The sequence below is a fragment of the Solidesulfovibrio sp. genome (genome assembly GCF_029978005.1).
Classification (GTDB): Bacteria; Desulfobacterota; Desulfovibrionia; order Desulfovibrionales; family Desulfovibrionaceae; genus Solidesulfovibrio.
On the sequence record NZ_JARKOZ010000085.1, the window covers coordinates 1 to 43,448 of the forward strand.

At 66.8% G+C, this 43,448-nt stretch carries 46 protein-coding genes; 21 read left to right on the forward strand and 25 right to left on the reverse strand.

Annotated features, from left to right (window positions below):
- Positions 1–330: 330 nt before the first annotated feature.
- From Q1K70_RS10125 to Q1K70_RS10135, 3 genes are all read right to left on the reverse strand, one after another.
- Positions 331–1,365 (reverse strand): DUF1786 domain-containing protein, encoded by a 1,035-nt coding sequence (locus Q1K70_RS10125; protein WP_300158640.1) that lies wholly within the window; start codon positions 1,363–1,365, stop codon positions 331–333.
- 211 nt (positions 1,366–1,576) lie between these two features.
- Positions 1,577–1,726 carry a hypothetical protein gene (locus Q1K70_RS10130; protein ID WP_300158643.1) on the reverse strand — a complete coding sequence of 50 codons (150 nt, stop codon included), beginning with the start codon at positions 1,724–1,726 and terminating at the stop codon, positions 1,577–1,579.
- A 272-nt stretch (positions 1,727–1,998) separates the two neighbouring features.
- Entirely contained in the window at positions 1,999–2,181 is a 183-nt protein-coding gene (locus tag Q1K70_RS10135; RefSeq protein ID WP_300158646.1) for a ferredoxin, read from the reverse strand.
- Between the two features lie 482 nt (positions 2,182–2,663).
- On the opposite strand from Q1K70_RS10135, the gene Q1K70_RS10140 reads away from it, so the two are divergent.
- The gene (locus Q1K70_RS10140; RefSeq protein ID WP_300158649.1) at positions 2,664–4,544 is read left to right on the forward strand and encodes an EAL domain-containing protein; all 1,881 of its coding nucleotides are present in this window, start codon (positions 2,664–2,666) and stop codon (positions 4,542–4,544) included.
- 158 nt (positions 4,545–4,702) lie between these two features.
- Here Q1K70_RS10140 and Q1K70_RS10145 read toward each other — a convergent pair whose 3' ends face one another.
- The 12 genes from Q1K70_RS10145 to Q1K70_RS10200 all read right to left on the reverse strand — a co-directional run bounded on the left by Q1K70_RS10145 (position 4,703) and on the right by Q1K70_RS10200 (position 16,895).
- Positions 4,703–7,165 (reverse strand): CBS domain-containing protein, encoded by a 2,463-nt coding sequence (locus Q1K70_RS10145; protein ID WP_300158652.1) that lies wholly within the window; start codon positions 7,163–7,165, stop codon positions 4,703–4,705.
- Positions 7,166–7,259: 94 nt separating this feature from the next.
- A complete protein-coding gene (locus Q1K70_RS10150) occupies positions 7,260–8,666 on the reverse strand; it encodes a sigma-54 dependent transcriptional regulator (protein WP_300158655.1) in 1,407 nt (468 codons plus the stop codon).
- 31 nt (positions 8,667–8,697) lie between these two features.
- Positions 8,698–9,975, reverse strand: coding sequence for an HDOD domain-containing protein (locus Q1K70_RS10155; protein ID WP_300158657.1), 1,278 nt, complete (start codon positions 9,973–9,975; stop codon positions 8,698–8,700).
- A 71-nt stretch (positions 9,976–10,046) separates the two neighbouring features.
- Positions 10,047–11,219, reverse strand: a complete 1,173-nt coding sequence (locus Q1K70_RS10160; RefSeq protein ID WP_300158660.1) for a hypothetical protein — start codon at positions 11,217–11,219, stop codon at positions 10,047–10,049.
- A gap of 185 nt (positions 11,220–11,404) precedes the next feature.
- Entirely contained in the window at positions 11,405–12,121 is a 717-nt protein-coding gene (locus tag Q1K70_RS10165; protein WP_300158663.1) for a hypothetical protein, read from the reverse strand.
- Between the two features lie 32 nt (positions 12,122–12,153).
- A complete protein-coding gene (locus Q1K70_RS10170; protein WP_300158665.1) occupies positions 12,154–12,807 on the reverse strand; it encodes a lactate utilization protein in 654 nt (217 codons plus the stop codon).
- Between the two features lie 77 nt (positions 12,808–12,884).
- A complete protein-coding gene (locus Q1K70_RS10175) occupies positions 12,885–13,295 on the reverse strand; it encodes a hypothetical protein (protein WP_300158667.1) in 411 nt (136 codons plus the stop codon).
- A 146-nt stretch (positions 13,296–13,441) separates the two neighbouring features.
- Positions 13,442–14,086, reverse strand: a complete 645-nt coding sequence (locus tag Q1K70_RS10180) for a histidine phosphatase family protein (RefSeq protein WP_300158670.1) — start codon at positions 14,084–14,086, stop codon at positions 13,442–13,444.
- A 6-nt stretch (positions 14,087–14,092) separates the two neighbouring features.
- Entirely contained in the window at positions 14,093–14,488 is a 396-nt protein-coding gene (locus Q1K70_RS10185) for a flagellar basal body-associated FliL family protein (protein ID WP_300158672.1), read from the reverse strand.
- 89 nt (positions 14,489–14,577) lie between these two features.
- Positions 14,578–15,741: an MFS transporter gene (locus tag Q1K70_RS10190; protein ID WP_300158675.1), complete on the reverse strand. Its 1,164-nt coding sequence runs from the start codon at positions 15,739–15,741 to the stop codon at positions 14,578–14,580.
- Positions 15,742–15,989: 248 nt separating this feature from the next.
- The gene (locus tag Q1K70_RS10195; protein WP_300158678.1) at positions 15,990–16,154 is read right to left on the reverse strand and encodes a hypothetical protein; all 165 of its coding nucleotides are present in this window, start codon (positions 16,152–16,154) and stop codon (positions 15,990–15,992) included.
- Between the two features lie 69 nt (positions 16,155–16,223).
- Positions 16,224–16,895 (reverse strand): helix-turn-helix transcriptional regulator, encoded by a 672-nt coding sequence (locus Q1K70_RS10200; RefSeq protein WP_300158681.1) that lies wholly within the window; start codon positions 16,893–16,895, stop codon positions 16,224–16,226.
- A gap of 163 nt (positions 16,896–17,058) precedes the next feature.
- Here Q1K70_RS10200 and Q1K70_RS10205 point away from each other — a divergent pair, with 163 nt between their 5' ends.
- Positions 17,059–17,241 (forward strand): flagellar biosynthesis anti-sigma factor FlgM, encoded by a 183-nt coding sequence (locus Q1K70_RS10205; protein ID WP_300158684.1) that lies wholly within the window; start codon positions 17,059–17,061, stop codon positions 17,239–17,241.
- A gap of 15 nt (positions 17,242–17,256) precedes the next feature.
- Here the strand turns inward: Q1K70_RS10205 and Q1K70_RS10210 are convergent, their stop codons facing one another.
- A complete protein-coding gene (locus tag Q1K70_RS10210; protein ID WP_300158687.1) occupies positions 17,257–18,132 on the reverse strand; it encodes a pseudouridine synthase in 876 nt (291 codons plus the stop codon).
- Between the two features lie 147 nt (positions 18,133–18,279).
- The gene (locus Q1K70_RS10215; RefSeq protein WP_300158690.1) at positions 18,280–21,447 is read right to left on the reverse strand and encodes a tetratricopeptide repeat protein; all 3,168 of its coding nucleotides are present in this window, start codon (positions 21,445–21,447) and stop codon (positions 18,280–18,282) included.
- A 114-nt stretch (positions 21,448–21,561) separates the two neighbouring features.
- Between Q1K70_RS10215 and Q1K70_RS10220 the strand changes: the two genes are divergently transcribed.
- On the forward strand, positions 21,562–21,873 hold the full coding sequence (locus Q1K70_RS10220; protein ID WP_300158693.1) for a hypothetical protein: 312 nt from the start codon (positions 21,562–21,564) through the stop codon (positions 21,871–21,873).
- 300 nt (positions 21,874–22,173) lie between these two features.
- Here the strand turns inward: Q1K70_RS10220 and Q1K70_RS10225 are convergent, their stop codons facing one another.
- On the reverse strand, positions 22,174–23,241 hold the full coding sequence (locus Q1K70_RS10225) for a phosphotransacetylase family protein (RefSeq protein ID WP_300158696.1): 1,068 nt from the start codon (positions 23,239–23,241) through the stop codon (positions 22,174–22,176).
- 225 nt (positions 23,242–23,466) lie between these two features.
- Here Q1K70_RS10225 and rnc point away from each other — a divergent pair, with 225 nt between their 5' ends.
- Positions 23,467–24,189, forward strand: coding sequence for a ribonuclease III (rnc, locus tag Q1K70_RS10230; RefSeq protein WP_300158699.1), 723 nt, complete (start codon positions 23,467–23,469; stop codon positions 24,187–24,189).
- Between the two features lie 153 nt (positions 24,190–24,342).
- Here the strand turns inward: rnc and Q1K70_RS10235 are convergent, their stop codons facing one another.
- Positions 24,343–25,236 (reverse strand): flagellin, encoded by an 894-nt coding sequence (locus Q1K70_RS10235; RefSeq protein ID WP_300158702.1) that lies wholly within the window; start codon positions 25,234–25,236, stop codon positions 24,343–24,345.
- A gap of 256 nt (positions 25,237–25,492) precedes the next feature.
- Positions 25,493–25,819 carry a hypothetical protein gene (locus tag Q1K70_RS10240; RefSeq protein WP_300158705.1) on the reverse strand — a complete coding sequence of 109 codons (327 nt, stop codon included), beginning with the start codon at positions 25,817–25,819 and terminating at the stop codon, positions 25,493–25,495.
- 42 nt (positions 25,820–25,861) lie between these two features.
- Here Q1K70_RS10240 and Q1K70_RS10245 point away from each other — a divergent pair, with 42 nt between their 5' ends.
- The 5 genes from Q1K70_RS10245 (at position 25,862) to Q1K70_RS10265 (ending at position 30,393) form a co-directional block, all read left to right on the forward strand.
- Positions 25,862–26,704: a substrate-binding domain-containing protein gene (locus Q1K70_RS10245; protein ID WP_300158708.1), complete on the forward strand. Its 843-nt coding sequence runs from the start codon at positions 25,862–25,864 to the stop codon at positions 26,702–26,704.
- A gap of 69 nt (positions 26,705–26,773) precedes the next feature.
- Positions 26,774–27,469 (forward strand): ABC transporter permease, encoded by a 696-nt coding sequence (locus tag Q1K70_RS10250; RefSeq protein ID WP_300158711.1) that lies wholly within the window; start codon positions 26,774–26,776, stop codon positions 27,467–27,469.
- Complete coding sequence (locus Q1K70_RS10255) at positions 27,466–28,185, forward strand: energy-coupling factor ABC transporter ATP-binding protein (RefSeq protein ID WP_300158714.1); 720 nt, start codon at positions 27,466–27,468, stop codon at positions 28,183–28,185. The genes Q1K70_RS10250 and Q1K70_RS10255 overlap by 4 nt, the downstream gene beginning before the upstream one ends.
- Positions 28,182–28,886, forward strand: coding sequence for a molybdopterin-guanine dinucleotide biosynthesis protein MobB (locus tag Q1K70_RS10260; RefSeq protein ID WP_300158717.1), 705 nt, complete (start codon positions 28,182–28,184; stop codon positions 28,884–28,886). Before Q1K70_RS10255 ends, Q1K70_RS10260 begins: the two co-directional genes overlap by 4 nt.
- A gap of 70 nt (positions 28,887–28,956) precedes the next feature.
- Positions 28,957–30,393, forward strand: coding sequence for a HAMP domain-containing sensor histidine kinase (locus tag Q1K70_RS10265; RefSeq protein ID WP_300158720.1), 1,437 nt, complete (start codon positions 28,957–28,959; stop codon positions 30,391–30,393).
- A 118-nt stretch (positions 30,394–30,511) separates the two neighbouring features.
- On the opposite strand, the gene Q1K70_RS10270 is transcribed toward Q1K70_RS10265, so the two are convergent.
- Positions 30,512–31,012, reverse strand: a complete 501-nt coding sequence (locus tag Q1K70_RS10270; protein WP_300158723.1) for a YgjV family protein — start codon at positions 31,010–31,012, stop codon at positions 30,512–30,514.
- Positions 31,013–31,213: 201 nt separating this feature from the next.
- Between Q1K70_RS10270 and Q1K70_RS10275 the strand changes: the two genes are divergently transcribed.
- Positions 31,214–31,534, forward strand: a complete 321-nt coding sequence (locus Q1K70_RS10275) for a helix-turn-helix domain-containing protein (RefSeq protein ID WP_300158726.1) — start codon at positions 31,214–31,216, stop codon at positions 31,532–31,534.
- Between the two features lie 3 nt (positions 31,535–31,537).
- On the opposite strand, the gene Q1K70_RS10280 is transcribed toward Q1K70_RS10275, so the two are convergent.
- Positions 31,538–32,050, reverse strand: a complete 513-nt coding sequence (locus Q1K70_RS10280; protein WP_300158729.1) for a GGDEF domain-containing protein — start codon at positions 32,048–32,050, stop codon at positions 31,538–31,540.
- Positions 32,051–32,631: 581 nt separating this feature from the next.
- Here Q1K70_RS10280 and Q1K70_RS10285 point away from each other — a divergent pair.
- Positions 32,632–32,967, forward strand: coding sequence for a helix-turn-helix transcriptional regulator (locus tag Q1K70_RS10285; protein WP_300158732.1), 336 nt, complete (start codon positions 32,632–32,634; stop codon positions 32,965–32,967).
- 563 nt (positions 32,968–33,530) lie between these two features.
- Here Q1K70_RS10285 and Q1K70_RS10290 read toward each other — a convergent pair.
- Positions 33,531–33,869: a P-II family nitrogen regulator gene (locus tag Q1K70_RS10290; RefSeq protein ID WP_300158735.1), complete on the reverse strand. Its 339-nt coding sequence runs from the start codon at positions 33,867–33,869 to the stop codon at positions 33,531–33,533.
- A gap of 15 nt (positions 33,870–33,884) precedes the next feature.
- Complete coding sequence (locus tag Q1K70_RS10295; protein WP_300158738.1) at positions 33,885–35,468, reverse strand: ammonium transporter; 1,584 nt, start codon at positions 35,466–35,468, stop codon at positions 33,885–33,887.
- A gap of 548 nt (positions 35,469–36,016) precedes the next feature.
- Between Q1K70_RS10295 and Q1K70_RS10300 the strand changes: the two genes are divergently transcribed.
- From Q1K70_RS10300 to Q1K70_RS10325, 6 genes are all read left to right on the forward strand, one after another.
- Complete coding sequence (locus tag Q1K70_RS10300; protein ID WP_300158741.1) at positions 36,017–36,343, forward strand: YnfA family protein; 327 nt, start codon at positions 36,017–36,019, stop codon at positions 36,341–36,343.
- A gap of 42 nt (positions 36,344–36,385) precedes the next feature.
- On the forward strand, positions 36,386–37,270 hold the full coding sequence (locus Q1K70_RS10305; protein ID WP_300158743.1) for a hypothetical protein: 885 nt from the start codon (positions 36,386–36,388) through the stop codon (positions 37,268–37,270).
- Entirely contained in the window at positions 37,257–37,694 is a 438-nt protein-coding gene (locus tag Q1K70_RS10310; protein ID WP_300158746.1) for a PqqD family protein, read from the forward strand. The genes Q1K70_RS10305 and Q1K70_RS10310 overlap by 14 nt, the downstream gene beginning before the upstream one ends.
- 83 nt (positions 37,695–37,777) lie before the next feature.
- Positions 37,778–38,503, forward strand: a complete 726-nt coding sequence (locus Q1K70_RS10315; RefSeq protein ID WP_300158749.1) for a molybdopterin-dependent oxidoreductase — start codon at positions 37,778–37,780, stop codon at positions 38,501–38,503.
- Positions 38,504–38,631: 128 nt separating this feature from the next.
- On the forward strand, positions 38,632–38,964 hold the full coding sequence (locus Q1K70_RS10320; protein ID WP_300158752.1) for a DsrE family protein: 333 nt from the start codon (positions 38,632–38,634) through the stop codon (positions 38,962–38,964).
- 34 nt (positions 38,965–38,998) lie between these two features.
- Positions 38,999–39,685, forward strand: coding sequence for an MgtC/SapB family protein (locus tag Q1K70_RS10325; protein WP_300158756.1), 687 nt, complete (start codon positions 38,999–39,001; stop codon positions 39,683–39,685).
- Between the two features lie 9 nt (positions 39,686–39,694).
- On the opposite strand, the gene Q1K70_RS10330 is transcribed toward Q1K70_RS10325, so the two are convergent.
- The gene (locus Q1K70_RS10330) at positions 39,695–40,519 is read right to left on the reverse strand and encodes a purine-nucleoside phosphorylase (protein ID WP_300158759.1); all 825 of its coding nucleotides are present in this window, start codon (positions 40,517–40,519) and stop codon (positions 39,695–39,697) included.
- 110 nt (positions 40,520–40,629) lie between these two features.
- Here Q1K70_RS10330 and Q1K70_RS10335 point away from each other — a divergent pair, with 110 nt between their 5' ends.
- From Q1K70_RS10335 to Q1K70_RS10350, 4 genes are all read left to right on the forward strand, one after another.
- Positions 40,630–41,388, forward strand: a complete 759-nt coding sequence (locus Q1K70_RS10335) for a MotA/TolQ/ExbB proton channel family protein (protein WP_300158762.1) — start codon at positions 40,630–40,632, stop codon at positions 41,386–41,388.
- Positions 41,375–42,118, forward strand: coding sequence for a flagellar motor protein MotB (locus Q1K70_RS10340; protein WP_300158765.1), 744 nt, complete (start codon positions 41,375–41,377; stop codon positions 42,116–42,118). Before Q1K70_RS10335 ends, Q1K70_RS10340 begins: the two co-directional genes overlap by 14 nt.
- A gap of 10 nt (positions 42,119–42,128) precedes the next feature.
- A complete protein-coding gene (locus tag Q1K70_RS10345) occupies positions 42,129–42,551 on the forward strand; it encodes a PilZ domain-containing protein (protein ID WP_300158768.1) in 423 nt (140 codons plus the stop codon).
- The coding region (locus tag Q1K70_RS10350) for a biotin carboxylase N-terminal domain-containing protein (protein WP_300158771.1) at positions 42,532–43,448 on the forward strand (917 nt) is incomplete at its 3' end. The genes Q1K70_RS10345 and Q1K70_RS10350, both read left to right, overlap by 20 nt.

Below are 43,448 nucleotides of genomic sequence, written 5' to 3' on the forward strand. Positions count from 1 at the left end.
CTAGAAGAGGCTTTCAAAGCAAAAATTCCAAGAACTCGCCTCGAAGAGGCGACGGCCTGGGGGCGGAATTTTTCCTGCCGAGCCTGCCGCGAAGCGGCGGCAGCGGCAGGGAAAATTCCGCCCCCATCTTCGGTCCGCCAATGGCAACCGCACCGGTGACCGCAGCCACCCTCGCCAAACCACGCCGGACGGGGGGACCGGGGGGAGTGACTCCCCCCGGCGGGTGCAGGGCAGAGCCCTGCTGGGGTTCGGGGCAACGCCCCGATGGGTCCAGGGCAACGCCCCGGCCACCGGAGGCATCACCCACCCACCTATCCGCCCCCCACTCGCCTACTTGTGCGTTTGCAGCCAGTGAACGAGGCCGAAGCAGGCGGTGAGCATCATGTCGCCGCCGGGGCTGGGGAATTCGACGTCGAAGCCGGCGAGCATGGCGCGTTTGGGTCCGATGACGGAGGTATAGGGGAAGATGCCGGCCTGTTCGGGCAGTTGCAGGGTAAGGCAGCCGTGCCCGCCCTTATCGAAGACTTCGGCGTTGGTGAGGTCGCCGCGCCGGAAGCGTTCGAGGTCGTTCCAGACTTCGTCGGCGGGCAGCATGCCTGTGTGGTGTTCGTAGATGCCGTGGATGCGTCCTTTGTGGACGAGGGCGGCGACGGTGTGGCTGTTGCCGACGTTGACGAGCATGACGCCGGTTTCGTTGGATTTGGCTTTGACGTCCGGGTCGGTGAGCAGTCCGAGGATGGCGGCGGCGGCGGAGTCGGCCACGGGGCCGCCGCCCATGGATTGCTGGAGGGTGGCGAGCCTTGTGAGTTCGGCGGGCGGCGTTTCGTAGACCAGGGCGTCGGGCCGGCCGTCGGCTTCGCGCAGGAAGCGTTCCCAGAGTCTGAAGCGGCCTTCGCGGCTGCTTTTGCCGGGGTGCAGGCCGTGGTCCTGGGCGCAGGCCACGACGAGTTCGGGTTCGGGCAGACCGGCCGCGGCCAGGAAGGCGTTCCAGAAGCCGGGCTCGTAGTCGGCCAGGTGCAGGGGGACGTAGCCGGCGGGCCGGTGCTCGGTGACGACGACGCCCATGGTGTCGCGCAGGCGCTTGGGATCGTCGGTGAGCGCCCAGACGGCGTCGGGGTGGGCGGCCAGGGGCAGTCCGGCCTTGAGGTGGGCGCGGAAGGTCTTAAAGAAGCCGCCGCCCATATTTCGGCCGCAGAGGTAGACGGGCTTGGCGGCGGCGGTCAGTGCGGCCAGTCGGGCGGCCACTTGCCGGGCCGGGGCCGGCAGGACGAATTTCGGGCAGTTTTCGGGTTCCAGTCCGGGCTGGTGGTAGTAGACGTCCTGAGTGCCGGACCCGATGTCCAGGCACAGCGCGCGTAGGGCCATCGCCGCCTCCTTGCTCTGGGTGGCTGGGATGAGTACGCCCAAACGCGGCGTGGCTCAAGGTGCGGGGCGGTTGTTACGAAAACGACTCAAAGCGTGTGGGGCGTGGGAAAAAATTGCACACAGGCGGGGGAGCGGTGCAGGCGGCCGTGGCCCGGCGACGCCGCGGGGCGCGACGCGGCGGGCGGTCGGGTCCGGCCTTGAGGGGCGTTTCCTAATGAAACAGGAGGCCCTTGTAGATGAAGCGTTCGTAGACGGAGCACACGCGCCGGGCGCTGCCGCTGGCCAGTCCGAAATCGAGCAGCCGGCAGTACATATGCACGGGGTTGAGCCGGTGTTGCAGGTAGTTGCGCAGTCGGTTCATGATGCCACCTCGGACGGGGGGGAGCCCCCTGACGCTTTTTCATAAGCAAGAAGCGTTCCTTTTTTCATTTCTCCTCCCTCCATCCGGGGAGGCCTTCACGCTTCTTATCGGCCGATCGCGCCGGGGGCTTAGAGGCAATCTGAATTGTGGCGTCAGCCATGATTCGAAAATCCAATTATCCCAGCCCGTATCCCCTTGTCCCGCTCCCTTTGAAACAAAAAAACCCGCGCCGGTTTCCCGGCGCGGGGTGTCCCTTTGGGGGACCGTCACATTCAGGATTTGCTGATGGCTTCGGCGGGGCAGGCGTCAATGGCCTCGTCCACGCAATCGGCCTCGGCATCGGCATCCTTCACAATGGCTTTGTCGCCGTCGCCGTTCATCTCGAAAGCGTCGGGGCAGGTTTCCACGCACGCTTCGCAACCCATGCAAGCATCGTCGTCGATAACAATGGCCATGTCCGGTCCTCCTAAAAGGTTTTGGCCCGACGTCGCCTTGCCCGGCTTTCCCTGAAAGCTCCCGAGCGGCGTCCGGCTCACTTTGAACCCTATGTTACCAGGATGTTCCCACAAACCCTCAGCCGCTCCAGGGAGAGCGCTCACCCTGGAAGATGCCCGTCCGCATTTCCGTGTACGGCGGCCCCGCCCTCGCGGCAAGCGCGCGCCGGCGCAACGCCCGGGCAAGGCACGTTGCCCGGGAAGTTCGTCTATGACGGGGCGCAATCGAAAAGTCAAGAACGGGCAAAATGTCCGCGCTAGGCCAATATCCTAGATAATATCACCATTTTGTACGCCCTTCGTCTTGCTTGCGGCCGTGCGGTCCGCGGCGGCGTACCAGGCCAGTTGATTTGGCCTTTGACGATCATGCTCAAAAACCATACACTTGTTGAAATAATTGCTGTTGAGCACGCCATCGCGGCAGAAACGAGCGACCAGGGGCCATGCTGCCAGAATCCGCGAACCTGCTTGAATCCCTAGCCAACCACGCCGCCGTGCTGGACGCGGGCGGCGTCATTCTGGCCGCCAACGCCTCCTGTCGGGTCCTTTTGGCCGACATCGAGGAAGGCGAGGCGCGGGGACGCCTTTTTTCCGGGTATTGCGACAAGATCCTCCAGCCCGCCGCCGCGGCCAGCGTGCGCGAGGGCCTGTCCTCCGTGCTCAGCGGCCAGGCGCCGCGCTACGAGATGGACCTGCCCTGCGGCAAGCCGCAAAATCCCACCTGGCGCGCCTTGTGCGCCACGCCGCTGGCCGGCCCGATTTCCGGGGCGCTGGTGACGCTCTCCGACATCAGCCGGCAAAAGCAGCTCGAGGAGCACATCCTCCACGACGCCTTTCACGACACCCTGACCGGCCTTTTCAACCGGGCGCTGTTCCTCAACCGCCTGGATCAGTCCATCAAGCGGCTCAAGCGCAACCCCGAGGCGCTCTACGCCGTGCTCTATCTGGACATGGACCGGTTCAAGCTGGTCAACAAGACCTTCGGCCACGTCACCGGCGACCGGCTGCTCATGGTCATCGCCAACCGGCTGCAAAAGCTCCTGCGCGACGTGGACACCCTGGCCCGGTTCGGCGGCGACGAATTCGCCATTTTGGTGGAGGACGTGGGTGGGCTGCACGAGGCCAGCGCCATGGCCGACAACGTGCTGCGCCAGTTGGCCGCGCCGTTTCGCCTGAAAAAACAGGAAATCTTCGTCACCTGCAGCATCGGCGTGGTGCTCGGCTCGGCGGCCTACGAGCACCCGGACCAGGTGCTGCGCGACGCGGACAACGCCATGTACAGCTCCAAGGAGCACGGCGGCGACCACTATACGATTTTCGACGCCGGTATGCGCGTGGTCACCGAGCGGCGCATGGAGATGGAGCTGGCCTTGCGCCACGCCCTGGAAAACGGCGAGATCACGGTGCATTACCAGCCCATCGTATCGCTTTCCTCGGGCGAGATCACCGGCGTCGAAGCCCTGGCCCGCTGGCGCCACCCCAGGCAGGGCAACATCGCGCCGAGCGAATTCATCCCCATCGCCGAGGAGACGGGGCTCATCAACGAGCTCGGGGCGCTGGTGCTGCGCCAGTCCTGCCGGCGCATGGTGGAGCTGGCCCGGGACAACGCCGACGCCGCGAAACTGACGCTCTCCGTCAACATTTCCGGCCGCCAGTTCAAACGCCCGGATTTCGTGGAGGAAGTGGCGACCATCCTGGCCGAGGCCGGTATCGATCCGTCGCTGGTGCGCCTGGAGCTCACGGAATCCGTGCTCATGGACAACGCCGACGAGGCCGTGGCCACCATCAAGCGGCTCAAGGGCCTGGGCGTCAAGGTGGTCATCGACGACTTCGGCACGGGCTATTCGTCGCTGTCCTACATCCAGCGCTTCCCCTTCGACAGCCTCAAGGTGGACCGGTCGTTCGTGGGCAACATGAACGAGGCAGAGCAGAACATGGAGATCGTGCGGGCCATCATCGCCATGGCCCACAAGCTCGGCCTGGAAGTGGTGGCCGAGGGCGTGGAGCTGGCCGAGCACCGCACCCGCTCACCGACCTGCACTGCGAAAGCGCCCAGGGCTTCTACTTCTCGCGCCCGGTCCCGGGCGATGAGCTCGACGCCCTGCTACGGCGCGGCCCCGCGGGCATGCCGCCTCGCATCGCCTGATCCCACGCCGCAAAAAAGGGATTCGCCGTCGGCGCGGGAGCTGCTTACACAGCCGGTTGCGAAGCGCGGCTTCGCGAACTCTTCCTCATACGCCTGGCGAACCCCGGAAAAGGGGGCGCCTCGATGCGCTCGGTATGGTGGCTGCCGTTTATTTCGCTCGTCCCCCTGTTGTCGTTGATCCCATATGTAAAGGGGAGCCTTTCCCCTTGCATGTAAAAGATAAGCACGCATCCCCCGCAGTAAAGGGGCGTCGCGCCATGTCCGCGCGGGCGGGGACGCCGCCTGGCGCGGACGGTTCTTTTCCCGAGGAAACGCGCGGCGTTTCCAGGGGCGTGCCTAGGTCTTGGCGGCCAGCAGCTTCTCGATGGCGGCGAGCAGGCGGTCGGGGTCCAGGGGCTTGAGGAGCACGGCGTCGGCGGCCTGGCTGGGCGAATCGCCGTGGCCGGTGATGACGAGGATGGGGATGCCGGCCAGTTCGGGATCGCGGCGCAGGGCCTCCATGGCCGCGCGGCCGTCCATGCCCGGCATGGCCATGTCCATGGTGATCACCCCCGGACGCAGCCGCTCGGCCGCGGCCAGGGCCGACTCGCCGTCGTGGGCGGCGGCCACCCGGTAGCCCTCCCCTTCCAGAAACTGGATGAGGAACGAGGACACGGCCGGGTCGTCGTCCACCACCAGGATGAGCGGCCGGTCCTTGCGCGGGGCCGGTGCCCGGGCCGGAGCCGCGGCGGCCTCTTCGCCCGAGGCCGTGGGCAGTTCGAACAGGAAGGCCGCGCCGCGCCCGGGCGCGGGCTCGACCCAGATCCGCCCGCCGTAGTGGCTCACGATCTCGCGGCAGATGGCCAGCCCCAGGCCCGTGCCCTTGGCCGGCCCCGACCCCTCGGGGTCGCGGCCCACCTGCCGGAACTTGTCGAAGATGAGCTCCCGGTCCTCGGGGGCGATGCCGGGCCCGGTGTCGCTCACGCACACCCGGACAAGGCCCGGCCCGGGTTGCGCCAGGCTCACGGTCACCGCGCCCACGGCCGTGAATTTGGCTGCGTTGCCGATGAGGTTCAAAAGCACCTGCTCCCGGCGGTCCGGGTCGGCCACGACCACGGGCGAGACCTCGGGCAGGCGCGTCTCCAGGTCCACCTCGGGCCGGGAGGCGAAAAGCCCGGACACGGCGGCCACGGCCCGGCGCACCACCTCGTCCAGGCGCACCGGCCGGTCCCGCCATTCCATGCGGCCGGACTCGATGCGCGAGAGATCCAGGAAATCGTTCAAAAGCCTGGCCAGCCGTTCGCCCTCGGCGGACAGCACGCGCAGGTTCTCCTCGATGCGCGCCCCGCGACGGACCAATCCCGCGTCCTCGCCGGCCAGGGGCTGAAAAAAGCGCGCGAAATCCCGGGCGATGAGCTTGGAAAAGCCCAGCAGCGAGGTCAGGGGCGTGCGCAGTTCGTGGGACACGGACGAAAGAAAGGCGCTTTTGATCTCGTCCATGCCGCGAAGCCTCGCGTTGGCCTCCTCGAGCTCCATGGCCTGGGCCGTGAGGTCGCTCGTGCGCGCGACCACCAGTTGTTCGAGGTTTCGGGTGAGGCGTTCGAGGTTCTCCTCGGCCTGGCGGCGCTCGGTGTCGTCGCGGGCCATGAGCACGAACCCGGCCGGCGAGCCCTCCTTGTCGTAGATGCCGGAGACGCGCACGGCGTAGGTGCGCTCCCCGCCCGGATGTTCCTTGCGGATGGTGAAATCGTGGCTGCGGGTGGGGGAAAGGGACTCGAGCCCCCGCTGGAAGGCGACCCGGTCGATGCCCGGACGCTGGTGGATCTCCCGCAGGTCGCGCCCGACCAGGGACGGGGCCGCCAGGTCGAACATCTCCTCGGCCGCCGGGTTGACGTAGGTCACGCGCCAGGTCTCGTCCGCGGCCATGATGGCCATCTCGGCGCTGCGCAGGAGGTTGTCCAGAAAGACGGTCTTGGCCACCAGCGACCGGCCCGCCTCGCGCAGGGCCTCGTCCTTCTCGGCCAGGGCGGACTTGAGGGTGCGCACGTAACGGCTCTCGAGCGCCCGCACGATGTCGGACTGGGTGACGAGCCCGAGCACCCGCCGGTCGTCGTCCACCACCACCAGGCGGCGCACCCGGCGCTTCTTCATGGCCAGGGCGGCCTCGTACACCGGGCGGTCGGCCTCGACGCAGACCACCGGACAGCTCATGATGTCGTAGAGCCGAAGGCTCCCCATGTGCGGGCTTTCGGCGAGCAGGCGCACCACGTCGCGCTCGGTGACGATGCCGGCCGGCCGGCCGTCGCGGGCGACGATGAGGCAGGAGATGGAGCGCTCCGCCAGACGCGCCACGGCCTCGCGCACGGTGCAGTTGCCCGGGGCCGAGACCACTTCCCGGGTCATGATGTCGCCCACCCGCTGGGTCTCGGACAGGGCGTCGTGGCCCAGGCTCTCGATGAGGTCGGACTGGGTGAGCACGCCCCGGGCCTTGCCGGCCGCGTCGACCAGCACGAGGTGGTGCAGGCGCTTGCGGGCCAGCAGGTGGTAGGCCTCCACCAGCATGGTGTTCTCGGCCACGGCCACCACCGGCGAGGTCATGAGCTCGCCCATGGTCCGGTCGGCGAAGGTCTCGCCCCGATGGGCCGCGCCCCAGACGATGTCGCGCTCGGTGACGATGCCCACGGGTACGCCGTCCTCCACCACCACCAGGCAGGAGATGCCCCGGTCGCGCATGACGGCCAGCCCCCGGCGCACGGGCGTGTCGGGGGTTACGGCAATGACGTCGGGGGAGATGATTTCGGCCAGTCGCCTGTCGCCCATGAAGCCTCCTCGGGCAGGGAACCTGCTGTCGCGTGGGAGGCCGATGCCCGAAACGCGCCCGCTTGGCAAGACGCGCCGGCGCATCGGCGGCGGATCAGGGCGGCGGCGTCGGGGCGTATTCCCCGGCCTCGATGCGGTGCTTCTGGATCTTGTTCCAGAGATTCTTCGGGCTTACCCCGAGCAGGCGGGCCGCGTCCTTCTGGACGCCGGCGGATTTGCGAAGCGCCGTGAGAATCATGTTGCGCTCCATGTCCTGGAGGGTGTCGCGCAGGTTGCCGGCGGCCTCGGCGGTCGCGGCCGGCGCGGCCGCCTCGGCCGGGGCGGGCCTGGCGGACACGTCCAGGGCCCGGGCCACCTCGGCGGCGGTGAGCACCTCGCCCGAGCTGAGGATGGCCGCCCGCTCCAGCGTGTTGGCCAGCTGGCGGACGTTGCCCGGCCAGTCGCAGTCGAAAAGAAGCTGCATGCCCTCCCGGGACACCCCGCGCAGGTTGACGCCCACACGCGGATTGATGCGCTCCAGGAAATGGGCGACCAGAAGGGGCAGGTCCTCCTTGCGCTCGCGCAGGGGCGGCAGGGGGATGGCCGCCACGCTCAGCCGGTAGTAGAGGTCGGCCCGGAATTTCTTTTCCGCCGCCATGTACTGGAGATCCTGGTTGGTGGCGGCGATGATGCGGATGTCGATGTCGATGGGCCGCGAACCGCCCACGCGCTCGATCTGCTTCTGCTCCACGGCCCGCAGGAGCTTTGGCTGCAGGAAAAGCGGCATGTCGCCGATCTCGTCGAGCATGATGGTGCCGCCCGAGGCCAGCTCGAACTTGCCCTTCTTGAGCGCCACCGCGCCGGTGAAGGCCCCCTTCTCGTGGCCGAAGAGCTCGGATTCCAGCAGGTTCTCGGGGATGGCGGCGCAGTTGACCTTGACGAAGGGCGCGTGGGACCGGCGGCTCAATGCCTGTATGGCGTCGGCCACCACCTCCTTGCCCGCGCCGGATTCGCCGGTGATGAGCACCGTGGAATCGAGGGGGGCCACCCGGCGCACCATGTCCACCACGGCCCGCATGGCCGGGGACTGGCCCACGACGACCGGGCCGCGCCCGCAGGTCAGGGCGGACTTGAGCCGGGCCAGCTCCTCCACCAGGGCGCGACGCTCCAGGGCCCGGCGCACCACCACCTCCATCTCGGCCAGGGAGAAGGGCTTGGCGAAAAAGTCGTAGGCCCCCAGCCGCACGGCCTCCAGAGCCTTTTCCCTGGCGGCGTAGCCGGTCATGACGATGACCTCGGCCTGGGGGCAGGCGTCCTTGAGACGGGACAGGCCCTCGATGCCGTCCATGCCGGGCAGCATGACGTCGGTGATGACCAAGTCGAACGGCTCGATCCTGACCCTGGCCAGACCCTCCTCGGCCGAGCCCACGTGGACGGGCTCGTAGCCCCGCGCGGCCAGGGCCTCGGTCAGCATGGCCCCGAAGGCCGCGTCGTCCTCGATGACCAGGATTCGGGCGGGCATCAGCGCTCCTGGGACAGGCGGCCGGGGTCCGTCACGGCTGCCTGTCCGGGAAAAAACTGTGCATGGTTTCGGCCAGGCGCGCCTCCATGCCGGGAAGGAGCCGGGCCACGTCCTCGGCCCCGAGACCCAGGCTGTCCCAGGCGGCCGGGGACAGGCGGGCGACGTGGCGGTTGCCGCTTGCGCCCCAGCCCATGGCCGTGGCCAGACAGTCGGCCAAGTGGACGATGGCCGGTTCCTCGACGAAAAGCGGCTCGTCCAGGTCGTGGTGGTAGCGCACCATCTTTTCGAGGTTGGCCGGGAACTGCCATTTCTGGAGCAGCAAGCCCCCGAGGGCGGCGTGGTCGAAGCCGAGCAGTTCGCGCTCGGCGAGATACAGCGGCTCGCGGCCGGCGGCGGCCCGGCGCATGGCCGCGGCCATGTGAGCCGAGGCCTGCTTGAAAAGCACGATGCGGCCGATGTCGTGGAGCAGCCCGGCCACGAAGGCGGCCTCGGCCCCTTCCCGGCCCAGGGCCGAGGCGATGGCCTGGGCGGCCACGGCGCAGCCCACGCTGTGCTCCCAAAAGACCCGCATGTTGACCCAGTGCGGCGGGATGTCCTGGAAAAGCGGCAGGACCGAGACGCCGAGGGCCAGCGTGGCCAGCTGGCGGCCGCCGACCACCACCACGGCCCGGGACAGGCTGTCCACCTTGGACGGAAAGCGGCCGCGCACGGCCCGCATGGTGCGGGCGTAAAAGGGACTGTTGACCAGGCGCAGCAGCTTGGCCGCCAGGCTCGGGTCGTGGCGGATGCTCGCGGCGGCGTCCTCCACGGTGCTGGCCGGGTCGCGCAGCACCTCGCTGATGCGCAGGTACACCTCGGGCGGGGAGACGAGCTTGGGTTCGTCGCGAAGGAGCATGTCGGGCGAAGCCATGGGCGGAGGCGCATCCTCCACGGGTCGCGGGGCATGGTCGTGGGGCGGCGCGGCCGGAGCGTCGCCGGACGCGGCCTTGCGGCGTCTGATCTCGCCGGCCAATGCCAGACGGTGCAAAAGCGGCGTCAGGGGATGTTCGGGATCGAGCAGGCACAGGCGTTCGGCGACCGCCGCCTCGGCCGCGGCGGCCACGGCCGCCTCGTCGGAAACCGGCGGCGGCGCGTCGGCGAGGACCTCGCCCATCACGCCGACGTCGGGCAGATTCCAGGCCAGCAGGGACTTCAAATGCCCGTGGTCCAGGGTCGTTCCCTTGGGCATGAGAAAACGGCCGCCGGGCGTCAGTACGTCCTCGGCCAGCACCATTCCTGCCCGCAGTTCGGAAACGTTGCGCCTGACCATTGCCTCCCGCCGCGCGATGGAAAATCCCTGCCATTTCGGGTCGCGCGATCATAAGGCATTGGACCTGCCTGTCAAGGAAACCGGGACTTGGGCGACGCGTCCCCCGGATCGTCGGCGACCTCCACCACCAGCCTTGGCGCATGCCCCGACGCGGCAGATTCGAAGCGCATGACTCCGCCGTTTTCGTTGAGGAAATTGATGAAGGCCGCGACCGGGGCCTCCCTTGCCTCAGCCTCGGGCACGCCTTCGAGCACGATGACCGCGCCGCCGGCCGGCCGGGCTTCCAGGCTCACCGCCACCGCGGCGGCGGCCGCTTCCAGGCTCTGGCGCGTGAGCGCCGCCAGGCCCGTCAGAAAGGGTTCCTTGCGCAGCCTGACCGTGACGCCGGGCCTGATGCGCCGCACCACGGGGTCGTACCCGGCGGCGCGCGGCATGCGGTCGAGGATGGCGGCCAGCTCTTCGTCCAGGCGCACGACGGCAAGACACGGTCGCGCCCGGCCCTTACGCTCGAATTCGCCGCGATAGCGTTCGAGGTCGCCGCGCATGCCCTCCTTGATCTCGCCAAGGGCCGCGGCCCGCTCGACCAGGCGCGGCACGGCCCGGTCGAGCACGGCCTGGCGCAGGGCGCCGCCGTGGCGCACCGCCCCTTCGCCGTCGCCGGCCGCCAACGCCGCGTCCAGGCCGTCGAAGGCGACGCCCAGCTTGCCGACGCCGTCCAGCACGCGGCCCAGGCGCAGGAGTTCGGCTTCGAAGGAGGACAAGGCGTTGCCCACGCCGTGGAGGTAGACGCCGGCCGCCGCGACCTGTCCGGCGGCATAGGCCGCCTCGGCCTGCCGTTCGGCCAGCTCGCGGCGCAGCACGGATTCGCGCAGGGCTTTGGTGCGCCGCGCCAGCATTCGGGTGCGCCGCGCCACGCGTTCGGCCAGGGCCTCGTTGGCCAGGCGCAGCCGATCCTCGGCCAGCCGGCGTCGGCGGGACTCCCGGGCGGCCAGAAAGGCGAGCCCGAGCCCACCCACGCTCAAAAGCCCGAGCATGATCCGCAACGCGCCCACCCGGGCGGCCACTTCCGGCAGCACGGCGGCAAATTCGGCCGCCGCCCGCTCGTAGTCCAGGACCACGTACCAGGCCAGGGCGACGCAGATGGCCGCGGCCAGCGGCAGCAGCACGTCGGCCTCGCGCAGCCCCGCGCCGGCGGCGGGCTGGTCGTGCTTGTCCTGATCCTTTTCGCTGGCGGTTGGGGACATGGGGACCTCGACGGCGAGCAGGCCGCTATGGGGAAAAGCAAAACCCGGGCCAGGAAGAAGAGACCTGGCCCGGGCGGGAAAGGGGTCCACCGCGCGGAGACCGGCTCCTGCCAGGCGCTCCACCTTGCGTGGATCGCCTGGCGGAAACCGGCCCCGGCGGGAAAGCCTCCGGATACGGAAAAGCCCTACTCCGGCAGGTTGATGCCGAAATCCATGCGGCCGAAGGAATCCAGGCCGTCGTCCATGCCGCCGCTCTCCACGTTCTCCTCCACCACGCGGGGCGCGGCGGACTTGGTCTTGCGACGCCGACGGGCGATGATCTCCTTGAGCAACTCGTCGCGCCCCATGTAGCAATCCAGGCACATGTCCTCGCGGGGGCTGAATTCGGAGGAGCGCTTGCGCAGGTTGCAGACCTTGCAGATGCGGGCGTCGGACACGGGCGAGGCGGCGTCCTCGTCGTCCTCCTCTTCCAGGACGGGCTCGTCCTCGACCTCGGCCAGGACCTCCTCGACCTCCTCCCGCTCGCGGCGCACGGGCTTTTCCTTGCGCGGCTTGGCTGCAGCGGCCGGTCGTGGCGCGGGTTCCTCGTCGCGGGCGTCGGCGTCCACACGCAGGGCGAAGGGCCCTTTGCGGGTGCGCACCTGGATCTCGCCGGAGAGCAGCTCAGGGAAGAGCTCGGCGAAGATCCGCACCAGTTGGAACTTCTTGTCCACGCCCTTGCGCCGCACCCGGATGTAGGCCCGGTTGCCCTGGACGGTGGGCCAGATGGCCTTGTCCAGGTTGGCGTTGTCGTCCTGCAGGAAACGCCCCTCGACGACGAAGCCTTCCTCGCAGATGAAATAGTCAGTCCCGGGTTCGCAGTGGAAATAATCCGCTTCGGGAGGTATCTTCTTCCAAGCCAAGGCCGGCCCCTCGCTTTGCCCCAAAAGGCCTCTTAGAGTCCCAAATCCTGGTTGATCAAGATCACCGTGATCCGCCCCCTGGGAAAGGACTTTTCGGTGATGGTCCACACGTTGCAAATGCGCTCCGGGCTGCCGCAGTCCTCGCAATGGGAGGTGGCCACGCAGGGCGTCTTTTTCGACAGGCGCATGGCGTTGGCCGGCGCGGCGAATTCCTTGATGCGGCTGATGGCGGAAGTCAAGTCCGAAACGAGTTTGTTGCGCCCGACGAGGACCACCGCCTGCCTGGGGCCGAAAGCGATGGCGCAGGCCCGGTTGCCGATCATGTCCAGGTTGACGAGGACGCCGTCCTCGGTGACGGCGTTGGTGCCGGTGACGAAGAGGTCGACCAGCAGCGCCTGCCGCCGGCGCTCGTAAGCCTGTTCCGGAGTGATGCTCCGGTCCAGGGTGTCGAGGACCTCGACGCCGGGCGTTCCTGCCAGGGCTTGGGGCAGACCGGTGGCGGCGAGGGTCATGGAGCCGCCGTAGGAAACGGTCTTCGCGCCGGAGGCAGGCAGGATCTCGTCCAGGAAAAGCGCCTTGGCCGCGGCGGCGTCGGGCACGACATGGGCCTTGAAATGGTTCTTGCGCAGGGCTTCGGCCGCTTCCTCGAGCCGCTTGGCGTAATAGAGGTCCGTCGGCGACGTCATGTTCCCTCCTTGCGGCCGTCCGGACGGCCGGCGGATGCCCTTTTAATCAGGCTGCCCAAAAAAGCAAGGCGTCCGGATCAGGGATAGACCGTGCGCAGTTCGCCAAGAAACTCCCCCACCGTGGGATCTTTGCGGTTTTCCCGCACCACGACCCACACGCCCCAGGAAACCGGAATGTTCTTGTTCTTCTTGTTGGCGTAGAAGGCATCCAGGGCCGTGACGATCTTTCCGGCCGGCATGCCGGCGAAGAAGGCGTCGGACTGGCGCATGATGCTTTCCATGATGTCGGAACAAATGGTGTATTCGTTTTTCAGGGTGATGCCGAGAATGTTCTCGTTGAGATTGAAGCCGTCGAAAATGCCGAGCACAAGGTCCGTCTTCTGGTCCCGCGTGAGGCCCGACCAGTAGGCCCCCGCCCGCTTGGCCGCCTGCGCCTGGGCCGTGGCCATGAGCAGGACGCAAAAAGCCACGGCAAAAAGCAATGCCATGGCCGCGCCCCTTGACGGGCGGTCGCCGCGCCTGTGCGCCATTGTCGTGCTCCTCGGACCGTCGTCTGGGGTCATACGACGATACGGTTTCCTTGTAGGGCAAGCTGCGTATCGTTTCAACAAGTTGGCAAGAAAAACATCCGCTTTCACGTGGAAAGCATCTCCGGAGGCAGATGCCCGGCGCTGATGCGCCCCACATACGTTCCCCGCCGGGAGACGGCCAGTTCGGTCATGGCCGTGTTGGGATAAGCCACGGCCATGCGGAAGGAACGAAAGCGCGTCATGGCCTCCTCCACGCCGAGAGGACCGGAAAGCAGCCGCAGCAGCACGCCGCGCAAAAACTGCCCGTGGGAAAAGACCGCCGACGTGCCGGCCAGGGGAGCAAGCCGCTCCAGGAAGGCCTCGACCCGGTCCCAGAACTCCACGAACGTCTCGGCCCCTTCCCCGTCGCGGCTGCGCGGGTCGAGACGCTGCCAGTATTCGACCACGGCCTGGCAGCGGTCGAGGCGCGTGGTGCCCACGTACCGACGCGGGGCGAGATAAGTGAATTCCTGGATGGGCCACACGGAAACCGGCGTGTCCGGGTAGCGGTCGCAAAGCGGCTGGGCCGTCTGCGCCGCCCGGTCGAAGGGGGAAAAGATCACCCGGGCGGGGGCCCGCCGAAAGCAGGAAGCCACCAGGGCGGCCTGGGCATGGCCCAGGGCCGTGAGGGGAATGATGTCCGGGTGCTCGGTCGCCTCGCCGGCGTTGGAGGCGCTTTGCCCATGGCGGATGAGGCGAACGACGGGCATGGGCAGCTACCGGATGACGAACTGCAGGTAGTACAGGCGCACGACGCGCGGCGCGCCGATGGCCTTGTTCATGACCGATATGATCTCGTCCTTGAGCCGGCGCTTGGCCAGTTCGCCCGAGAGCTGGGCCGCGGTCTTGCTTCGCAGGAAAAGCAGCACGGCTTCGCGCGCCTGGGGAGAGGCGGCTTGCACCGCGCCGTTTTCGTCCTGGCACTGGGCCTCGAAGCCGATGTAAAGCCTGGCCAGACGGTCGCCGTCGGCGATGCTGACCTCGAGCAGCGGATAGATGGCCCGGCCGCCCTTGACGACGACTTCGTCCTGGGCGACGGCCGGCCCGGCCCAAAAGGCCATCGCCAGGAACACGGACCACGCGGCGACGGCGAGGCACGACCTCCCCGGCATGGGCTCCCGTGGGGTCTTGCCCGCACCATGCATTCCACGCTGCGTCCTCACACCGTCCCTCCGTCATCGACGACGACTCCGTCGCCGCGTCAACGCGCCTTGGCCTCTCCTGAAAACGCCTCGACGTCAAGGCGCGTCGCCACGACGGCGGCCAGGATCGCGGCGGCGAGCAACAGCACGGCCGCGGGGCCGAAGCCGAATTGGTCCAAGACCACGCCGGGCAGATAGGCTCCAAGCGCCCCGCCGGAATAATAGAAGGAAATGTAGAGGCCGTTGACAAGCCCCTTGTGTTCCCCTTCCGCGCCGTTGAGCACTCCCGGCGCCACGGAATGGGCCAGGAACATGCCGGAGCACAGCACGAAGACGCTGGCGAAGATCGCTCCCTGGGACGGCAGGGCGAAGACCGCCGCCGCCACGATGACCACCGCCGCGCCAAGGGCCATGGTCCGGGTCGACCCGCCGAGGCGTTTCGAGAAGCGGTGTGAGGTGAGGCAGGCGATGACGCCCATGAGGTAGCCGGCGTACATGCTGCCGGCCCGAAGCGGCGAATAGCCGCCCTCCAATCGGCCGAGGCGGAAGGGCAGCAGATTGAGCATGCCGGAAAAGACGAAAAACAGCAGGGCCACCACCAGATAGGTGGCCACGAAGCCGTTTTTCCGCAGCACCTGCGGCGCGTACTCCAGGCGGATGGGCGAAAAGGCGGCCCGTCCGTCCGGCGGCAGGAACAGACAGGCCCCAGCGCACAGGGCGAGCACGATCGCAAGCGCCAGGAAAGGGATCTCCCAACCGAAGGCCTCGGCGGCCAGCCCGGAAAAAAAGCGGCCGAAAAAACCGCCGAAGACCGTGACCGCGATATAGACGGCCATGACCCGCCGCAGGGAAGCGGCCGGGGACGAGGTGGCCAGGTAGGTCATAAGCGCGGTCAATAGCGCCGGCACGAGGAGTCCCTGCCCCACGCGCACGGCGATGAACCAGGTGAAGTCCGGGGCCAGACACAGCCCGGCCGTGCACACGGCCAAAAGCGCCAGGGATGCCCCGATGAGCGGCTTGGCCGGCACGGCGTCGAGGAAGAATCCATAGGCCAGGGGCGCAAGGCCGAGCGGCAGCATGGTGGCGGTGGTGGTCAGCGAGGCCGTGGCCTCGGAGACGCCGAAGGCGCGGGCCAGGACCGGCAGCAAAGGCTGGGGAGCGTAGATCGAAGAAATGCCGCACACGGTGGCGGCGTACAGTACGGCAAGGGTCCAGGTGTTCATGACGGCGTATCCCGGGCGTTGCGGCGCGAAGCGACCATAGCGCCGATATTCCCGAGAGAAAAGAAAAAAAACCTGAAATACAGCCGCTTGAAAAGCCCGCGGCGTCGCGGGAATGGGGACGACGCCACGGGCGGGCGGCGATGGGGGCCATGCAGGGAGAGCCGCGCCGCCGCCGCAAGGGGGGCTGGCGGCGGCGCGACGCGACGGCCCGTCGCCGAATGCCTCAATGTCGGACACGCCGGGAAGCATCAGGACAGCCGGTCGATGTCCAGGGACTCGCCGCAGTTGGGGCAACGCGACAGCCGCGCCTTGAAGAGGAGCCGGGGCCGGAAGAACAGCGCGCGCCAGGTCGGGCCGGCGGGCCGGAACTCCACCATGATGGACATGCCGCAGCGGCAATAGCGTCGTTGCATGATGCGCCTCCTTGTTGCGCGGCCTGCGCAACAACTGTTTATTTTTATAAACTTATCACACAAAAAAAATTACAGTTCCCGGCCGATCCACAGCACCCGGCCGATGACGCGCAACGCCTCGAGCTCGTCGCCGGCGAGCACGATGGGAGCGTAGTCCCGGTTGTCGCTCAAGAGCACCAGGGAACCGGGCCGCTTTTCCACCCGCTTGACGAGCACCGTGTCCTCCACGCCCAGGGCGTAGACGCCATGGGCCACGACGGCGGTCTGCCCCTGGTCGATGAGCGCCAGATCGCCGTGGCGGATCTCCGGCTCCATACTGTTGCCGACCACGTCCATGAGCACCATCTGGGCCGGATTGCCTTTGCGGCGCAGCCACTCCCGGCGAAACGGGTAGCGCGCCTCCACCTCGCCCTCGGTTTCGAAGGAGCCGCCGCCGGCGGAAAGCCGCGCCCGCACCTTGGGCACGGAAACGAACGCCCCGCCGCCCTCGTCGCCGCCCTGGCCACCGGCCCGGCCGAATTCCAGCCAGTCGGCGTCCACCCGGGTCCGGCGCGACACGGCCAGGATCCAGGCCTTGGGCACGGCGTCCTTGCGCTTGGCCTGCGTCACGGCCGAGCGGTGCACGCCGAGCCAGGCCGCGAGCTCCGCCTGGGAGCCGATGCCCGCCGCCTTGGCGGCCCGGGCGAAAAAGCCCTCGAAGCCTCCGGAAACGCCGGCCTGGACATCTTTTCGTTCGCTCATGTTTATCCTTATAAACAAAACATCCGGACGCCGCAAGCCCTTTTCCAGGCTGCGGACAATTTTTCCGCCACGCTAAAGATCGTTCAAAAGACGGCCGATAAGCCCACCGACAAACCAAGTCGTCCCAACTGCCAAAGGGGCGACGCAGACAAGGATGTCCGCCATGACCGTACCAGACAAGTCCCTGCGCCCGCCCGGCCCGCAGGCCCCCTGGCAGGAGTCCCCGGAAGAGCGCGCCCGGCGCATCGACGACCTCAAGCGCCGCGTCCAGTCCGGGACCTACCTCATCCAACGCTACGAAATCATCGAGGGCATTCTCGACGCCCTTTCCGCCGACGCCACATAGTCGGTCGTTCTACGACTATTCCGCGCCCTTCGCTTTCGCGCCCTCTACGGTTGCCGCGGCGTCCGCCACGGTCCAGGGCGGCGCATCGCCCGCTTCGAACTCCGGACAAGACAACTTCACGCAGTGCAGGTAGAGGCCGCCGGCCTCGCCCTGGCCGTAGAGCGGGTCGCCCACCAGCGGATGCCCGGCAGCGGCCAGGTGGGCCCGTATCTGATGGCGCGCGCCCTTGGCGATGCGGCAGGAGACAAGGCTTGTCCCCTCCCCGCCTTCCAAGGGCGTGACGGCCGTATGGCGCAACGGATCGGGATCGGATCGGGGCAGGACCCGGGTCTTGGCCCGGTCGGCCGCGTCCAGCCGGAAATCCGCCACGAAGGGGGCGTCGATGCGCCCGTGGACCACGCACAGGTAGGTCTTTTCCACCCGGCCCGCGTCCTCGACGCGCCGGTAGCGCGCCGCCGCCTCGGGGGCGAGGGCCACGGGCACGATGCCGCTGGTGAGCTTATCCAGGCGCGAAAGGAGGACCGCCCCGGTCCCGGGGAAAAGGTGCGGCAGCATGGCTTCCAGGCTCTCGCCGCCGCCGTGGGCGATGGCGGCGCTGTGCAGGCCCGCCGGCTTGGACACGGCCGCGTAGGCCTGGCCGCGAAAAAGGATCGGCACGTCTTCGGGAGAAAAAAAGTTGGTCGTAGCGGGCGCGGCCAGGGCGGCAAGTTTTTCCCCGGCCCGCAGGCGATAGGCCGCCTCGCGCGGCCGGCCGTCTACGAGGGCCCGGCCCGCCTCGATAAGCCGCCGCCGGCCCCGCAGCCCGACCGCCGGCCACAACAGCGCCGTGGCCTTGTCCAGGCGCTCGCCGGCCAAAACCGCGTCCACCAGGACGTCTTTCCCGTCGTTCATGGCCCAAGCATAGCCGAGCGCCCCCGGAAAGCAACGCCAGAGGAGACGGGCATACCGCCTCCTCGAATTACCCGACCCGCAATCAACGGGAGGTCCAGGAGGGACGCGTCCCTCCTGGCCGCCGGAGGCTTCCCTTCTACGGTCTTGCTAATTGCCGCGTTCGGCCGTGCGCAGGCGTTTGGCCGTCAGCTCGTAGTTGTCCTTGAAGAGGTTGTCCCGGGGATTGCAGCGAAGCGCCTGCTCGAAAAGGGGCAAGGACTCGGCGGTGCGGCCGAGCTTGTGCAGGGAGAGCCCCATGTTGTTGTAGGCGGCGCAGAAATCCGGGCAGCCGGCCACCACGGCCTTGTAGCCCTCGATGGCCCCGGCCAGGTCGCCGCCGCCGCGCCGGGCCTCGGCCGCGTCGAAGGCGGCGGCGCAGGTCGCCCTGGCGTCGCCGGCGGGGCGGCTCGCCTGGGCCAGTCGGCTTTTGGTCAAGGCGGCGTTGTCGCGGTAGAGCTTTTCCGCGGGCGCGCATTTGACCGCCTCGTCGAACCAGGGCAGGGATTCGGCGGCGTAGCCCAGGAAGAAAAGCGACGCGCCCACGTTGTTGTAGGCCTGGCAGGCGTCCGGGCAGAGGTTGAGCAGGGACTGGTAGTCGCGGATGGCCCCGGCGTGGTCGCCGCCGGCCCGTCGGGCGGTCGCCTGGCGGCCGATGGCCTCGCAACGCGCTTGGCGGTCGGCGTCGGCGGCCTTGCCCGCCTGGCCTTCCCGGGCGGCCTGCTCGCGACGGGCGGCCTCGCGCGTGGCCTGGCCGGCCTCGATGCGCCGTTCGGCATCCCGGGCCTTGGCGGCGAGGCTCCCCGGCAACGGCCCCTTCTCGCGCAGGGCGCGCATGGCCGCGTCCGCGCCGGCCACGTCCTTTTTACGCAAGAGCGCCTCCACCGCCTCCAGACCCGACGCGGCCTCGGCCTCGGCCCCCTTGCGGGCGGCGAGAATCTTCTCGCGCCAGCCGGTCACGGCCCCGTGCCCGGGGCGCACGGCCTCGGCCTCGGCCACGGCGTCGAGCGCCAGGTCGAAGCGACGGGCCGAAAGGTAGTCTCTGGCCCGGTCCAGGGCCTCGGTCACGGCGTCGCGGGCGCGCGTCAGCTTGTCGCGGCGGGCGGCGAGGCCGGCATCGCCCGGCAGAAGGGCCAGTATGTCGCTCACCGCCAGGATCGCGCCTTCCAGGTCGCCGGCGGCGGCGCGCTTGTCGGCCTCGGCGGCCAGGGCGGCCAGCCGCTTGTCGCGGTCGAGGCGGTGGGCCAGGGCCCCTTGCAGGGCGGCCAGCCGGGCATGGCGGGGGTTGACCTTGGCTGCCTCGGCCAAGGCGGCGCGGGCTTCGTCGGGCTTGCCGGCGGCGATGGCCGCCTCGGCCTTCTCCTCGGAGCGCAGCAGGCGCTCCCGGGCCTGGGCGATTTCGCCCCGGGCCCGTGACGCGCCGGGATGTTCGGGGTCCAGGGCCACGGCCTCGGTCAGGGTGGCGAGCGATGCGTCGGCCTCGCCGGCGTTCCACTGGTCCCTGGCCCTGGCCAGGCGCTCGTCCATGCGCCAGGCTTTGTCCTTGCGCGCGGCGATGGCCGCCTCGAGCTCGCGCGTGGCCCGAAAGCGCGGATTGACGGCCCGGGCCTCGTCCAGGGCCAGGGCGGCGCTGTCGAACCGCTTGGCCGAAAGATAGGCGGCGGACTGCTTGAGCGCGGCGAGCAGCCGCTCCCGGTCGGCCACGAGGCGCTCGCGGGCGGCCTTGGCCGCGGCGTGGCCCGGGTCCAGGGCCAACGCCTCGCCGGTCCTGGCGATGGCCTCGTCCACCTCGCCGGCGTCCCAGCGCTCGCGGGAAAGAGCCAGGAGCTTGGCCACCCGGTCCAGCACGTCGCGGCGCGCCCCGGCCTCCCGGCGCAGGCCCTCGATGGCCCCGGCCCGGGGATTGACCTTGGCCGCCTCGCCGAGCATGGCCGCCACTTCGGAAAAATCGTCCACGGCCAGGGCCGCCCCGGCCTTGGCCAGGCAGGAGTCGAGCCGGGCCTTGTCCCGGCCGATGCGCTCAAGGGCCGTAAGGGCCGGGATGTCCTTGGGATTGCCCCGAGCCGCCTTGCCGGCCACCTCCAGGGCGCGGTCGGGTTCGCCGGCGGTCCAGGCCTCCTCGGCGGCGCGCACCAGACGGTCGATCTCCCGGGCCTTGGCCACGGCCGTGTCCAGGGCCTCGCGGGAGACCGTCACGGCGAAGCCGCCCTGCCCCCGGCCCAGGAGCAGGCCCCGGGAATCGCGCACCTCCAGGGCAGCCTGGCATTCGCCCACGGCGTCCCGGGAAACCGCGATCTCCCGACCGTCCTCTCCGCCGCGCACCCGCGCCCCGGGGCACAGGCTCCAGCCGTAGGAAAGGGGCGCATGGCCGGGCGGGGGCGAAACCGCCGCCCGCAGCCGCACGTTCTGGCCCACGGCCACGCCGTCGGCGGCCACCGGCCCCTCGCCGTCGCGCCAGACCGTGGCCGGCGCTTCCAGCAGGCCCTTGTTCTCCACGGTAACCGCATAAGGCTTGGCCGCGACGGAAAGGGAAGCCGCGCCGAGGTGCGTCTCCTTGCCGCTTCCGGCGGCGGTGGCCGTCACGCGCACGGGCACGGCTCCGGCCGCCATGGGGTAAAAGGTCAGGGAACGCTCGTCCACGCGCACGAGCCGGGCCGTCTCCGGCAGCGGGTCCCAGCGGAACTCCACGCCGTCGTGGACCGGAAAGTCGCGGATCGAGACCGTGGCCTCCTCGCCGACCAGGGGCGCGGCCGGACTCACGGCCAGGGCGAAGGCCGGCCGGCCCACGTCCAGGTCCACGGGCTCGGATACGGCGGCCAACCCCCGGGACGGGCCGGCGCGCGGCACGACCTCGACCCAGACGCGCTGGCGGCCGGGGCGCAGAAAGACCACCGTGTTGGTGAAAGGCCCCTCCTCTTCCAGGAACCGGGCCCCGGCGTCGCCTTTCCAGCGGCAGACGTACCCGCCCCGGGGCAACTCGCGTTCGCCGTCGAAAATTCTGGCCTCGAAGGAGGCCGCGCCGCCGACGCGCACCGTGCCCTCGGCCGGGGCGCTCTTTTTGAGCTCCACCCGCAGGCCCGGCGCGCCGCCGGACTCGTGGCCGTCGCCGGTCGTCGGCGAACCGGCCTGCTGCTCCGGGGCGCGCACGGCGGCCAGGGCCGGGCCGGCCGCCCGGGCGGACCCGGCAAGGACGGCCGGACACACGAGCGCGGCCGCCAGGGCGACGACGGCCAAGGCCCGCCGGGAGCCGGTGAAATATGGAAGGAAATGAATTTTCACGATGTCGCTTCCCTGCGTTTGCCGGGATGAAGCAGCAATCGTGCCAGGAAAAAACCGCCGCCCCTCTAAGGGAAGCAGGAAGGCGTCCGAAAAGAACCGGGCAAGGAGACCGTCATGAAAAACGTCATCGCCCGCCTGCAGGACACCCCGGCGCACGTGCTCGACATCCGCCAGCCCGAACACGCCGCCAGGCTGAGCGAGGCCTTCGCCCGGGAGCGCATGACCGTCCAGGCCGCCCTGGCCGAACTTGCCGCCATGCGCTTCGCCGACGCCGCCGCCCGCGAGGCCACGGCGCTCGCCACCATGTCCCCCCTGCCCGGCCACGGCCTCATGAACAGAGCCCCCCGCGAGGTGCTGCGCCTTCGCGCCGCGCTGTTTCTGGTGTCGTGCCATGACCATCGTATGAATTCGGTAAAAGAGAGGTAATAAAAAACGCCTCCGGCGGCCAGGGAGAAACTTTTTGGAAAAAGTTTCTCCCTGGACCCTCTTCAAAAACTTTCAAAGGGGAGGCTGGGGGGATGTTCACAGGAAGCGCCGGAAAGACGGTACGTTAGCCAGTTCCGCGCCGTGCATGAAAAAGCCGCGCCCGAAAGGGACGCGGCTTTTTGACGTCGAAAGACGGGGCGGCGATGACCAGACTCCTCTGGCCGCCATGCCCCCTTGAGGGGGTCCAGGGGGCCCCGGCCCCCTGGCCGCCGGAGGCGTCTCCCCTACTCAACCAACCGACTATCGCCCGAGGCCGAGCTGTTCCATGAGCACGCCGAAGTCGAGGTTGGCGTTGATGAGCTGCGCGCCCTGGCGGATCTTGATCTCGTCGCGCAGCTTGTGGCGCATTAAAAGCGTCTCCATCTTCTTGGCCACGGTGTAGGTGTCCTCGCGCACCACGATGATGGGGATCTCCAGCACCTCGGAGCGGGTGAGGATGATGTCGTTGGGGTAGAGATTGCCCGTCAGCACCAGGCAGGGGCTGTCGCCCTCCAGGGCCACCAGGTGCACGTCGGAGCGGTCGCCGCCGACGATGATGGCGGAATTCTTCTGCCGGCGGAAATGCGTCATGAAGTTCTCCACCTGCATGGTGCCGATGAGGAAGCTCTCCACGATGCGGTCGGCCTTGTGGTGGGCGGAGATGACCTTGCCGCCCAGGCGGTCGGCCAGGTCGGCCACCTTGATGGCGGCCATGAGCGGGTCCTTGGGGATGACGCCGAGGACCCTTATGCCCCGGTCGCGCAGGAACGGGGCGATGAGGGTGTGGGTCTCCTCCAGGAAGTTCTGGGCCACATCGTTGAGGATGACGCCGGCCAGGTGGTCGCCGAGCTGCTCGCGCAAAACGAGCAGGTAGTCGTAGTTGAGCTCCTTGGAGTAGCGGTCGATGACCACGGCCTTGAGCCCGAGCTCGCGCACCACGCGCACGCCGTCGGCGTTGCAGTACTTGCCGGTGTGCATGCCGCCCGAGCCGCCGACCAGGGTGACGTCCTTGCCGGCCGCCACCTTCTCGTAGGCGTCGCGGATGAGCCCCATGACGTCGCCGGTCTGGTTGCGGAAGGCCTTGACCTGGAAATCATGGGAGGCGATGATCGGGGTCAGCGTTTCCGGCGCTTCGTCCGTGCGCAGGATGCGCTGGACGTGGTAGGCGTCGTCGTCCCACAGCCGGCCGTCGATCTCCCGGGGCATGGCCCCCACGGGCTTGAGGTAGCCCACCTTGTAGCCTTCCTTCTGCAAGCGCAGCCCAAGACCCATGACCACCATGTTCTTGCCGGAATACCCGGCCGTCGCCCCAACATATAATCCAGCCATGGTGCCTTCCTCCTGTGGCTGCCCGGGAAACGCCGTCCGCCGCCGTGGCGTCCTCGGCATAAAATGCCCGCACCGGCCGGGATAATCAAGCCAATTGCCGGCGCGGGAGGGAAAAACACGCCGCCCGGTCCCCTGGAACTTGGAATCCCGAGTCAAAAGGACTAGAACCGGCAGCACCGCCGACAGACGGCCCACCGGCCGCCGGGCGGGCCTGGAGCATGCCTCATGTCCGATGATCTCGCCGCCGTGGCCGACACCCTCGGCTACGCCTTCGCCAGGCCGGAGCTTTTGGCCACGGCGCTCACCCACAGTTCCTGGGCCAACGAGCGCGGCGACGCCGCCGGCCACAACGAACGCCTGGAGTTTTTGGGCGACGCGGTGCTCGAGCTGTGCGTGTCCGAGGAGCTTTTCGCCCGCTATCCCGAGGCCCCGGAAGGGGAACTCACGCTTCTGCGCTCCCAGCTCGTCAACGAGTCGAGCCTGGCCGCCATGGCCCTGGCCCTGGGCCTGGACGCGCACGTGCGGTTGGGAAAGGGAGAGGAGAACCAGGGCGGCCGGACGCGGCCGGCCCTTTTGAGCGACGCCTTCGAGGCCGTGGTGGGGGCGCTGTTCCTGGACGGCGGCTATGCGGCGGCCAGGCTCTTCGTGGCCGAGACGTTTTGCGACGTCTGGCCGGCCAGGCCCCTGGCGCCCAAGAGCAAGGACTTCAAGAGCCGGCTGCAGGAATATACCCAGAAGACGCACAAGGCCCGCCCCGTGTACGCGCTGCTCGGCAGCGACGGCCCGGAGCACGACAAGCGTTTTCGCGTGCGGCTGACCCTGCCCGACGGCCACACGCTCACGGCCGTGGACAAGAGCGTGAAGAAGGCGGAGCAACTGGCGGCCCGCCTGGCCCTGGAATCCCTGGCCGCGCTCGCGGGCCGGGATTGCGGCGAAGGGGCTTGCTGAAGGGGCGTTCCCGGACAACGCCGCCGCCCGCGGCAGGCGCAGAACCCGTCAAAATCCCGTCTACCGGGGCCGAGCCCTTTCGGACCAGGGAGGGACCGGCTCCGCGGTCCCCGCCTCCCTGGTCCTTTCTCATAACCCACCGATGCCTTGCGCTTAACCGCTGATGAGCTGCATGGCCATCTTCGGCAGCGAGTTGGCCTGGGAAAGCATGGCCACGGCCGACTGGGTGAGGATCTGCTGGCGCACGAACTCGGTCATTTCGTTGGCCACGTCCACGTCGGAAATCTGCGATTCGGCGGACTGGAGGTTCTCGGCCTGGATCTGCAGGTTGGAGATGGTGTTCTCCAGCCGGTTCTGCAGGGCGCCCAGGTTGGCGCGGATCTTGTCCTTGGACACGATGGCCTGGGTGATGGCGTCCAGGGCCTCCTGGGCCAGCTGCTGGGTGGAGATGCTGCGGCCGGACTTGCCCGCGCCGGCAGCCATGCCCACGCCCAGGGCCGAGGCCGTGGAGTTGCCGATCTGGACGTAGTAGTAGTCCTCGGCGCTGCTGTTGCCGGTGCCGAAGTGCACCTTGAGCTTGCCGGACGGGGTCAGGGTGTTGCCGGTGTGCGTGTCGCTCGAAAGATTGCCGTTGAGCAGATAGATGCCGTTGAAGTCCGTGGCCATGGCGATACGGGTGATTTCCGAGGCCATGGCCTGGTATTCCGAATCGATGATGAGGCGCTGGTCCGAGGTGTAGGTGCCGGTGGCCGCCTGTTCGGCCAGTTCCTTCATGCGGATGAGCTTTTCGTCCACGACCTGGAGCGCGCCGTCCGCCGTCTGGATCATGGAGATGGCGTCGTTGGCGTTGCGCACGCCCGGGTTGATGGAAGCGATGTCGGACCGCATGAGCTCGCGAATGGCCAGGCCGGCGGCGTCGTCGGCGGCGGTGTTGATGCGCAGGCCCGAAGACAGACGTTGCGTCGATGTGCCCAGAGCGCTGTAGGAATTGGACAGGTTCCTGGCGGCGTTGGCGGCCATCATGTTGTGATTGATCACGAGAGACATGGCTTTTCCTCCTTGAAAAGTGTGTGCATCCAGCTAGTTGCCCATGAAGGCGAGGAGCTCGCCGGCGGCATGGGGTAGACGTTGATGCTGCTAGTGGCTTTCGCCGGCCTGCTCCGTAAAAGTGACATGTTCAGTACTTTCCTGCCTCAGCCGGTGTCTTGCAGTCGCCTTTTGGTGACTGCTTGCCCCCCCTATCGGCCTTCCTGGAAAACCCTTTAGAAGAAAATGCAGAGAAATTTTTTTTGAAAAAAACAATTCATTGGAAAAACAGCCGTAGCAAGCCGCTTTCCGTTGGCAGTGGCTTGGAGAAATCGGCAATGATTTGAGGGAAACTGTGGCTGTTGCGGATGAATTGCATGGAAGGTCGATACGACGCCCTGTCGTGGCTCTTATCGTCCGCCTTGAAAATCCCTTTAGACGGTTTGCGGAAAAAATCATCCGAGGTAAAAACGCATGCACCCGGCGCGCAAACCGCCGCCGCAGCGGGCGGCGACACGCCGGCAAGACCGTCCGGCCGCCGGCTCACGGGCTCGTCGACGGGCACGTTTGCCTGCGTCTTGTGGAGCAATGTGAAGTATGCCATAGTAATCGTTATGTTAAGTCAAACAAAACAGAGGAGGAACACATGACCCGCCACCCCTGGAGAAGCCTTGTCTTCGGCCTTGTGCTGGCGCTTGCCTGCGCGGCCCCGGTGTTGGCCAAAAACGAGCCCGTCACCCTCATGATGGCCACCACCACCAGCACCGACGACACGGGGCTGCTGCCCGTCCTGGCCGAGGCCTTCAAGAAGGATACGGGCATCGAGCTCAAATGGGTGGCCGTGGGCACGGGCAAGGCCCTGGAGCACGGCAAGAACTGCGACGTGGACGTGCTGCTCGTGCACGCGCCGGGCGCGGAGAAGAAGTTCGTGGAGGAGGGCAGCGGCCTCAATCGCACCGAGGTCATGTACAACGACTTCGTGCTCGTCGGCCCGGCCGCCGACCCGGCCAAGGTCAAGGGCAAGACCGTGGCCGAGGGCCTGGCCGCCATCGCCGCGGCCAAGGCTTCCTTCGTCAGCCGCGGCGACGATTCCGGCACCCACAAGATGGAACAGTCCTTGTGGAAGGGCGCGAACCTGCCCCTGCCGGACAAGGAGGCCTGGTACGCCTCGGCCGGCCAGGGCATGCTCCAGACCATGACCATGGCCGGCGAGCGCGGGGCCTACACCCTGGCCGACCGGGGCACCTACATCGCCTACGAGGACCAGGCCAAGGGCAAGCCCGCCCTGGTGGTGCTCATCGAGGGCGACAAGCCGCTGCTCAACCAGTACAGCGTCATTTCCGTCAATCCCGAGAAGTGCAAGACCGTGAAGTTCGAGGCGGCCGAGACCTTCCGCAAGTGGCTGGCCTCGGACAAGGGCCAGAAGGTGGTGGGGGATTTCACCCTCAAGGGCAAGAAGCTCTTCACCCCCAACGCCGCCCAAAAGTAACAGGCGCGCCCACGCCTGCCGGGCCGCCTTCCCGTCGGGGCGGCGGCCCGGGGGCTCTCGCGAGGGGTCATGAACTACATTCTCGACGGCCTGCGACAGGCCCTTCTCCTGCTGCTGCACGGCGACCCCGAGACGTTTTCCGCCGTATGGACCACGCTGATGGTGACTTTCGAGGCCATGGCCGCGACTCTGGTCCTCGGCGCGCCGGCCGGCTTCCTCCTGGGCTACGCCGATTTTCCGGGCAAGCGGGCGGCGCGGCTCGTGGTCGAGACCTTCCTGTCCTTCCCCACGGTGGTCATCGGACTCGTGGTCTACGCCTTCATCTCCCGGCGCGGACCCCTTGGGGACTGGGGGCTTCTTTTCACCGTGCCGGGCATGGCCGTGGGGCTCACCATCCTGGGCCTGCCCATCGTCATCGCTCTTACCGCCCAGGCCGTGGAGAACCTCGACCCGAGGCTACGGCCCACGCTGCTCACCCTCGGAGCCAGACCCCGCCACGTCTTCTGGACCACCGTGACCGAGGCCCGCTTCGGCATGCTGCTCGCCGCCACGGCCGCTTTCGGCCGCATCGTTTCCGAGATCGGCATTTCCATGATGCTCGGCGGCAACATCAAGTGGGACACCCGCACCATCACCACGGCCATCGCCCTGGAGACCGGCAAGGGCGAGTTCGCCACGGGGATCGCACTCGGCATGGTGCTCATGGTCATCGCCTTCGCGGTCAACCTGGCCGCCGCCGCCTGCCGGGGCAGGTCCGCCGTATGAGCGCGCTCTACGAACTCTCCGGCGTGGTCCAGCGCTACGCCGGCCGCACCGTGCTCGACATCGACCGCCTCGTGCTTCCGGCCGGGGCCATCATCGGCCTGGCCGGCCCCAACGGCGGGGGCAAGAGCACGCTCCTGCGCCTTTTGGCCTTTCTGGAATCCCCGGCCGCGGGCGAGGTGCGCTACCTGGGCCGGGCGACGGAAGGCCGCGAATGGGAACTGCGCGGCGAGGTGACGTATTTCCCCCAGGAACCCTACCTGCTCAAGCGCTCGGTGCGGGCCAACGTGGGCTACGGCCTGGCCGTGCGCCGCGCCCCGGACGTCCGGGCGCGGGTGGACGCGGCCCTGGCGCAGGTCGGGCTCGATCCGGCCCGGTTCGCCGGCCGCTCCTGGCGGCAGCTTTCCGGGGGCGAGGTCAAGCGGGTGGCCCTGGCGGCCAGGCTCGCCCTTCGGCCCAAGGTCCTGCTCCTCGACGAGCCCACGGCCAACCTCGACCGCGACAGCGCCGAACTGGTGCGTAGGGCGGTCCTGGCCGCCCGGGAGGAGCAGGGCACGTCCCTGGTCGTCAGCGGCCACGACCAGGACTGGCTGCGGGCCATTTGCGACGACATGCTGTGGCTGCGCGAAGGGCGGCTGGCCGCGCCGATCGTGGGCGATGGCCATGTGCGTCCGGAGTCCGTTTCGCAACAAGCTCAAGGCCAAGGGAGGCCGTCATGAAAGGCGTTCAGGTTCTCGGTTTCAAGAAATCCGGCAAGACGACGCTGTGTGAGGCCCTGCTGGCCCATTTCGCGTCGCGCGGCGTCGCGCCGTGCGCGCTCAAATGCACGCACAACCCGGGCATCGACAAGGAGGACACGGACACGGACCGCTTCCTCGTCCACTGCCGCACCGTGGGCGGCATCGCCGCCACGGAGAGCGCGCTTTTCTGGAACGATCCGCGCAAGATCTCGGACATGATCGCCATGCTCGACGGCGAGGTCATGGTCATGGAAGGCGGGCGCGAGCATGCCGTGGCTCCCCGGGTGCTGGTGCTGCGCGACGCCGGTGAGGCGGAGAAGCTCTCCGCCCCGGGCCTCGTCCTTGGCGTCTACGGCGAGGTCCGCGTCCCGGGCCTGCCGCATTTCGAGAGCCTCGAGGCCCTGGCCGAGGCGGTGCTGGCGCGCGGGTTCGTCCTGCCGGGCCTGGACTGCGGGGCCTGCGGCCGCGAGGGCTGCGGCGAGCTGGCCGCCGACATCCTGGCCGGCAAGGCCACGCCCGAGGACTGCGCCACCACCCAGGTCGCCCTGTCCATCACCGTGGGCGGCCGGCCGCTCACCGTCAACCCGTTCGTCGAACGCATCGTGGCTTCGGGCATCCGGGGCATGCTGCGCGAGCTCAAGGGCTTCTCCCCCGGGCCCATCGAAATCCGCATCGGCTAGGCGTCGCGTATTGTCTTCACGGGATATCGCGGGTATGGAGGAGATGGAAACCGCATCCGGGAGGCCTCGCATGCCAAGCGCCAGGGACGTCGTCGAGACGCTGTCGGTCTTGCGCCTCGGCGCTTCGGACGACCCGTCCCTGCTCGACCGCCAGGTGCTCGAATCCGTGGCCAGGCGCGTCCATCAGAAGATGGACGACTACGAGGCCTACAACTTCACCGCCCTGCAGAGCATCTCGCTCAACATCTTCTTCGACCTGGCCCAGGAGTTCCCCACCCTGGAGCACCTCTACGCCGTCTGTCTGCTCATCCCGAAGATGTTCTTCGACATCGACTGCAACCTGTACGTGCTGGACAACAAGAGCGGCAGCATCAGGCGCTGCGCCTACCAGTGCCTGGACGCCGACGCCGGGGAGCTGGCCGACCTGCCCTTTCCCCAGAAGGCCGTGGAGCGCGAGGGGCGGTTTCTCATCCCCATCAAGGGCAACCACGAACTCATTTCCCAGCTGCCGTTCACGCCCCGGGAGGACGTCTTCGGCGTGCTGGAGATCTACCCGGCGGAGAGGCTCTCGGAGCACGACCGCCTTTTTTTCGAGCGCTACGCCAACCGCTTCGGCTTCCAGCTGCACAACCGCATCCTGGCCAACAAGAACAAGGAGCACCTCCAGTTCATCCGCAGCCTGGTCAAGGACATCGGGCACAACGTCATCGTGCCCAACATTTATTTCAAGCTCTACTACAAGCGGCTGCGCTCCAAGATCGACCTGCTGAAATTCTTCGAATGGAAGCTCAAGCAGGCCTTCGAGACCGAGGCCGGCGCGGGCCAGCCCCTGCCCCCGGACAAGGACAAGCTCCTGCGCGACCTGGGCTACATCCACGAAGGCCTCATGGACCAGTATCGCCAGATCCTGACCCATTACGAGCAGACGAGCCTTTTTCTGGAAACGCTCCTGCGGCGCTCCCATTTCGAGGAGGGGCGCTACGTGCTGGAGAAGCGGGCCTGCAACTTCAAGAAGCAGGTCATCGACCTGCAGCTCGAGCGCTACCGGCCGCGCTTCGAGGAGCGGGGCATCGAGATCGACACGTCGCTCGGCGGCGTGTCGGACCAGGAGATCGAGGTGGTGGTGGACATCGGGCTGGTCAGCCAGGTCTACGCCAACCTTTTTTCCAACGCGGTCAAGTACACCCGCGAGGTGACGGACCCGTCCGGCCGCAAGCGGCGCTTCATCTCCTTCGGCTGGGAGCGCAAGGAGAACTTCTTCGGCCCCGGCCGCGACGGCATCAAGCTCAACGTCTTCACCTCAGGTCCGCCCATTCCGCCGGAAACCGCCGCCCACCTGTTCGAGGAGGGCGTGCGCGGCGAGAACGCCTCGGGCGAGTACGGCACCGGCCACGGCCTGTACTTCATCCGCGAAGTGGTGCGCCTGCACGGCGGGGTGGAGGGCTACGAAGCCACGAGTCTCGGCAACAACTTCTTCTTCATCCTGCCCATGGACCCGGTCCTCTAGGACTGCGCGCCCGGGGCCGCCCCTTTCCCGTCAGCCTCGGTCCCGCCGCCGCGTCGGCGCGCGGGGCTTCGCGCAAGTCCCGGGCCGGCCGGCGATCCCCTCGATCCGCCCGCTCGCCTCAGCCCGCGCGCCCGGCGCGCCACAGCCGCCACATGGTCGTGCCGTTGACCACGGCGATGCACGATTCGAGCAGCGTGCCGCCGATGGAGCCCGACAGCACGTTGTTGGCCAGCCAGCACAGGGTGGCGCAGAAGAGCAAAAGCCGCAGGGAAATGCCCCGCAGGAAAAAGACGGCCACCGTGCCGGAAAGCCCGGCCGCGATGGGAAAGGCCGCCGTCCACGATCCGGCCACGGCCGCGCCGAGGGAGAGGTTGAGCAGCAGGAAAAATCCCGCCACCCAGGGGGAGTGGGTCTTGAGCGAAGCGAAGGTCCTGATGGCCGCCAGCGCGGCGCTGACCGCGGCCGCGTTGTTGCCGAGCAGGAAGAAGTGGGCCGTGTAGACCACGCACTCGCTGGCCACCAGGAACTTGAGCCGCCGGTCGATGCGCTGGGCGAAGGCCACGATGCCGATGACGAAGGCCAGATAGCCCAGAAGCTGGGCCGGGGAAGCGAAATCCATGAAAAAACCCGTCTGTTGTGCCGTGAAGTCCAGGCGAAGGAGGGAAGGCCGCAGGAAGAGACGGTCGTCCGGCGGCTTCGCGCCTGCCCGGACATAGTGCCCCTTGGGGCGGCCTGGCAAGGGTTTTCCGGCCCGACCCGGGGGACGTTGACACCACGCTGAAGTGGTGGTGGTCATAACACCACTTGGATGTGATGGCAGATGGTCGATCTGCAGGAACTCATCGCCTTGGAGCTCACGCGTTACGAGGCGGCAGCCTACCTCTGCCTGCTGGAGTGGCCGGGGATGGCCCAGGCAACAGTCGCGGCCCGGGCGGGTGTGCTCCGCCAGCGCGTCTACGACCTGCTGGATTCCCTGGCGACCAAGGGGCCGTGCTTGGCGCGGGAGGGCGGGCCCGGACGTTTATCGTTGATCAACTCCAGTTCCCATTGCGCCTTGGGAAGGCCCATCCGGACCGCATCGTATCAACAAACAAAAAAATCAGGAGGTTCCAGTAGTCGGCTGAAAATGTTTTTGAGATAGCTTCTAGTTTGTATGAGAACACTTTTTTTCAAGATACATGTTTTGATCAGAATGGTGAAGGAGTTCTTCGAAAGTATTTCCGTCGCGTGGGAATAGCGCTGTCCCCATACTTGCGGTGATGTTAAGTTCTTTCCCATTACGTGCCGACAACTTTTGAGTAAGAGCATTTTTAATCTTTAGCATGATAATATTAATGTCTTTTTCACTAGTGACATCGGTTAAGATAACTAAGAATTCATCTCCTCCAATTCTGCCAACTGTGTCTGTTTGGCGTATGGACGAAGATACTATAAATCCAAATTCTTTTAAGAGAGCGTCCGCTATTGCATGCCCAAATGTATCGTTTACAACTTTAAAATTATCTATATCAATAAATATGACTCCAAAAATAGTTTTTACTCTTTTCGAGGATTTGATAAGTTGTTCGATTCTGTCTATTACAAAATAGCGGTTTGGCAGATTCGTCACTTGATCGAATAATGAATATTTTGTGAGCTGTGAATTCAATGTTGTCAAGTGGAGATGCATTTCTCTCACGAGGAAGAATAAAAATACAAAAGTCGAAAAGACGAAAAGCAATCCATGCCGGATTGAGATGTTTTTTAGTAAGTCGAAATTCAGGTCGTAATGAAGTAGACAGTCATTTGTCGCTATTATCCATGCCAAACTGAAAGCCAAATAAAATAAGGGAATAGATGTAATCAGCTTTATGCACAGGTGAAATTTTTTGTTTAAACGGGTGGGCATTCGTATTCTGGGCCTTGATCAGTTCAGGTTGTAGTCCAAAATGACATGTATTCTTATATTTTCTATTTGATCAATCGCTTAATAGATTTTATCCGTTCAAAAAACAGGCTGGACACTTGGCGGTTTTTTCAATTCAGTGCCTGAACAGCATCGGTATCGTTTTCCCCAGATCACGTCTAAAACACGCCACCGGCATTCCCCTTCAGGCATGCCCAAGAGGGATTTGCGTGCTGGCTGGCCTGGGTACAAAAAACCTATAGGTAATTTACTGCCTGTTTTCAAGAATAAAAAGGCATTCTGTCTGGTTCGTACCCTTGGCGCAAATACGTATTGAATTGCCGAGGGATACGATGGGAAAAATTCACTTTGCTTTTGGCAATCAGCTGAAAAAAATCAGAAAAAAGAAGCAGCTTACGCAACTTCAGCTTGCTGAGAAAAGCGGCTTGTCTCTAAAACATTTGGGGGAGATTGAACGAGGAAGAGGAAATCCGAGTCTTGAATCGTTAAACAATCTTGCAGAAGCACTCGATCTGACAGTTTCAGAATTATTTTCGTTTCAAGAACAAGAGATTTCCAAGACAGAAGACGTTATGGCTAAATTAATAGAATCTATTAATACTGCATCAAGAAAACATACAGTAATACTTTTGAATGTTTTGAAGGCGCTTGAAGATAGTTCTGAATAGAACTTTTATCCTGTAATGGTAGTGCGTTGAGAACGTAAGGCTTGTTGTCTGAAATATTTATACTTTACTTCACGTGTGTCTGCTTATGTCGCTCGAAGATGTTGTCTAGATTGTCGTGAGAGTTCTGAGGAAACTCTAAGCGCAACTCCTGCGCAAGATTTTGGTGTTTTACCTGCTGTTTTAATGGATGATCTTTCCATGATCATGAAAATTTCTTGTATTGGATGAAAGACACTAACAATTTTTTCCTGTACCACAGGAATATTAGCCAGTCTATCGTCTTGCCTTCTTTGTTTTTCCTGTCCTATGGATCGCGAGTTGCCCCAGTTCATTGAGCTTCGGGTTTTCATCCGGCCGGCATTGACCCAAGTCAAATCGCTTCCGGCAACGGAAAAGGAAACGGCGGGAACCCGGTGGCCCGGATTCCCGCCGTCATGGCGTCGTTGCAGCGTCTTGGCCCGTGTTGCGTCCGCGAATACGTGCAGGCGTATTCCTTGGGCAACACGTTTTAGAAGTTATGTTTTTCTAAAAAAATACTCTCGTATTTTTTTAGGGACGTCACACTAGATGGCCTGGTCGCCGGTCTCGCCGGTGCGGATGCGCACCACGCCGCTCAGGTCGTAGATGAAGATCTTGCCGTCGCCGATGTTGCCGGTGTTGGCCGTCTCGCGGATGGCGGTCACGACCTTCTGGGCCATGTCGTCGGAAATGACCACCTCGATTTTGACCTTGGCGTTGAACTGCACTTGGTATTCCACGCCGCGGTAGGCTTCCACGTGGCCCTTCTGGCGGCCGTAGCCGCGGACTTCGGTGACGGTCAGGCCGTGGATGCCGAGCTTGTCCAGAGCGTCCTTGACGTCGTCGAGCTTGAACGGCTTGATGATGGCTTCGATTTTTTTCATGGCGTTCTCCGCGTCTTACCTGTGGGTTTTCTGCAGGACGAATTCCGGATAGGCCGACACCGCCACTTCGTGCTGGTCCAGGCCCTCGAGCTCGTGCTCGGGCTTCACGCGCAGCGGGACGATCAGGTTGAGCACCGTGAAGAAGACATACATCACGAGGAAGACGAAGACAAAGTTGGTGCAGATGCCGATGAGCTGGGCCATGAGCTGGCCGCCGTCGCCGTAGAACAGGCCCTTGACCGTGCCTTCCACGCCGTTGAGGGCGTCGCCGTAGGTGCCGTCGGCGAAAAGGCCCACCGAGAGCAGGCCGAAGGCCCCGTTGACGCCGTGGACGGAGATGGCGCCGACCGGGTCGTCGATCTTGAGCGTGCGCTCGACGAAGAAGACGCTGGCGCACAGGAGCACGCCGGCGATGGCGCCGATGATCACGGCCGAGACGGAGTTGACGAAGGCGCAGGGGGCGGTGATGGCCACCAGGCCGGCCAGGAAGCCGTTGGCGATCATGGAGATGTCGGGCTTGCCGTAGAAGGTCCACATGTAGAGCATGGCGGAGAACGCGCCGGCGGCCGAGGCCAGCATGGTGTTGACGGCGACCACGCCGATGCGCAGGTCCGTGCCGGCCAGGGAGGAGCCGGCGTTGAAGCCGAACCAGCCGAAGGCCAGGATGAAGCAGCCGGTCACGGCCATGGGGATGTGGTGGCCGGGCAGGGCGTTGGGGGTGCCGTCCTCACGGTACTTGCCCAGGCGCGGCCCGAGGATCTTGCCGCCGGCCAGGGCGGCCACGCCGCCGGTCATGTGCACCACCGAGGAGCCGGCGAAGTCCACCGTGCCGTGGCCCAGGGCGAAGTACTTGCCGAGCGTGGACAGCCAGCCGCCGCCCCAGACCCAGTTGGCGTAGAGCGGATAGACGAACATGGAGATGAAGAAGGCGTAGATCACGAAGGACTTGAAGGTCCAGCGCTCGGCCATGGTGCCGGTGGGGATGGTGGCGGTGGTGTCCATGAAGACCATCTGGAACAGGAACAGCGTGAAAACCACCGCGTCGTAGGACACGCCGGACAGGAAGAAGCCCGTGGCCCCGAAGAGGCCGAAGTCGTTGCCGCCGATGTTGATGGACACCTCGTTGGCCAGGACCTGGGCCCCGCCGAGGCTGGCCACGCCTCCGACGCCGCCCATCTGCAGGGCGAAGCCGCAGATCCAGTAGCCGAGCATGCCGATGCCGTAGACCATGAAGTTCATGGCCATGGTGTGGCCGGCGTTTTTGGCCCGGGTGAAGCCCGTCTCGGCCAGGGCGAAGCCGGCCTGCATGAACATGACCAGAAAGCCGCAGACGAGCGTCCAGACGATATTGATGGAGATGCGGTTGTGTCCGACCGCGTCGGCCACCTTGGCGGCCAGGGGTTCTTTCTCGGCCAGGGTTTCCAGATCTTCCCTGGTGGGCGCGCCGGCGGACATGCCGACGATGTCGGCGGCGGTGCCGATGGACGCGCCGGAAGGATCGGGCGTCGGGGCCGGGGCGTCGTCGGCCAGGGCCGCAAGCGGCAGGGCCAGCGTGATGGTCAGCAGGGCCAGCAACAGAAGGTGTAAGCTTTTTTTCATGATTGTCTCCACGTCCATGGTTTTCCCGAAGCGGTTGCGCCGGGCCTTGATGAGCGTTTCCCGCGAAAGCCGGTGGAAGTGGACCGCCTAGGACGAATCGAATGCCGCGATCATGGTTCCCCTCCGCTTGTTGTGTCGCCTCGCCGTGACGACGGTATTTGTGCAAGCCCCGGACCGTCCCTGCTACCCACTGAAATTGTTCACGATCGAAGAAACGAAGCCCTGGGGCGGTCAAAGGGGGCCGGCGGAATACACACAATAGTGTCGTACGTGTCGGCACAATCCTTCAACTTTGTACCGGCAACAAAAGAAACGGGCCTGTTTCTATTGTTTTCGAAGGATCACATAGCGTAAAGAAATCGGTTTGTAACATTTCAGCTTGGTAACTTTTAACGTAATTGTTACTATCCATGCCAACCTTGGAATCTTGCAGACTTGAAATAATACTTCTGTTTAGTAATGTTTGGCGACGATCCCACAGGGCCCTCGCCCGAAGCCAGGCCTTCCCTCTCGACACGGCCGCCGTCTTGGCGCATGCTGCCTCTCTCATGCTGCGCGCGACCTGCTGGTATCTCCTGGCCGCCCTGGCCGAAATCGGCGGCTGCTACGCCTTCTACGCCTGGCTGCGGCTGCACCGCTCTCCCCTGTGGACCCTGCCGGGGGTGGTTTCCCTCGTGGCCTTCGCCTGGGCGCTCACCCGGGTGGAGGCCGACGCCGCCGGACGCATTTTCGCCGCTTACGGCGGGGTTTACATTTTTGCATCCCTGGGCTGGCTGTGGCTGGTGGAGGGCAAGACGCCGGACCGCTGCGACCTGGCCGGCGTGGCCCTGTGCCTGGTCGGCAGCGGCGTCATCCTGTTCGGCCCCAGGGGCTGACGGCCGCTTGTTTCGCCGTCCCGGCTCGCCTACACTGGCCCCATGACCGCAACCGAAGCCGCAGCGACCGAGACCGTCGCCTGGAACGGCCTGCGCCTGCCGGTCCCGGCCGACTGGCGGCCGACCCGGCTGGGGCTCGGCTATCTCTATTTCGAGGATGACGACGGCCCGGCCTTCGAATTCAAATGGCGCGCCGGGGCCGGGCGCGAGGGCATGGAGGCGGCGCTTAAGGCGCTCACCCCCAAGGGCCTGGCCACGTCCGGCGGGGAGCTGCCCCCGGCCTGGCTCGACGCCCTGGCCGACTTCGAACTCATGCCCCTGTCCTGGCGCAGGGACGGCCGCGCCGGCCTTGGCGCGGCCCTTTTCTGTCCCGAGTGCGGCCTGGCCGCCGTGTTCCAGGCCTACGGCGGCCAGGGCGGTCCGGACCCGGCCCGCCAGGCCGCCGTGGCCGCCGCCCTGGCCGGGATGACCCACCACGACCCCGGGCCGCCGGCCTTTTCCCTGTACGGCCTGTCCTTCGCGGCCCCGCCGGGCTTTGTCCTGGCCGCTTTCGGCTTCGCGCCGGGGCGGTTCTCCCTCGATTTCGCCGCCCCGGGCCGGCGGCTGGATGTGGTGCGCCTGGCCCCGGCCGACGTGCTCCTGGCCGGGGCCTCCCTGGCCGACGCGGCCGCCCGGACCTTCAGCCTGGAGGACGGCGCGGTCCGGGAGGAGGGCGGCCTGGCCGGCTGTCCGGCCGTGTGGCTGGCCCGCCGCCAGGGGACGGGCCTTGGCCAGGTCCTGGCCCGCCGGCTCGGCCGGCCGGGGAGGCTGGCCGTGCTGCGCCACGACGCCGGGGCCAACAAGCTCCTCGGCGCGGCCCTGACCGCCGCCGTGCCCGTGGACCGGAACTGGCTGGCCGAGACGGCGGCGCGCTGTGTTTCCCTTTAGCAAAAAGCCCGTCCCGGCCGCCGCCGGACTCTCCCGCCGCGAGGCCCTGGCCCTTTGCCCCACGGTCAGCCGCGACGTGGACGCGAAGGAGACGGCGTCCGGGTTGGTGCGCCTGTCGCTTCCCGTGGCCGTGCGGCCGGCCCTGGCCGGGCTGGCCAGGCGGCTTGGCCTCTGGGACGGCAAGGTGTTGCGCAGGACCGTGGAGCTCGACGCCATGGGCTCGGCCGTGTGGCGCTTGATCGACGGCCGGCGCACGGCGGGGGAGATCGCCGCCGCCCTGGCCGGCCGATACCGCCTGGACCCGCGCGAGGCCGAGCTGGCCGTGGCCGAGTTCCTGCGCCAGCTCGGCCGGCGCGGGGCCGTGGCCGTGGCCGAGAAGGGGGGAGCAGGGGAGGGGAGGCCTCCGGCGGCCGGGAGGGGGTGACCCCCTCCCGGACCCTCCCCAAAGGGGGGCAGGGGATTGCCGTAGGCGTCGGATGTCGTATAGATGGGGGGATGGAGGGTCCCATGCGCGGCATCACACGTCGGTTGTTCCTGAAGTTCCTGGCCGGGGCGGCGGTTTTCGGGCGATGGGCCGGGGAGGCCCGGGCCTTTTTCGTGCGGGAGTTTCCGGTGCGCACCGTGGAGATCGAGGATTTCGGCTTCGATGCGGCCACGGGCAGCGTCACCCGCGCCGCCGGCCCGGCCGAGCCCTACGTCCTGGCCGTGGACGGGCTGGTGGCCCGGCCCCAGCGTCTGTCCTACGCCGAGCTCCTCGCCCTGCCGCGCCACGAGCAGGTCTCCGACTTCCACTGCGTGGAGGGCTGGTCCGTGGGCGACCTGGCCTGGGGCGGGCTGCGCCTGGAAAGTCTGACCGGGCTGGCCGGCCCCCTGCCCGAGGCCCGCTACGTGGTCTTCCACAGCCTCGGCCGCACCCGTTCGCGTCCCGAGGGCCTGGACCACTACGTCGAGTGCCTGCCCCTGGCCGACCTGCTCGATCCCGATCTCGCCTACCTGCTGGCCCTGACCCTGGCCGGCGCGCCTTTGCCCCTTTCCCACGGCGCTCCCCTGCGCCTGGTATGCCCCTTCGACCTGGCCTACAAGGGCGCGAAGTTCGTCGCCCGCCTGGAATTCGCCGCCGATCCCGTGGAAGGCTGGTGGACCCGCGCCAACGGCATCTACGAGACCGTGGCCCCGGTGGAGCCCGGCCGCCTGCGTCGGCCCGATCCCCGCGCCTCCGCCCGCCGTTCCTGAACTTTCGCCATCCGGCCGGGGCATGGGCCCCTTGACGGATCGCCCGGGATGGGCGAGGCCTCGAAAAACGGGCCGCCGCGTCTCGTCGTGGCGCAAGGCCCGTGGTGATTGGTTTTTCGGAGGGTGGGATGGGACTTGTGGTGGTGTGGACGACCAGGGAGCGCGAGGCCGCCCTGGCCATGGCCCTGGTCTACGCCAGAAACGCCTTGCTGCGGGGGCATTTCGCCCGGGTGCGCCTGCTCGTGTGGGGGCCGTCGGCCAAGGTGCTGGCCTGCGACCCCGAACTCCAGGAGGCCGTGGTGGCCTGCCGGGCCGCCGGGGTGGACGTCGCCGCCTGCCGCGAGTGCGCGGAGGTTTTCGAGGTGGCCGAGTGTCTGTCCCGCCTGGGCCTGGCCCTGGTCGCCGGCGACGCGACCCTGTCGGACGCCCTCAAGGACGGCTGGAAGGTGGTGAGCGTGTAACTGCAAGAGAACCGGGAAGCGCGGGGGTACGTCCATGAACGAGTATCCGTATGAAACGCAACTGCTGCTGCGTCTTGTCCTGGCGGTCGTTTGCGGCTCGATCCTGGGCTACGAGCGGGAGCGCCACGGCATCAGCGCCGGCTTGCGGACCAACATCCTGGTCTGCCTTGGAGCCGCCCTGATGATGGTCATTTCCAAATATTTCTATTATAAATCCGGCGAAACCACAGGAACCATTGCCGTTGGCCTCGATCCGTCGCGCATCGCGGCCCAGATCGTCACCGGGGTGGGCTTTCTCGGCGCGGGCGTGATCATCAAGGACAAGGGAGCCATCCGGGGACTGACCACGGCCGCCACGCTGTGGTTCAACGCCGGCGTGGGCATGGCGCTCGGGGCCGGCATGGTGATCATCCCACTTTCCTGCACCCTGCTTGGCATCGGGTCCCTGACCATCCTCAAGCACGTCCAGCGCTATATCCGCCGCGAGGCCTACCGGGTGATCAGCGTCACCTGCCGGGAAACCCAGGAACCCTTGGAAAAACTGCTGACCTTCTTCCGGGATCGGGGGCTCACCATCGAAAACTTGAGCCTCGGCAAGGTCAAGGAAGGGCTTTCCACCTACCAGTTCACGCTTCGTTGCGACTGGTCCTGCGTCGAGGCCGTGGCCTGCATCCGCGACTTGGCCGGGCTCGGCTTCGTTGAAAAGGTCAAGATGGGCTAGCCCGGTCGGCTAACAGGCCGGGATGACGGCGGCGAGCAGCCTTGCCAGGTCGGCCTCGGCCCGGCGGGCGGTCTCCAGCACCGCCTCGAGGGTCGTCTCCGCCATGCAATCCGGCAGGTTGACGTTGGTCAGGCAGGAGACGGCCAGCACATCGAGCCCCAGGTGCCGGGCGGCGATGACCTCCGTCACCGTGGACATGCCCACGGCGTCCGCGCCGAGAAGCCGTAGCATCCGCGTCTCGGCCGGCGTCTCCAGGCACGGCCCCAGCACCCCGGCGTAGACCCCGCGCTCCAGGCGAAGGCCCAGCGACAGGGCGGCCGCGTCGGCGACGCCGCCCAGGCGCGGGCAATAGGCCCGGCTCATGTCCGGAAAACGCGGCCCGGCCGCGTCGTCGTTGGGCCCGACCAGGGGATTGCGGCCCGTGAGATTGATGTGGTCCGTCAGCCGCATGAGCCCGCCGGCGGCGAAATGCGGATCCAGCGCCCCGGCCGCGTTGGTGAGGACGAGCGTGCGCACGCCGCAGGCGGCCAGGAAGCGCACGCCGAAGGCCACCTCGCGCGGGCTGTAGCCCTCGTAGAGGTGCTGGCGGCCGGCCAGCAAGGCCGTGGGCCGCCCGCCCACCGTCCCGACGACCAGCCGGCCGGCGTGGCCCGGGGCCGTGGCCCGGGGGAAGCCGGGCAGCGCGGCCGTGGGCATCTCCCGCGCCCCTTCCAGGAGGGAGGCGACGCCGCCGAGGCCCGTGCCCGCCACCAGGCCCACCGTCCCGTCGGCCAGGGGACCGAGGACGCTCGCGGCCGTCGTGACGGCTTGCTTTACATCTTCGACATATTGCATATAAATTTCCCCCGTCTCCAGCCGACGTAGCACGGCTCGGGCGGGCAGGGAAGGGGGAGGCCCTCGCTGTCCGGCTCGCGTCGCAATTTTCGCACGCAACGGACGGGCGCATGGATCTCGGAACCTTCCTCGGCCTGGCCTCGGGCATCGCCCTGGTGCTGGGCGCCATCTTCATGGGCGGCACGCTCATGGAGTTCATCAACGTGCCGAGCATCATGATCGTGGTTGGCGGCACGCTCGCTTCCATCTGCGTCGCCTATCCTCTGGTCGAGGTCCGGCAGGCCTTCGCGGCCATGATGCAGATCTTCTCCTCGCGCAAGGTCCGCGATGCCGAAGTCGTCAACATGATGGTGCGCATCGCCGAGATCAGCCGCCGCGAAGGGCTCATCGCCCTGGAAAACATCCACACCGACAACGCCATCCTCAAGAAGGCCTGCCAGCTCATCGCGGACAACGCCGACGCCGGGCTGATCCGTGAGACCGTGCGCATCGAGATCGGCTCCATGAAGCGCCGCCATGCCGTGGGCGAGGCCGTGTTCAAGTCCCTGGCCGGCTACGCGCCCTCCTACGGCATGATCGGCACGCTCATCGGCCTGGTGCAGATGCTCACCCGCCTGGACGACCCCAAGAGCCTGGGCCCGTCCATGGCCGTGGCCATCATCACCACCTTCTACGGCTCCATGCTCTCCACGCTATTCTTCCTGCCCGTGGCCGGCAAGCTGCGCGCCCGCACCCTCAACGAGACGCTCCAACTGGAGATCATCTTCGAGGGCGCCAAGTGCATCCTCGAAAACAACAACCCGCGTCTGGTCTACGAGAAGCTTTCCTCGTTCATCGCCCCCAAGGAGCGCCGCTATGAGCGCCGATGAGGAAGACGGTTTCGACGACGACATGGACGAAGCCGAGGTCCCGTCGGAGTGGCTGACTACCCTGGCCGACATGTCCATGCTCTTGATGAGTTTTTTCATCATGCTGTTTTCCATGTCGAGCCTGGACGTCAAGAAGTTCACGGACTCGTTCACCGCGGTACGCAGCGCCCTCGGCAGCACCGGCAAGAACATGACCACCGCGCCGGTGTCCTCGGCGGAGATGTCCACCCTGGTCGAGCAGGCCAAGCTCAAGCAGCGCATCATCGGCGAGCAGCGCCGGGTCTTCGAGCAGTTTCGTTCCTACGTCTCCCAGAAGGGCCTCGACGGCGTGGTGGGCGCGACCCTGGAGGCGGGCAAGATCACCATCGCCTTTCCCTCGGGCGTGCTTTTCCCCAAGGACGGCGTGGACCTGAGCGAGGAGGGCAAGGCCCGGCTGCGCACCCTCTACGACTTCCTCGTCAAGACCGCCGGGGAGCGCGTCAACATCCGCGGCTTCACCGACGACCAGCCCCCAGGCCCGGGCAGCCGCTTTCGCGACAACTGGGAAGTTTCCTCCTTGCGTGCCGTCGCCGTGCTGCGCTACATGCTCTCCCTGGGGATGCCCTCCAACCGATTGACAGCCACCGGATTAGCTGATTTAGAACCCCTCTATCCCAACGACACCCCCGATCATCGGGCGCGCAACCAACGCGTGGAGTTTGTGTTGGAACGCTTCATCGGCGGCGAATAGGGAGCCCGGCATGGACTTCACGTTCAGCCTGGAAGGGGAGGGCGGCCGGCGCGCCGCCCACCGCGAGCGGGTGCGCGGACTGGTGGCCCTGTGGGACGGCGGGGGCGACAGGACCTATGTGGTCCACGACGTCAGCGCCACCGGGATGTCCCTGGTCGACCCGGACGGGGTGCTCGTCCGGGGCCGGGAAGGGCGCGTGACGCTGGCCATCGGGCCGCGCACGCTCGTCACGGGCCTGCCCGTCAGGGTGGTGCGCGTGACGGACGCCGGCTTGGCCGGCCTGGCCTTCGGGGAGCTGACCCTGCGCCAGGAGGCCTGGCTCGACAAGCTGGTCCTGGAAATACAGAAACGGCGCATCGACCTGCGCAAGGCGCGGGAGACGGCCGACAACCCTGAGGACAAGAAGACGGATCGTGCCGACGAACAAACATAAGGTCCTGGTGGCCAACCGGGGCGAGATCGCCATGCGCATCATCCAGGCTTGCGTTTCGCTCGGCCTGGATTTTGTTTGCGTCCATACCAAGGCCGACGCGGACTCCGGACACCTGGCCCTGGCCAGGCAGCTCGGCGGGCCGGACTGCGCCTACCGCATAAGCTCCTACCACGACGCCAACGAGATCCTGGCCGTGGCCGACCACAGCGGCGCCACGGCCATCCATCCCGGCTACGGCTTTTTCGCCGAGGATTTCCGCTTCGCCCGGCGGGTGGCCGAGCGCACCCGCAGCCTGGTCTTCATCGGGCCCTCCTGGCGCATCATCCGGTCGCTCGGCGACAAGATCAACACCAAGCGCCTGGCGAGAAGCCTCTCCATCCCCACCGTGCCCGGCTCCGACCGGCCCGTCTACGACGAGATGGAGGCCGAGGAGATCGCCGAGACGCTCTTTGCCTTCCAGGCCGAGCAGGGCATCAGCAACTCCGTGGTGCTGGTCAAGGCCTCGGCCGGCGGTGGCGGCATGGGCATCGAGGAAATCTACGACATCGACCAGTTCAAGACCGTCTACCGGCGCATCCGCAACTACGCCAAGCGCCAGTTCCACGACGAGGGCGTGCTGATCGAACAGCGCATCCTGACCTTCAACCACCTGGAAGTGCAGATCGCGGCGGACCGCCACGGCGCAATCGCCCATTTCGGCACGCGCAACTGCACCATCCAGTCCACGGGCCGCCAGAAGCGCGTGGAGATCGCCCCCGGCTTCGCCCCGGACCAGATCCGCTACGACTTCGACGCGGCCAAGGTGATGGCGGACATCACCGCCCACTCCCTGGCCATCGCCCAGGAGGTCGGCTACGACAACGTGGGCACCTGGGAGTGGATCGTCACCCCGGCGGG

Coding starts and splice junctions, on each gene's coding strand:
- Q1K70_RS10125 (WP_300158640.1), bottom strand. CDS start 1,365: ATGGCCCTACGCGCGCTGTGCCTGGACATCGGGTCCGGCACTCAGGAC.
- Q1K70_RS10130 (WP_300158643.1), bottom strand. CDS start 1,726: ATGAACCGACTGCGCAACTACCTGCAACACCGGCTCAACCCCGTGCAT.
- Q1K70_RS10135 (WP_300158646.1), bottom strand. CDS start 2,181: ATGGCCATTGTTATCGACGACGATGCTTGCATGGGTTGCGAAGCGTGC.
- Q1K70_RS10140 (WP_300158649.1), top strand. CDS start 2,664: ATGCTGCCAGAATCCGCGAACCTGCTTGAATCCCTAGCCAACCACGCC.
- Q1K70_RS10145 (WP_300158652.1), bottom strand. CDS start 7,165: ATGGGCGACAGGCGACTGGCCGAAATCATCTCCCCCGACGTCATTGCC.
- Q1K70_RS10150 (WP_300158655.1), bottom strand. CDS start 8,666: ATGCCCGCCCGAATCCTGGTCATCGAGGACGACGCGGCCTTCGGGGCC.
- Q1K70_RS10155 (WP_300158657.1), bottom strand. CDS start 9,975: ATGGTCAGGCGCAACGTTTCCGAACTGCGGGCAGGAATGGTGCTGGCC.
- Q1K70_RS10160 (WP_300158660.1), bottom strand. CDS start 11,219: ATGTCCCCAACCGCCAGCGAAAAGGATCAGGACAAGCACGACCAGCCC.
- Q1K70_RS10170 (WP_300158665.1), bottom strand. CDS start 12,807: ATGACGTCGCCGACGGACCTCTATTACGCCAAGCGGCTCGAGGAAGCG.
- Q1K70_RS10175 (WP_300158667.1), bottom strand. CDS start 13,295: ATGGCATTGCTTTTTGCCGTGGCTTTTTGCGTCCTGCTCATGGCCACG.
- Q1K70_RS10180 (WP_300158670.1), bottom strand. CDS start 14,086: ATGCCCGTCGTTCGCCTCATCCGCCATGGGCAAAGCGCCTCCAACGCC.
- Q1K70_RS10185 (WP_300158672.1), bottom strand. CDS start 14,488: ATGCCGGGGAGGTCGTGCCTCGCCGTCGCCGCGTGGTCCGTGTTCCTG.
- Q1K70_RS10190 (WP_300158675.1), bottom strand. CDS start 15,741: ATGAACACCTGGACCCTTGCCGTACTGTACGCCGCCACCGTGTGCGGC.
- Q1K70_RS10195 (WP_300158678.1), bottom strand. CDS start 16,154: ATGCAACGACGCTATTGCCGCTGCGGCATGTCCATCATGGTGGAGTTC.
- Q1K70_RS10200 (WP_300158681.1), bottom strand. CDS start 16,895: ATGAGCGAACGAAAAGATGTCCAGGCCGGCGTTTCCGGAGGCTTCGAG.
- Q1K70_RS10205 (WP_300158684.1), top strand. CDS start 17,059: ATGACCGTACCAGACAAGTCCCTGCGCCCGCCCGGCCCGCAGGCCCCC.
- Q1K70_RS10210 (WP_300158687.1), bottom strand. CDS start 18,132: ATGAACGACGGGAAAGACGTCCTGGTGGACGCGGTTTTGGCCGGCGAG.
- Q1K70_RS10220 (WP_300158693.1), top strand. CDS start 21,562: ATGAAAAACGTCATCGCCCGCCTGCAGGACACCCCGGCGCACGTGCTC.
- Q1K70_RS10225 (WP_300158696.1), bottom strand. CDS start 23,241: ATGGCTGGATTATATGTTGGGGCGACGGCCGGGTATTCCGGCAAGAAC.
- rnc (WP_300158699.1), top strand. CDS start 23,467: ATGTCCGATGATCTCGCCGCCGTGGCCGACACCCTCGGCTACGCCTTC.
- Q1K70_RS10235 (WP_300158702.1), bottom strand. CDS start 25,236: ATGTCTCTCGTGATCAATCACAACATGATGGCCGCCAACGCCGCCAGG.
- Q1K70_RS10240 (WP_300158705.1), bottom strand. CDS start 25,819: ATGGCATACTTCACATTGCTCCACAAGACGCAGGCAAACGTGCCCGTC.
- Q1K70_RS10245 (WP_300158708.1), top strand. CDS start 25,862: ATGACCCGCCACCCCTGGAGAAGCCTTGTCTTCGGCCTTGTGCTGGCG.
- Q1K70_RS10250 (WP_300158711.1), top strand. CDS start 26,774: ATGAACTACATTCTCGACGGCCTGCGACAGGCCCTTCTCCTGCTGCTG.
- Q1K70_RS10255 (WP_300158714.1), top strand. CDS start 27,466: ATGAGCGCGCTCTACGAACTCTCCGGCGTGGTCCAGCGCTACGCCGGC.
- Q1K70_RS10260 (WP_300158717.1), top strand. CDS start 28,182: ATGAAAGGCGTTCAGGTTCTCGGTTTCAAGAAATCCGGCAAGACGACG.
- Q1K70_RS10265 (WP_300158720.1), top strand. CDS start 28,957: ATGCCAAGCGCCAGGGACGTCGTCGAGACGCTGTCGGTCTTGCGCCTC.
- Q1K70_RS10270 (WP_300158723.1), bottom strand. CDS start 31,012: ATGGATTTCGCTTCCCCGGCCCAGCTTCTGGGCTATCTGGCCTTCGTC.
- Q1K70_RS10275 (WP_300158726.1), top strand. CDS start 31,214: ATGGTCGATCTGCAGGAACTCATCGCCTTGGAGCTCACGCGTTACGAG.
- Q1K70_RS10285 (WP_300158732.1), top strand. CDS start 32,632: ATGGGAAAAATTCACTTTGCTTTTGGCAATCAGCTGAAAAAAATCAGA.
- Q1K70_RS10290 (WP_300158735.1), bottom strand. CDS start 33,869: ATGAAAAAAATCGAAGCCATCATCAAGCCGTTCAAGCTCGACGACGTC.
- Q1K70_RS10295 (WP_300158738.1), bottom strand. CDS start 35,468: ATGAAAAAAAGCTTACACCTTCTGTTGCTGGCCCTGCTGACCATCACG.
- Q1K70_RS10300 (WP_300158741.1), top strand. CDS start 36,017: ATGCTGCGCGCGACCTGCTGGTATCTCCTGGCCGCCCTGGCCGAAATC.
- Q1K70_RS10305 (WP_300158743.1), top strand. CDS start 36,386: ATGACCGCAACCGAAGCCGCAGCGACCGAGACCGTCGCCTGGAACGGC.
- Q1K70_RS10315 (WP_300158749.1), top strand. CDS start 37,778: ATGCGCGGCATCACACGTCGGTTGTTCCTGAAGTTCCTGGCCGGGGCG.
- Q1K70_RS10320 (WP_300158752.1), top strand. CDS start 38,632: ATGGGACTTGTGGTGGTGTGGACGACCAGGGAGCGCGAGGCCGCCCTG.
- Q1K70_RS10325 (WP_300158756.1), top strand. CDS start 38,999: ATGAACGAGTATCCGTATGAAACGCAACTGCTGCTGCGTCTTGTCCTG.
- Q1K70_RS10330 (WP_300158759.1), bottom strand. CDS start 40,519: ATGCAATATGTCGAAGATGTAAAGCAAGCCGTCACGACGGCCGCGAGC.
- Q1K70_RS10335 (WP_300158762.1), top strand. CDS start 40,630: ATGGATCTCGGAACCTTCCTCGGCCTGGCCTCGGGCATCGCCCTGGTG.
- Q1K70_RS10340 (WP_300158765.1), top strand. CDS start 41,375: ATGAGCGCCGATGAGGAAGACGGTTTCGACGACGACATGGACGAAGCC.
- Q1K70_RS10345 (WP_300158768.1), top strand. CDS start 42,129: ATGGACTTCACGTTCAGCCTGGAAGGGGAGGGCGGCCGGCGCGCCGCC.